This window comes from Mesorhizobium sp. M0016 (genome assembly GCF_040324035.1).
Taxonomy (GTDB): Bacteria; Pseudomonadota; Alphaproteobacteria; order Rhizobiales; family Rhizobiaceae; genus Mesorhizobium.
Genome location: NZ_JAMYVM010000002.1, coordinates 1 through 56838 on the forward strand (window position 1 = coordinate 1; position 56838 = coordinate 56838).

At 63.6% G+C, this 56838-nt stretch carries 45 protein-coding genes and 3 pseudogenes; 26 read left to right on the top strand and 22 right to left on the bottom strand.

Features of this window, described 5'->3' with window-relative positions:
• Positions 1 to 255: 255 nt before the first annotated feature.
• Positions 256 to 945, top strand: a pseudogene (xdhC, locus tag NKJ88_RS02800) (xanthine dehydrogenase accessory protein XdhC); the annotation flags it as partial.
• A gap of 12 nt (positions 946 to 957) precedes the next feature.
• On the opposite strand, the gene NKJ88_RS02805 reads toward xdhC, so the two are convergent.
• The 3 genes from NKJ88_RS02805 to NKJ88_RS02815 all read right to left on the bottom strand — a co-directional run bounded on the left by NKJ88_RS02805 (position 958) and on the right by NKJ88_RS02815 (position 4174).
• Entirely contained in the window at positions 958 to 2208 is a 1251-nt protein-coding gene (locus NKJ88_RS02805) for an LLM class flavin-dependent oxidoreductase (protein ID WP_023826671.1), read from the bottom strand.
• Complete coding sequence (locus NKJ88_RS02810; RefSeq protein WP_352443547.1) at positions 2205 to 3146, bottom strand: LLM class flavin-dependent oxidoreductase; 942 nt, start codon at positions 3144 to 3146, stop codon at positions 2205 to 2207. Before NKJ88_RS02810 ends, NKJ88_RS02805 begins: the two co-directional genes overlap by 4 nt.
• 107 nt (positions 3147 to 3253) lie before the next feature.
• On the bottom strand, positions 3254 to 4174 hold the full coding sequence (locus NKJ88_RS02815; protein ID WP_023671373.1) for a LysR family transcriptional regulator: 921 nt from the start codon (positions 4172 to 4174) through the stop codon (positions 3254 to 3256).
• Between the two features lie 135 nt (positions 4175 to 4309).
• On the opposite strand from NKJ88_RS02815, the gene NKJ88_RS02820 reads away from it, so the two are divergent.
• From NKJ88_RS02820 to NKJ88_RS02835, 4 genes are all read left to right on the top strand, one after another.
• Positions 4310 to 5527 (top strand): urate hydroxylase PuuD, encoded by a 1218-nt coding sequence (locus NKJ88_RS02820; protein ID WP_352443548.1) that lies wholly within the window; start codon positions 4310 to 4312, stop codon positions 5525 to 5527.
• A gap of 2 nt (positions 5528 to 5529) precedes the next feature.
• On the top strand, positions 5530 to 6846 hold the full coding sequence (gene guaD, locus NKJ88_RS02825; RefSeq protein WP_352443549.1) for a guanine deaminase: 1317 nt from the start codon (positions 5530 to 5532) through the stop codon (positions 6844 to 6846).
• 310 nt (positions 6847 to 7156) lie between these two features.
• Positions 7157 to 7663 (top strand): heme-degrading domain-containing protein, encoded by a 507-nt coding sequence (locus NKJ88_RS02830; RefSeq protein WP_352443550.1) that lies wholly within the window; start codon positions 7157 to 7159, stop codon positions 7661 to 7663.
• A gap of 175 nt (positions 7664 to 7838) precedes the next feature.
• Positions 7839 to 9119, top strand: a complete 1281-nt coding sequence (locus tag NKJ88_RS02835; protein WP_023823876.1) for a glycerate kinase type-2 family protein — start codon at positions 7839 to 7841, stop codon at positions 9117 to 9119.
• Positions 9120 to 9257: 138 nt separating this feature from the next.
• Here NKJ88_RS02835 and NKJ88_RS02840 read toward each other — a convergent pair whose 3' ends face one another.
• The 4 genes from NKJ88_RS02840 to NKJ88_RS02855 all read right to left on the bottom strand — a co-directional run bounded on the left by NKJ88_RS02840 (position 9258) and on the right by NKJ88_RS02855 (position 15000).
• A complete protein-coding gene (locus tag NKJ88_RS02840; protein WP_023823877.1) occupies positions 9258 to 10727 on the bottom strand; it encodes a UdgX family uracil-DNA binding protein in 1470 nt (489 codons plus the stop codon).
• 2 nt (positions 10728 to 10729) lie between these two features.
• Complete coding sequence (locus tag NKJ88_RS02845) at positions 10730 to 11965, bottom strand: putative DNA modification/repair radical SAM protein (protein WP_023707780.1); 1236 nt, start codon at positions 11963 to 11965, stop codon at positions 10730 to 10732.
• Between the two features lie 231 nt (positions 11966 to 12196).
• Positions 12197 to 13582, bottom strand: coding sequence for a glutamine synthetase family protein (locus NKJ88_RS02850; protein WP_023683505.1), 1386 nt, complete (start codon positions 13580 to 13582; stop codon positions 12197 to 12199).
• Between the two features lie 35 nt (positions 13583 to 13617).
• A complete protein-coding gene (locus tag NKJ88_RS02855; protein WP_023823878.1) occupies positions 13618 to 15000 on the bottom strand; it encodes an aspartate aminotransferase family protein in 1383 nt (460 codons plus the stop codon).
• A 155-nt stretch (positions 15001 to 15155) separates the two neighbouring features.
• Between NKJ88_RS02855 and NKJ88_RS02860 the strand changes: the two genes are divergently transcribed.
• On the top strand, positions 15156 to 15608 hold the full coding sequence (locus NKJ88_RS02860; protein WP_023683507.1) for a hypothetical protein: 453 nt from the start codon (positions 15156 to 15158) through the stop codon (positions 15606 to 15608).
• Between the two features lies 1 nt (position 15609).
• On the opposite strand, the gene NKJ88_RS02865 is transcribed toward NKJ88_RS02860, so the two are convergent.
• Both NKJ88_RS02865 and NKJ88_RS02870 read right to left on the bottom strand, forming a co-directional pair.
• On the bottom strand, positions 15610 to 16584 hold the full coding sequence (locus NKJ88_RS02865; RefSeq protein WP_023689246.1) for a WD40 repeat domain-containing protein: 975 nt from the start codon (positions 16582 to 16584) through the stop codon (positions 15610 to 15612).
• Positions 16585 to 16832: 248 nt separating this feature from the next.
• Complete coding sequence (locus NKJ88_RS02870) at positions 16833 to 17885, bottom strand: CobW family GTP-binding protein (protein WP_023689243.1); 1053 nt, start codon at positions 17883 to 17885, stop codon at positions 16833 to 16835.
• A 421-nt stretch (positions 17886 to 18306) separates the two neighbouring features.
• On the opposite strand from NKJ88_RS02870, the gene NKJ88_RS02875 reads away from it, so the two are divergent.
• Positions 18307 to 18777 carry a MarR family winged helix-turn-helix transcriptional regulator gene (locus tag NKJ88_RS02875; protein WP_023671361.1) on the top strand — a complete coding sequence of 157 codons (471 nt, stop codon included), beginning with the start codon at positions 18307 to 18309 and terminating at the stop codon, positions 18775 to 18777.
• A 10-nt stretch (positions 18778 to 18787) separates the two neighbouring features.
• Here the strand turns inward: NKJ88_RS02875 and NKJ88_RS02880 are convergent, their stop codons facing one another.
• Positions 18788 to 19651, bottom strand: coding sequence for an AraC family transcriptional regulator (locus NKJ88_RS02880; protein WP_023822074.1), 864 nt, complete (start codon positions 19649 to 19651; stop codon positions 18788 to 18790).
• Between the two features lie 46 nt (positions 19652 to 19697).
• On the opposite strand from NKJ88_RS02880, the gene NKJ88_RS02885 reads away from it, so the two are divergent.
• Positions 19698 to 20105, top strand: coding sequence for a DUF2000 family protein (locus tag NKJ88_RS02885; RefSeq protein WP_023822073.1), 408 nt, complete (start codon positions 19698 to 19700; stop codon positions 20103 to 20105).
• Here the strand turns inward: NKJ88_RS02885 and NKJ88_RS02890 are convergent.
• Positions 20102 to 20890: an alpha/beta fold hydrolase gene (locus NKJ88_RS02890; RefSeq protein ID WP_023755787.1), complete on the bottom strand. Its 789-nt coding sequence runs from the start codon at positions 20888 to 20890 to the stop codon at positions 20102 to 20104. The two genes, NKJ88_RS02885 and NKJ88_RS02890, sit on opposite strands and share 4 nt — an antisense overlap.
• 127 nt (positions 20891 to 21017) lie before the next feature.
• Here NKJ88_RS02890 and NKJ88_RS02895 point away from each other — a divergent pair, with 127 nt between their 5' ends.
• From NKJ88_RS02895 to NKJ88_RS02915, 5 genes are all read left to right on the top strand, one after another.
• A complete protein-coding gene (locus NKJ88_RS02895; protein WP_023822072.1) occupies positions 21018 to 21959 on the top strand; it encodes a LysR family transcriptional regulator in 942 nt (313 codons plus the stop codon).
• 193 nt (positions 21960 to 22152) lie between these two features.
• A complete protein-coding gene (locus NKJ88_RS02900) occupies positions 22153 to 23037 on the top strand; it encodes a DMT family transporter (protein ID WP_032902466.1) in 885 nt (294 codons plus the stop codon).
• A 63-nt stretch (positions 23038 to 23100) separates the two neighbouring features.
• Positions 23101 to 24123 (top strand): LacI family DNA-binding transcriptional regulator, encoded by a 1023-nt coding sequence (locus tag NKJ88_RS02905; RefSeq protein ID WP_023671355.1) that lies wholly within the window; start codon positions 23101 to 23103, stop codon positions 24121 to 24123.
• The gene (locus NKJ88_RS02910) at positions 24120 to 25103 is read left to right on the top strand and encodes a 2-hydroxyacid dehydrogenase (protein ID WP_023822071.1); all 984 of its coding nucleotides are present in this window, start codon (positions 24120 to 24122) and stop codon (positions 25101 to 25103) included. Before NKJ88_RS02905 ends, NKJ88_RS02910 begins: the two co-directional genes overlap by 4 nt.
• A gap of 82 nt (positions 25104 to 25185) precedes the next feature.
• Positions 25186 to 25596: a hypothetical protein gene (locus NKJ88_RS02915; RefSeq protein ID WP_352443551.1), complete on the top strand. Its 411-nt coding sequence runs from the start codon at positions 25186 to 25188 to the stop codon at positions 25594 to 25596.
• A gap of 10 nt (positions 25597 to 25606) precedes the next feature.
• On the opposite strand, the gene NKJ88_RS02920 is transcribed toward NKJ88_RS02915, so the two are convergent.
• Positions 25607 to 26380, bottom strand: a complete 774-nt coding sequence (locus NKJ88_RS02920; RefSeq protein WP_023725934.1) for a gamma-glutamyl-gamma-aminobutyrate hydrolase family protein — start codon at positions 26378 to 26380, stop codon at positions 25607 to 25609.
• Between the two features lie 294 nt (positions 26381 to 26674).
• Here NKJ88_RS02920 and NKJ88_RS02925 point away from each other — a divergent pair, with 294 nt between their 5' ends.
• On the top strand, positions 26675 to 27784 hold the full coding sequence (locus tag NKJ88_RS02925; protein ID WP_023725935.1) for a TRAP transporter substrate-binding protein: 1110 nt from the start codon (positions 26675 to 26677) through the stop codon (positions 27782 to 27784).
• A 251-nt stretch (positions 27785 to 28035) separates the two neighbouring features.
• Here the strand turns inward: NKJ88_RS02925 and NKJ88_RS02930 are convergent.
• From NKJ88_RS02930 to NKJ88_RS02945, 4 genes and pseudogenes are all read right to left on the bottom strand, one after another.
• Positions 28036 to 29063 (bottom strand): annotated as a pseudogene (locus NKJ88_RS02930) (zinc-dependent alcohol dehydrogenase family protein).
• A gap of 33 nt (positions 29064 to 29096) precedes the next feature.
• Positions 29097 to 30875 carry a TRAP transporter large permease gene (locus NKJ88_RS02935; protein WP_023683516.1) on the bottom strand — a complete coding sequence of 593 codons (1779 nt, stop codon included), beginning with the start codon at positions 30873 to 30875 and terminating at the stop codon, positions 29097 to 29099.
• Positions 30872 to 31477, bottom strand: a complete 606-nt coding sequence (locus tag NKJ88_RS02940) for a TRAP transporter small permease subunit (RefSeq protein ID WP_023683517.1) — start codon at positions 31475 to 31477, stop codon at positions 30872 to 30874. The genes NKJ88_RS02935 and NKJ88_RS02940 overlap by 4 nt, the downstream gene beginning before the upstream one ends.
• Before the next feature lie 197 nt (positions 31478 to 31674).
• The gene (locus NKJ88_RS02945) at positions 31675 to 32580 is read right to left on the bottom strand and encodes a branched-chain amino acid ABC transporter permease (RefSeq protein ID WP_023695936.1); all 906 of its coding nucleotides are present in this window, start codon (positions 32578 to 32580) and stop codon (positions 31675 to 31677) included.
• A gap of 89 nt (positions 32581 to 32669) precedes the next feature.
• Here NKJ88_RS02945 and NKJ88_RS02950 point away from each other — a divergent pair, with 89 nt between their 5' ends.
• The 10 genes from NKJ88_RS02950 to NKJ88_RS02995 all read left to right on the top strand — a co-directional run bounded on the left by NKJ88_RS02950 (position 32670) and on the right by NKJ88_RS02995 (position 44687).
• The gene (locus NKJ88_RS02950; protein WP_023745816.1) at positions 32670 to 33281 is read left to right on the top strand and encodes a CGNR zinc finger domain-containing protein; all 612 of its coding nucleotides are present in this window, start codon (positions 32670 to 32672) and stop codon (positions 33279 to 33281) included.
• Positions 33274 to 33804 carry a hypothetical protein gene (locus tag NKJ88_RS02955; RefSeq protein ID WP_023745817.1) on the top strand — a complete coding sequence of 177 codons (531 nt, stop codon included), beginning with the start codon at positions 33274 to 33276 and terminating at the stop codon, positions 33802 to 33804. Before NKJ88_RS02950 ends, NKJ88_RS02955 begins: the two co-directional genes overlap by 8 nt.
• 220 nt (positions 33805 to 34024) lie before the next feature.
• Complete coding sequence (locus tag NKJ88_RS02960; RefSeq protein WP_352443552.1) at positions 34025 to 37495, top strand: indolepyruvate ferredoxin oxidoreductase family protein; 3471 nt, start codon at positions 34025 to 34027, stop codon at positions 37493 to 37495.
• Positions 37496 to 37586: 91 nt separating this feature from the next.
• The gene (locus NKJ88_RS02965) at positions 37587 to 39902 is read left to right on the top strand and encodes a putative bifunctional diguanylate cyclase/phosphodiesterase (RefSeq protein WP_023739659.1); all 2316 of its coding nucleotides are present in this window, start codon (positions 37587 to 37589) and stop codon (positions 39900 to 39902) included.
• A 167-nt stretch (positions 39903 to 40069) separates the two neighbouring features.
• Positions 40070 to 40840, top strand: a complete 771-nt coding sequence (locus NKJ88_RS02970) for an N-acyl amino acid synthase FeeM domain-containing protein (protein WP_023683521.1) — start codon at positions 40070 to 40072, stop codon at positions 40838 to 40840.
• Positions 40841 to 40939: 99 nt separating this feature from the next.
• Positions 40940 to 41089 carry a DUF3096 domain-containing protein gene (locus NKJ88_RS02975; RefSeq protein WP_023671341.1) on the top strand — a complete coding sequence of 50 codons (150 nt, stop codon included), beginning with the start codon at positions 40940 to 40942 and terminating at the stop codon, positions 41087 to 41089.
• Positions 41090 to 41254: 165 nt separating this feature from the next.
• The gene (locus NKJ88_RS02980) at positions 41255 to 41479 is read left to right on the top strand and encodes an aa3-type cytochrome c oxidase subunit IV (protein ID WP_352443553.1); all 225 of its coding nucleotides are present in this window, start codon (positions 41255 to 41257) and stop codon (positions 41477 to 41479) included.
• Between the two features lie 101 nt (positions 41480 to 41580).
• Complete coding sequence (locus NKJ88_RS02985) at positions 41581 to 42858, top strand: Re/Si-specific NAD(P)(+) transhydrogenase subunit alpha (protein ID WP_023739660.1); 1278 nt, start codon at positions 41581 to 41583, stop codon at positions 42856 to 42858.
• Positions 42858 to 43283: a proton-translocating transhydrogenase family protein gene (locus NKJ88_RS02990; RefSeq protein WP_032885960.1), complete on the top strand. Its 426-nt coding sequence runs from the start codon at positions 42858 to 42860 to the stop codon at positions 43281 to 43283. The genes NKJ88_RS02985 and NKJ88_RS02990 overlap by 1 nt, the downstream gene beginning before the upstream one ends.
• Before the next feature lie 6 nt (positions 43284 to 43289).
• Positions 43290 to 44687, top strand: coding sequence for an NAD(P)(+) transhydrogenase (Re/Si-specific) subunit beta (locus NKJ88_RS02995; RefSeq protein WP_023671337.1), 1398 nt, complete (start codon positions 43290 to 43292; stop codon positions 44685 to 44687).
• Positions 44688 to 44779: 92 nt separating this feature from the next.
• Here NKJ88_RS02995 and NKJ88_RS03000 read toward each other — a convergent pair whose 3' ends face one another.
• Positions 44780 to 45697: a membrane protein gene (locus NKJ88_RS03000; protein ID WP_023823883.1), complete on the bottom strand. Its 918-nt coding sequence runs from the start codon at positions 45695 to 45697 to the stop codon at positions 44780 to 44782.
• Between the two features lie 331 nt (positions 45698 to 46028).
• Between NKJ88_RS03000 and NKJ88_RS03005 the strand changes: the two genes are divergently transcribed.
• A complete protein-coding gene (locus NKJ88_RS03005) occupies positions 46029 to 47474 on the top strand; it encodes a hypothetical protein (RefSeq protein ID WP_031199333.1) in 1446 nt (481 codons plus the stop codon).
• Between the two features lie 36 nt (positions 47475 to 47510).
• Here the strand turns inward: NKJ88_RS03005 and gyrB are convergent, their stop codons facing one another.
• From gyrB to NKJ88_RS03020, 3 genes and pseudogenes are all read right to left on the bottom strand, one after another.
• Positions 47511 to 49982 carry a DNA topoisomerase (ATP-hydrolyzing) subunit B gene (gyrB, locus tag NKJ88_RS03010; RefSeq protein WP_023671333.1) on the bottom strand — a complete coding sequence of 824 codons (2472 nt, stop codon included), beginning with the start codon at positions 49980 to 49982 and terminating at the stop codon, positions 47511 to 47513.
• Positions 49983 to 50127: 145 nt separating this feature from the next.
• A complete protein-coding gene (locus NKJ88_RS03015; RefSeq protein ID WP_352443554.1) occupies positions 50128 to 52758 on the bottom strand; it encodes a caspase family protein in 2631 nt (876 codons plus the stop codon).
• A 76-nt stretch (positions 52759 to 52834) separates the two neighbouring features.
• Positions 52835 to 53403, bottom strand: a pseudogene (locus NKJ88_RS03020) (NADPH-dependent FMN reductase).
• 217 nt (positions 53404 to 53620) lie between these two features.
• Here NKJ88_RS03020 and NKJ88_RS03025 point away from each other — a divergent pair.
• The gene (locus tag NKJ88_RS03025; protein WP_023823887.1) at positions 53621 to 54991 is read left to right on the top strand and encodes a cytochrome P450; all 1371 of its coding nucleotides are present in this window, start codon (positions 53621 to 53623) and stop codon (positions 54989 to 54991) included.
• Positions 54992 to 55006: 15 nt separating this feature from the next.
• Here NKJ88_RS03025 and NKJ88_RS03030 read toward each other — a convergent pair whose 3' ends face one another.
• Both NKJ88_RS03030 and NKJ88_RS03035 read right to left on the bottom strand, forming a co-directional pair.
• Positions 55007 to 55987: a complex I NDUFA9 subunit family protein gene (locus tag NKJ88_RS03030; protein WP_023823888.1), complete on the bottom strand. Its 981-nt coding sequence runs from the start codon at positions 55985 to 55987 to the stop codon at positions 55007 to 55009.
• Positions 55988 to 56091: 104 nt separating this feature from the next.
• Entirely contained in the window at positions 56092 to 56544 is a 453-nt protein-coding gene (locus tag NKJ88_RS03035) for a DoxX family protein (protein WP_023823889.1), read from the bottom strand.
• Between the last annotated feature and the right edge of the window lie 294 nt (positions 56545 to 56838).

A 56838-nucleotide genomic window follows, 5' to 3' on the forward strand; every position in this document is an offset into this window, starting at 1 on the left:
GGTCTTCACCCTCCCCCTTGTGGGGAGGGTCGGGGGGGGCCCCCCCCCGCGGGGGGGGGGGGGGGGGGGGGGGCGACCCCCCCCCCCAAGAGGACGCCCCGGCCCCCGGGGGGCGGCCCCCGCCCCCCCCCCCCCCGGGGGGGGGCGGGGGGCCCCCCCCCCCCCCGCCGGGGGGGGGGGGGTGCGGACGATCGTGCCAAGCCACCCCGTTTCGCTGACGCCGCTACACGGCGTCCGCTCACCGACCCTCCCCACAAGGGGGAGGGTAAAGAAGCCCGCATCGGCTTCGACGAAGTTTGCGCCACGCTTGACGTGCCGCTAGGCCCCGAGATCGGCCAGTGCTGCGGCGGGCGCGTCGAAGTCTTGATCCGTATCGTCGATGCCGCGCTTACTGCCGAGCTGATCGCGGCCGCAGAAGCCGAGGAAGCCCACCTGCCGCATGTTTATATCTTCGGCGGCGGCCATGTCGGCCAGGCGCTGGCCGCGACGGTAGCACTTCTTCCCGTGCATGGCGTCGTCATTGAGACGCGGGCCGAAGCGCTGGAAGGTATGCCGGAGACGGTCGAGAGGCGGCTGACGCCGATGCCCGAGGCCGAGGTGCGAAACGCTCCCGCCGGCACCGCCTTCGCCATCCTCACCCACGACCATGCGCTGGATTTCCTCATCGTCGCCGAGGCGCTGAAGCGCGACGACGCGGCCTATGTCGGCATGATCGGCTCGAAAACCAAGAGAGCGACGTTCAGGAACTGGATCCTGAAATCGGCGGATGGCACGGAGGCTGAGTTGGCCCGCCTCGTCTCCCCGATCGGCGGCGACGCCGTCAGGGACAAGCGCCCGCCGGTGATCGCGGCGCTCGCGGCAGCCGAGATCATGACGGCACTGGTCGTTCACAACACCGCGCCGAATGCCGACCATGAAGTCCAGCACAAGATGATGGCCGGCTAAGCTTCGGCGCGGCTAAGCAGGCCGCTTCAGGCCGAGATGATCTCGCAAGGTGCTGCCTTCGTATTCCCGACGGAACAGTCCGCGCCGCTGCAGTTCCGGCACCACCAGCGTGGCAAAGGCATCGAGCTCGCCGGGGAAGTATGACGGCATGACGTTGAAGCCGTCCGCGCCGCCGCCCTCGAACCGCGCCTGCAATTCGTCAGCGATCTGCGCCGGCGTGCCGACGATACGCCAATGGCCACGTGCGCCGGCGAAATGGCGCGCAAGCTGGCGGATCGACAGGCCGTCGCGGCGCGATTGTTCGATGACCAGCGCCTGGCGGCTTTTCATGCCCTCGGTCTCCGGCAGCTCGGGCATCGGTCCGTCGATCGGATAGCTCCCGAGATCGGAGATGCTGAGATAGCTGGACAGCAGCGCCACGCCGACATCGTCAGGGATCAGCGCCTGCAATTCCTCCTGTTTCTCCCGCGCTTCGGCCTCGGTTTCCGCCACCACCGGGGAGACGCCGGGCATGATCTTGATGTCGTCGGGTTCCCGCCCATAGGCCGCCATACGGCCCTTGAGGTCGTCGTAAAAGGCCTTGGCTTCCTCGAGGGTCTGCGCCGCCGTGAACACCACGTCGGCCGTGCGTGCGGCAAGGTCGCGGCCGACATCCGAGGCGCCGGCCTGCACCATCACCGGCGCGCCCTGCGGCGAGCGCGGCAGGTCGAGCGGGTCGCGCACCGAAAAGCTCTGGCCGTTGTGACAGTGAAAGCCACTGCCTTGCCAAAGTCCCGATACCACCTCGGCGAATTCGCGCGCCCGCTCGTAGCGGTCGGCATGGGGTTTCAGGCCCGTCGCGCCGAAATTGGCGGCTTCGATGGGGCTGGCCGACGTCACCAGGTTCCAGCCAGCCCGGCCACCACTCAGATGATCGAGCGACAGAAAGGTGCGCGCCAGCCCATAGGGCTCGTTGTAGCTGGTCGAGGCCGTCGAAACGAGGCCGATGCGGCTGGTCTGGACGGCGAGCGCGGACAGCAGGCTGATCGGCTCGAAGCCGATCGAGCGTGAGGTCTGGCTGGCGATGCCGACATTGGCTTCGCGCAGGCCGGCGGCGTCCTCGCAGAACACCATGTCGAACTTCGCCGCTTCCGCCGTGCGCGCCAGCCGGATGTAATGATCGATGTCGATGCCTGCCGTGACATGCGCCTTGGGGTGACGCCAGGCGGCGATGTGGTGGCCCGTCGCCCACAGGAAGGCGCCAAGCTTCATCTGGCGGGTCATTGCGCTCCTCCGGCAAGTCTGAGATGCGAGCGCAAGGTGGTGCCGGGATAATCCGGGCGGACGAGGCTGCGGCGCTGCAATTCCGGCAGCACGCGGCCGATGAAACCGTCAATCGCGGCAGGCGGTATTGCGATGTTGAACCCGTCGCAGCTTTGCGAGCTGAACAATGTTTCGAGCGCGTTAGCAGCGACATCTGCGCCAACGTTCAGCAGCAGCTTGACCGCACCCGGATCGCGTCCGCAGGCCACAACGCGGCGCTTGAGATCGTCATGGCGCGCCTTGGCGTCCTCTGTGGGTCTGTCCAGCAGGACGACATCGGCGGTGCGGGCGGCGATATCCAGGTCGGCCTCGGACAGGCCGGACAGCACCAGCACCGGCGTATCCTGCGGCGAGCGCGCGACGTTCAGCGGCCCGCGCACGGAGAAAAATTCGCCCTTGTGGTCGAGCAGGTGCATTTTTTCGGGATCGTGGAAGCGGCCGCCGGCCTTGTCGAACAGCAGCGCGTCGGCATCCCAGCCCTGCCACAGGCGCTGAACGATGCCGATGTATTCCTGCGTGCGGCGGCGGAACACATCGTCGGAAAATCCATCCGGCCGGCTGAAATTGGCGGCTTCCCGTGGGGCCTGCGCCATGGTCGCGTGCCAGCCGGCGCGGCCATGGCTGATGATGTCGAGCGAAGCAAAACGGCGCGCCAGATTGTACGGCTGGTGAGCCACCGTCGAGGCTGCAGCGACAAGGCCGATCCGACTTGTCACCGTCGCCAGCGCCGCCAGCAAGGTCGTCGCTTCGAAAGAACTCGACCCGGCGCTGTTCGGCGCGGAATCATCGAGGACAATCATGTCCAGCCCAGCCGCTTCCGCTTGCTTGGCAAAGCCGGCCAGGTCGCTAAACCCGAGCGGCTGCCCGGAAGTAATGTTGAGCGAAACGGCAAGATGCATTGTGGCTTGCTGGTCAGTCGGCATGGGACCATCGATCATAGGGCAGCGTATGCGAACCTAAGGTCACCTGCTTGTAAGACAACCCTGGCGACTGGGCCAACAGCCCCTCACTTGCCGGCCAGCAAATCCTTGATCAGCCGCTGGCAACGCTCGGCCATGAAGTCGAGCAACAGCCGCACCTTCGGGTCCTGCAGCTTCTTGTGCGGATAGACGGCGGCGAACTGCACCGGCGTTGGCGGCGTGCTGGCCAGGATGACCTGCAGCCGCCGGTCGCGGATGAAGGGTTCGACCTCGAAGCGCGGCTTGTTGATGATGCCGCGGCCCGACAGCGCCCAGCCGGTCAGCACATCGCCATCGTCGGTGTCGTAGGGGCCGTGCACCTCGAATTTCTGCGGGCCGGACGGCGTCTGCAGCGTCCAGACATATTCGCGCGCCCCGGAATAGCGCAGCATCAGGCAGTCGTGCTTCTTGCCGATCAGCTCCTGTGGCTCCACCGGCTCGCCGCGCGCTTCGAGATATTTCGGTGCCGCCACCAGCACGCGTTCACATTCCATGATCCCGCGCATCCGCAGGCTGGAATCCTCGATGATGCCGAGCTTGAAGGCGACGTCGATGCCTTCCTTCATGATGTCGATATTGTGGTCGGAGAGCCTCAGCCGCACCTCGATATCGGGGTATTTGTCGTGGAAATCCGGAATGCCCGACGCCACCAGCCGCCGTCCGAGGCCGAGCGGTGCGGTCACCTTGATGGTGCCGCGCGGTTGGCCGGAAAGAGCCGAGACCGCGGCTTCCGCCTCGGTGATCGCCTCCAGCACCTGCTTGGCGCCGGAGTAGAACACCGTGCCATGCTCCGTCGGCATCAATTGCCGTGTGGTGCGGTTGAACAGCCGCACGCCGAGGTGTTTTTCCAGCTCCTTGATGCGGTTGGAGGCGACCGCCGGCGAAATGCGCATGTCGCGGCCTGCCGCCGAGAGATTACCAAGCTCGACGACGCGGACGAAGACGGCGATGTTGTCGAGATAGGCCATTCGTGGCTCTTTATGTGGCGGCGTACGTGGTCAGCCTAGTATTTTCCATTTTTTTTTGAAAGTCATCGTACACCTCGCCTCTTTTCGTTTGCGCCCCACACCGTAAAGTCAGCCGATCGGCAGGGACGATTTCAAATGATGGATTTCGCGATTTTCTGGGACTGGCTGAGTTTCGCCGTGCGCTGGCTGCACGTCGTCACCGGCATCGCCTGGATCGGCTCGTCCTTCTATTTCGTCGCGCTCGACCTTGGCCTGCGCCAGCGCCCCGGCATGCCGGTCGGCGCATTCGGCGAGGAATGGCAGGTGCATGGCGGCGGCTTCTACCACATCCAGAAATATCTGGTGGCGCCGGCCGAAATGCCGGAACACCTGACCTGGTTCAAATGGGAATCCTACGCCACCTGGCTGTCCGGCTTCGCCATGCTGTGCGTGGTCTACTATGCCGGCGCCGATTTGTTCCTAATCGACCCCAATGTGCTGTCCATGTCGGTTCCCGTGGGCATCCTGCTGTCGATGGCGACGATCGGCGTCGGCTGGGTTGTCTACGATCTGCTCTGCCGGTCGCCGCTCGGCAAAAGTGACACCGGACTGATGCTGGTGCTCTATGGCGTGCTGGTGTTCATCGCCTGGGGGCTGACGCATCTGTTCACCGGCCGCGCCGCTTTCCTGCATCTGGGCGCCATCACCGCCACGATCATGTCGGCCAATGTCTTCATGGTGATTATTCCAAACCAGAAGATCGTCGTCGCCGACCTGATAGCCGGCCGCAAGCCCGACCCGAAATACGGCAAGATCGCCAAGCAGCGCTCGCTGCACAACAATTACCTGACGCTGCCCGTGCTGTTCCTGATGCTGTCGAACCACTATCCGCTGGCGTTTGCGACGGAGTTCAACTGGGTCATCGCCTCGCTGGTGTTCATCATCGGCGTCTTGATCCGGCACTATTTCAACACCGTGCATAAGCGTGCCGGCAACCCGCACTGGACCTGGATGGCGGCTGCGGTGCTGTTCGTCATCATCATGTGGCTGTCGACAGCGCCGAAAATACTGACCGGCGAGCTCAAGGCATCCGCCGCGGCCGAAGTCTATATCGCCTCGTCGCATTTCCCGGCGGTGCGCGACACCGTGCTTGGCCGCTGCTCGATGTGCCATACGGCCGAGCCGGTCTATGAAGGCATCTACCATGCGCCGAAGGGCGTGATGCTCGACACAGATGCCGGCATCGCCGAGCATGCGCGCGAGATCTACCTGCAAGCTGGGCGCAGCCACGCCATGCCGCCGGCCAACGTCACCCAGATCAGCGACAAGGAACGGGCGCTGCTGGTCGCCTGGTTCGAAGGCGCAGGGAAATAGGGATGACCTCCACACTTCTGCGCGGCCGCACGCTAAGCTTCTTGCGCTGGCCCGAAGCCATCGACGACCATGCCGCCTGGCGCTACGAGGAAGATGGCGGCCTGCTGATCCGCGACGGCCGGATCGTTGCCGTGGGCAGCTACACGGAAGTCGAAAAGCAAGCGGGCGACGGTGCGAAAAAGATCGATCATCGGCCGCATCTGCTGCTGCCCGGCTTCATCGATGCGCATGCGCATTTCCCGCAGATGCAGGTCATTGCCTCCTACGGCGCCGAACTGCTCGACTGGCTGAACACCTACACCTTTCCCGAAGAGACCAAATTCGCCAACGCCCAGCATGGCCGCCGCATCGCCCGGCTGTTCCTGGACGAGATGGTGCGCCACGGCACGACGACGGTCGCCGCCTACTGCTCGGTGCACAAGGCGTCTGCCGAAGCGTTCTTTGCCGAATCGCATGCGCGCGGCATGCTCAACATTGCCGGCAAGGTGATGATGGACCGCAATGCGCCGGCAGGCGTGCTCGACACGCCGCAATCCGGCTATGACGATACGAAGGCGCTGATTGCGGAATGGCACGGCAAGGGCCGCCAGCTTTATGCGATCACGCCGCGCTTCGCCATCACCTCCTCGCCCGAGCAGCTGGAGATGGCCGGCACGCTCTGCCGCGAAAACCCCGACCTGCACATGCAGACGCATCTGTCGGAAAACCACGCCGAAATCGCCTTCACGCAAAAACTCTATCCGCAGGCGCGCGACTACACCGATGTCTACGAGCAGTATGGCCTGCTGGGGCCAAAGAGCCTGTTCGGCCACTGCATCCATCTCTCGGAACGAGAGGCCGATGCGCTGTCGGACTCAGGCTCGGTGGCGGTGTTCTGCCCGACCTCGAACCTGTTCCTCGGCTCCGGCCTGTTCGACTACCAGCGCTTTCGGCGCCGCGACAAGCCGCTGCGCATCGCCGCGGCCAGCGATGTCGGCGGCGGCACCAACTATTCGATGCTGCGCACCATGGACGAGGGCTACAAGGTGATCGCGCTGACTGGCGAAAAGCTGAACCCGTTCCAGTCCTTCTGGCAATTAACACGTGGCAATGCCGAGGCGCTGTCTATGGCGGACAAGGTCGGCACGCTGGATGAAGGCACCGATGCCGACATCACCGTGCTCGACGCCCGCGCCACGCCGGCGATGCGGCTGAGGATGGAGACTGTGGAGACGCTGGCGGAGGAGCTGTTCCTGCTGCAGACGCTGGGCGACGACCGCGCGGTGCGCGAGGTCTATGTCGCGGGGCGGCCTGCCAAGAGTGATATAATCGCCGGTTAGGACCCATCATCCGCGCGGGACAAGATGATGATTGCGCCTGGTTGCCAAGTGGTTCCCCCACTCCGTCGCCGCTTCGCGGCGCCACCTATCCCCCTCCGAGGGTGAGGAAGGGAGCCTTTGCTTCGGAGGACGGGCGCCGGTTCGGACAGCTTGGCGCCCTTCCTCTACCCCGTCGATCGGGGGAGAGGTGTCGAGAGAAGCTCGACGGAGTGGGGGGCGACCCTGGCGGGGCAAGACCACCACCGCGACGAGACCTTGACCGGGCGGAGCTTGTCGTACACACGATTTGTGACGATTTCGGAGAACAAAAATGGCCGCCGCAGACGACATCGCTCTGATCCAGAAACAGGAAGAGACGCTGGTCTTCCCGGCCTTCGACGAGGCCGTCGCCTTCAAGGTCGGCGCGGCGATCCGCGAGCGGGCGCTGGCCGAAAAGCTGCCCATCATCATCGATATCAGGCTGTGGGATCGGCCGCTGTTCTATGCCGCGCTGCCGGGTTCGAACGCCTCCAACCCCGATTGGGCTCGACGCAAGATCAACGTGGTCAAGCGCTACCTCAGGAGCACCTATCGCCTGGTGCTGGAACAGCAGCGACCGGACCGCACCTTCAAGGTCGGCGAGGGGCTGGATATTGCTGATTACGTACTGGCCGGCGGCGGGTTTCCGGTGACTGTAAAGGGGGCTGGCGTGATCGGCGTCATCGCCGTCTCCGGCCTGCCGGAACGCCAGGACCACGGCGTCGTCGTCGATGCACTGTGCGATCATCTCGGCGTTGATCGGACACAATTGGCGCTGCCGCCGGAAGATAAATCGTGACGCTAGCGCTGCCCCTCATCCGCCTGCCGGCACCTTCTCCCCGTATAGTGACGGGGAGAAGAGAAGCACCCCAACGCCGGCGAACCCCTCTCCCCGTCTCTATACGGGGAGAGGGTAAGGGTGAGGGGCGGCGCCGGCTTTTCGGAAGCTCGCAAACCGCGGATGGCGGCCAATTATGACCGTGCTCGACCCAAAATCCTTTCTCATCTCGATCTTCAATGCCGCTGTTGCCGCTGCCGATCCGGAACGAACGATCAGGGATCACCTTCCGGCCAAGCCGAAGGGCCGCACCATCGTCATCGGCGCCGGCAAGGGCTCGGCGCAGATGGCCGCCGCGTTCGAGAAGGTGTGGGATGGCCCAATCGAAGGGCTGGTCGTCACCCGCTACGGCTATGGCGCCAAATGCGAGCGCATCGAAATCATCGAGGCGGCACATCCGGTGCCGGACGCTGCCGGTCTTGAGGCGTCGCGGCGCCTGCTCGAAAAGGTGCAAAGGCTGACTGCGGACGACCTGGTAGTGGCGCTGATATCGGGCGGAGGATCGGCGCTGCTGCCGTCGCCTGCCGCTGGCCTGACGCTCGCCGACGAAATCGCCGTCAACGAGGCGCTGCTCGCCTCCGGCGCGCCGATCGCGGCCATGAACACCATCCGCAAGCATGTCTCAACCATCAAGGGCGGCCGGCTGGCAGCTGCCGCCTGGCCGGCCAAACTGGTATCACTGGTTGTCTGTGACATTCCCGGCGACAACCCGGCCCTGGTGGCCTCCGGCCCGACCGTGCCCGACTCCGGCAACCGCGCCGATGCGCTGGCCTCGATAGCGGCCTATGGCATGAAGCTGCCCGACGCCGTCATGGCGCACATCAACTCGCCAGAGGCCGATGCGCCAGATACGGATGACCAGCGCTTTTCACGCAATGAAGTGCACCTGATCGCCTCGGCTGGCGTATCGCTGGAAGCGGCAGCCGCTGAGGCAAAACGGCAAAGCATCGAAGCCGTCATCCTCTCCGATTCCATCGAGGGCGAGGCGCGCGAGGTCGGTGGCGTGCATGCAGCCATTGCGCGCGAAGTGGCGACGCGCAACCGGCCGTTCCAAAAGCCGGTGCTGATCCTGTCCGGCGGCGAGACGACCGTGACTTTGCGGGCCCCTGTTGACGGAAAAAGGGGCAAGGGCGGCCGCAACTCCGAATTCCTGCTCGCCTTTGCCATCGGCATCAGCGGCGCGGAAGGTATTCATGCACTGGCCGCCGATACCGACGGCATCGATGGCTCGGAAGACAATGCCGGCGCCTTTGCCGATGGCTCGACCGTCTCGCGCATGCGTGCCGCCGGCATCGACGCCAAGGCGATGCTGGCCGGCAACAATGCCTGGACGGCGTTCAACGCGATCGGCGATCTGTTCGTGCCGGGGCCGACGGGTACGAATGTGAATGATCTGAGGGCAATCCTGATCAGTTAATTCGGCCGTGGCGGCCGAAGTTTCCAACGTTGGATTCACGACCGTGAAGCCACTCAGCTTCGTCATCCCTGGGCGAAGCAGGAGCGAAGCTCCTTGTTCCGCCCGCGGATGACGATGTCGCTGAGGCTTTCGCTCATCTCACGACCCCATCAGCCGCTTCACCTCTTTCATATCCTTTAGGAACCGCTCGCGCTCAGCCTCCTTGTCCGTCGGCTCGTGAATGCGCAGGATAAAGGACGGGTGGATGGTGATGAACACGCGCAAGCCATCCTCGCGTTCGATCAACTGGCCGCGCATTTTCGTCACGGCAATGGCCTTGCCCAGCAGCGACAACGCCGCCGTTGCCCCAAGCGCCACGGCGAGGTCCGGCTTGATCAGCTCAAGCTCCCGGCCGATCCACCAGCGGCAGGCCTGGACTTCGCCGGTATTTGGCTTCGAGTGGATGCGGCGCTTGCCGCGCGGCTCGAACTTGAAGTGCTTGACGGCGTTGGTGACGTAGACTTTTTGCCGGTCGACGCCTGCGTCATCGAGAATTGCATCGAACACTTTGCCCGCTGGCCCGACAAAAGGTTTGCCGGCGAGATCTTCCTGATCGCCAGGTTGTTCGCCGACGAAGACCACTTTGGCGTCATCCGGCCCCTCGCCGAACACGGTCTGTGTCGCGTCGCGCCAGAGCGGGCAGCGACGACAACCCTTTGCAGCCTCGCGCAAATCGGAAATCGTCTTGGCATCGTCTTCATCCGGCGCCTCGGCCGGCTCGGGCTTCGGCCAATGTCTTGCCTGCAGCTTGGCGTGGTGCGGCGCCGGCGTCGTCGGTTGTCTGGCAATCATGGCTATAGCGGCCTCGTCCGCTCCTGCGATCAGATCTGGAATGAGCGAGGCCTCGGGAAGGTTCCGCCAATATTTCTTCGGCATCTCCTTCTGCATCGCCTTCACCTTGAGCCGCGCCGGGTTGAAGATGTTCTGGAAATAGGTCAGCCACAACGCCTCGGTGTCGTCCTGATCGGGTGCATCGCCCTTGGCCGCACCCGGGCCGATCGCCAGCCTTTCGCCATTCCAGTCGGCGGAGGCATAGGGCGTCAGGACGGTCCAGCGCATGCCGGTGAACCGCCGGACGAAGAAATCCGCGTTGCGCTCGACAATGAAATGCTCCGGCTCGAACCAGGCGACGTAGCGCTCGTCCTCGCCGTAGCCGATCTTCCGGAAGCGTACGAAGGCATGCATCTTATGGCTGTCGCGCCGCACCGCCTTTTCCATGGCTTCGAGCCGCCTGGTGTCGGGATCGGATGCGATCGCCAGCAGTTTCGGCTCGGTGCGCAGGCGACAAAGCATCCAGTAGAGAAAGGCAAACCGGCCGGGGTCGGAGTGGCAGAAGGCGGTTTCGGCATGGGCGATGAACTCGCGCGGGACGGTAAGCTGCGCGCCCTCTGGCACCGCCGGCAAGGCATCTCGAGGATCATTGGCGTCGGACCCGACACCCCAACTAATATCCTCAGGCCGGACCTCATTCAGCGTCAGACGCCGTGCCGCATCGCGCCAACCGGCGAAATCGGTCTGGCTCGCTAGCCGGACAGTGTATCGGGCAAGGTCGAGCTGGGCCGGCTGCATGGTCAAAACAGCGACAGTTGTTCGCAGGACTTTACGATCGTATCGCGCAGGCCTGTCTTGTCGGTGAGTCCGCCCGGCGACCAGCCTTCGGCGATGATGAAGGGCCTCAGCTTGGCGATCGAATGGCAGATCCGTCCGACATCTTCCAGCCGCATACGTCGGTGGCGGCGGGTTTCAAGGATCTTCGCCACCACCTTGGTGCCCAGACCCGGAACCCGCAGCAGCGCTTCCCGATCGGCGCGGTTGATGTCGACGGGAAACCTCGCCCGATTGCGCAAAGCCCAGGCGAGCTTGGGGTCAATGGCGAGATCGAGCATGCCGTCGCTGCTGCCGGCGAGGATTTCCGGCTGCGAAAAGCCGTAGAAGCGCATCAGCCAGTCGGCCTGATAGAGCCGGTGCTCGCGCATCAGCGGCGGTTTCTGGAGCGGCAGCGACGATGACGAATCCGGGATCGGGCTGAAGGCGGAGTAATAGACGCGCCGCAGATGGTAGCTGCCATAGAGCCGCGCACTGGAGTGCAAGATACCGTCGTCGGATGTCTTGTCGGCGCCGACGATCATCTGCGTCGACTGACCTCCGGGCGCAAAGCGTTCGCGCTTCTTGGTCCGCAACGTCGGCTCGGCCTTTTCCTCCATCTTCCGGCGCAGGTTCGCCATGGAAAGCCGGATCGTTTGCGGCTTCTTCTCCGGCGCCAGTTTCTTCACGCCCTCATCGGTCGGCAGTTCGACATTGATAGACAGCCGGTCGGCGTAGAGCCCGGCCTGCTCGACCAGTTCGGCCGAGCTTTCCGGAATGGTCTTCAGATGAATATAGCCGGAGAATTTTTCGTCCAGCCGCAGCCGCCGCGCCACCTCCACCATCTCGGCCATGGTCTCGTCCGGGGAGCGGATGACTCCTGAGGACAGGAAGAGGCCCTCGATGTAGTTGCGCCGATAAAAGTCCATGGTCAGCTTCACCACCTCGTCGATGCTAAAGCGGGCGCGGCGCACATTCGATGACGAGCGGTTCATGCAGTAGCTGCAATCGTAAATGCAGAAATTGGTGAGCAGGATTTTCAGGAGCGAAATGCAGCGGCCATCCGGCGCGTAGGAATGGCAGATGCCCATGCCTTCTGTGGAGCCGATACCGCCGGATTGGAGCGAATCCTTCTTCGCCGAGCCGGACGAAGCACAGGAGGCGTCGTATTTGGCGGCGTCAGACAGGATTGCCAGCTTTTCACGGACGGTGGGCGCGCTCATCCGTTCATGATATGTTCTTGAAGGCTGCAGCGCCACCTCATTTGATGCAGGCGGCGAAAAAGTGATCGCCGCCCGCCGTCAGGGCAATCAGAGACCGTTTCGAAATTCGCTCTGGCGAGTCATATGGTGGTGGTTTCGAGAACCGAAGCGCAGCGGACATTTGGTCCGTGAGCATCGGAAGCGCAGAAACCACCATCGATGGCCGCCGGAGTAGAATTTCGAAACGGTCTCTCAGACCTCGTGCAGGTAGAGGTGGTAGTCCAGCTCGCTCACCGTACGCGCGACGCGCAGATACTCCGACTGCTTGATCGCCACGAAGGTGCGATGCAGATCCTCGCCAAGCGCCTCTTTCAGGAAGCTCGAGGCCCGCGCCGCCTCGATCGCGGCGCGCCAGTCGACCGGCATGGTCGTGCGCGTGACAGCGGCTTCATAGCCATTCCCAGTGGTTTCAGGGCCGGGGTCGAGGCCTTCGTCCAGACCCTTGATGATGCCGGCCAGCACCGTTGCCGCGATCAGGTAGGGATTGGCGTCGACGCCCGACGGCCGGTGCTCGATGCGCCGGTTCTTGGCGTCGCCGGCCGGCACGCGCAGCGCCACCGAACGGTTGTTGACGCCCCAGGTCGGCGCCACCGGCGCATAGGACTGCGAGACGAAGCGCCGCCAGGAATTGGCGTGCGGCGCAAACACCAGCATCGATTCGGCCATGGTCTGGATCAGCCCGCCGAGCCCCTGCAGCAGCGGCAGCGACCAGCTTTCGCCGCCGGCTTCGGCAAAAACGTTGCGGCCGTTCTTGTCCTGCAGCGAAACATGGAAATGCATGCCGGAGCCGGCATATTTTTCGATCGGCTTGGCCATGAAGCAGGCGGTAACACCATGGCGGCGCGCCTGCGCCCGCACCAGCCGCTTCAACATGACGAGGTCGTCGGCCGCCCGCATGACATCCTTGCGGTAATTCAGCGTCAGCTCGTACTGGCCGGGCGCGTATTCCGAAATCACCGTTTCGGCCGGAATGCCTTGCGCCTTAGCCGCGGCATAGATGTCGGAAAACAACGGCTCCATGCCGTGCAGATGGTCGACGGAATAGACTTCCGTCTTGGCCGAGCGGCGGCCGTCGAGCACGGCGTCCGCCGGTTTTACCTTGCCGTCGGCGTCACGCTCATTGGCAAGCAGGAAAAATTCGAGTTCGAAGGCGCCGGCGGGATAGAGGCCCTTGGCCGCCAAGATGTCGACCTGCCTGGCCAGCGCCAGCCGTGGGTCCGACGACATAGGCTGTCCCTCGAGATGGTACATCGCCATCAGCAACTGGCCGCGCGGCGGGTTCGTGCCGTAAAGCGGCACCAGCGTGCCGGGGATCGGCCATGCCCTGAGATCGCCGTCTCCAGTCGTCCAGATCAGCCCGGTTTCGTGCACATCCTCGCCGGTGATGTCGAGGCCGAGGATCGAGATCGGCATGTGGCGGCCGCCCTCGAAGATGCTTTTCAGCTCATGCCGGCGCACGATCTTGCCGCGGCCGACCCCGTTGGCGTCGGTCAAGACGATATCGAAGGCTTCGATTTCGGGATGGGCGTCGAGAAAGGCTTGCGCCTCGGCGGGCGTCGAGCCCGAAGGTGAAGTCATGATTAGTGTACTCGAGTTTGGCTTGGCAGCTTGTCTCATGCCGTCAGCCTTGCCGCAACCGTGGCGAAGGCGGTGATCAGCCGGTTGACCTGGGCGCCGGTGGTGGCCGGTGAGATCAGCATCATGTTGTGAAAGGGCGCGATCAGCACGCCCTGGTTGACCAGCGCGACATGGATAGCCGCCTCAAGCTCCGGCGCATGGGCAGTCTCGGCTTCGGCGCCGTTCCTGAGCGGGCCAGGGGCGCAGATGAACTCGACGCGGGCGCCGACGCGGGCGACATGCCAGGGCAGATTGTAGCGATCGATGACGCCGGTCAGCCCGGCATCGAGCCGCAGGGCGAGGCGATCCATCCGGGCATAATTCTCCTGCGTCATCACCTCTTCGAGCGTTGCGCGCATGGCTGCGAACTGCAGCGGGTTCGCCGACAGCGTCGTGCCCATGCCGGAATAGCCCGGCTCCTTGGTTCGGTTGTAGTCGGCATAGCGCGAGGCGACCTCGTCGCTCATGCCCCACACGCTTGCCGGCACGCCACCGGCGATCGGCTTGCCCAGCACGAAAAGGTCGGGCTGCAGCCCGAATTTTCTGGTGTAGCCCCCTGGGCCGGTCGAGATGGTGTGGGTCTCGTCGATCAGCAGCAGCGTTCCTGCCGCGCGCGTCAGTTTGCGCAACGCGTCGTGAAAACCCGGATCGGGCAGCACCATGCAGGAATTTGTCAGCACCGGCTCAGCAATGACGCAGGCGACATCCTTGTCCTTGAGCGCTGCTTGCAGCGCGGCGACATCGTTGAACTCGATGACCTTCGCCATCTTGGTCAGGTCGCGAAACTCACCCGCCAGCCCCGGCCGATTCACGGGCTTGCCGTCGACCATCCGGACCATCGTCTCGTCGACCGAGCCGTGATAGCAGCCGTTGAAGACCAGGATCTTTTCGCGGCCGGTGACGGCGCGGGCGACGCGCAGCGCGAAGCGGTTGGCGTCGGTGGCGGTGGTGGCGATCTGCCAGAACGGCAGACCGAAACGCTGTGTGATCAGCGGCCCGATGGCCAGCGCATCTTCCGAAGGCAGCATATAGGTCAGGCCGCGCCCGGCCTGGCGGCGGATGGCGCGCGCCACCGGCGGCGGCGAATGGCCGAACATCGAGCCGGTGTCACCGAGGCAGAAATCGTCCAGCCTGTTGCCGTCGATATCCGTGATGGCGGCGCCCTTGGCGCTTTCGACCAGGATCGGGAATGGCGTCGGCCAGTCGTTCATCCAGTGCATCGGCACACCGCCGAAGAAGCCTGGCAGGCCGTTACCGACCTTGGCCTGCGATTTCGGCCGCGCCTTGCGGAAGGTGTTCGCCTCGCTTGTCCGCAATGCAGCGATGCGGTCACGGCTGATACCGTCGATGGATGCTTTTGAACTGTTCGTGCTGTGCATGAAATCCCTCTCGGCCGGCACACTACCCAATTGGCGACGGCAACCGCAATTGGCCGTGTTGGTGCCCTGCATTGGGTCAGCAGCAAGTTCGGCAGACTTGACCTTCCGGCGCAGTCGGGCGCCAATGCGATCGGGTCTGTGGTTTGGGGAGAAAAATGCGGACGATCATCTGCGCTATTGCGCTACTCTTGTCGGCCGCTGCGGCTTCCGCATCGGGCGGCGTCTGGTGTTCCGTCGATGACAAAGCGGTGCAATTCGAGGTCGGCGCCGGGGTCACCAGAGGTATGGGCGGCCCGACCTTCAATTTTCGCGGCGATCTCGAGATACTTGGCCGGCCGGAAGGCGACAGTCTGCGCAAGACCGTCTTCGAGGATTCCGACCTCACCCAGTACTGGCTGGACGACAAGGAGTTGCGGCTGAACGTCTACCACGAGCATCAGCTCGGAGATAAATTCAACTCTGTCGAACTGACGATCCTGACCAAGACCAGTGACGAGGGCGTCTATGACGGCCGGTACACGCTTGCCGTCTACGACAACGCCGCCGACACGGAACAGGACGGCAAGCCGAAAGAATTGACCGGCAAGGTGTCGTGCGGAGCCGAATAGGTCACGCCGAGATATCGATGACGCCGCAGTCGCCGGCGGCACTGCCGAAGGCGACCCGGCGCTCTTCCTTATCCCACATCATCGCGGTGATGGCGCCCTTGCCCGGGCGGCGCAACAGCACCTCTTTGGCATCGGTAAAGCGCACCGCCATGACCATGCCGTCATCATAGCCGACGGCGACGACATCCTGGCTCGGATGGCAGGCAACCGATGTCACCATGGCGTTGCCGCGCGTGCCGAGCTCCAGCGGCGCCTTGCCCATCGGGCCGTCCTTGCCCGAAAACGGCCAGACGATCGCCGCCGGCGCGCCGGAACTCGCCAGCCATTTGCCCTTCACGCTCCACGACAGGCTTTTGACCTTGCCGGGATAGCCGGTCATGCGCATGTGCTTGCCGTCGGCGAGCTTCCAGCCATGCAGCGCGTTTTCCTGCATGGTGGTGACGAGGAAGGCGCCATCCGGCGAGAAGGTGACGCCGGTATGGGCACCGGCCCATTCCAGCTCCACCGGCTTGCCCTCGGCGGCCGGGAAATGCAGCGTCGCGCCATTGTAGCGGGCGACGCCGAAGCGTATGCCCTTGGGGGAGAAGGCCAGCCCCTCGACCGAACGCGGATGGGCAAACTCTTTGGTCTTGCCGTCGGCAAAGCGCACGAACGCAGTCTTGCCTGTGGCATAGGCGATAGCGCCTTGCGGCCCGGCGGCGACGCTGGTGATCCACTTCTTGCCGGCGCTCGCCAATTCGCCGACGGTGCCACCTGCGGTGACAGCAAAAATCTTGCCGTCCTCGCCGCCGGTGATCAGGCGGTCGTTGGCGGCGTCATGGAACGTGGAGAGCAGGCCGTCATTGGCCTGAATTGCCTTGTGGCCGTTGTCGAGCCTATGAACTGTCCCATCGGCCAGCGCAAAATGCGGCACGTTGTCGAGGAAGACGGCGGCAAGGCAGTGACCTTCCAGGTCGAGGGGAGCAACTGTGGGCATCAGGACCATTCCAATGAAGCTGTCACCACTCCCGGGAAGCCATTGAGGCGGCCAGGCCTGGCGTCAACCTTCCCCTTTGTGGGAGAAGGTGGATCGGCGCGCAGCGCCGAGACGGATGAGGGGTGTTGGACGGATCGCCGTCGGTGCCGAGCTGGAGCACCCCTCATCCGACCTCGCTTCGCGAGGCCACCTACTCCCACAAGGGGAGAAGGAAGAGCGGGCAGCGCTAGCGCCATAGAGTCCGGAAATCAAGCCGCCTGGCAGGCGTCAAAGCTCTTCTTCAGCCGTTCGGCGTCAAGCTCGCGGCCGATGAACACCAGCCGGCTCTCATGCTTTTCGCCGTCTTTCCAGGCGCGCTGGTGGTCGCCTTCGATGATCATGTGCACGCCTTGGATGACATAGCGCTCGTCGTCGCCCTTGAGCGCGATGATGCCTTTCAGCCGCAGGATGTTGGGACCTTCCATCTGAGTGATCTTCTCGATCCACGGGAAGAATTTCTTCGGGTCCATCTCGCCGCCGCGCAGCGACACCGACTGCACGGTCACGTCATGGATGTCGGAGGGATGCGCGTGATCGTGATGATGATGGTCGTGATCATGGTCGTGGTGATCGTGGTCGTGATCATGGTGGTCGTGATCATGATCGTGCGCCTCGAGAAAATGCGGATCGTTTTCCAATGCGCGCGACAGGTCGAAGGCGCCGCGGTCGAGCACTTCCGACAGCGCCACGCCGGCGCGCGTCGTGCGGTGGATCCTGGCCGCCGGGTTGATGGCGCGGATGGTGGCTTCGACCTTGGCCAGCTCTTCGGGCGTCACCAGATCGGTCTTGTTCAGCACGACAACATCGGCGAAGGCGATCTGGTCCTCGGCTTCCTTGGAATCCTTCAACCTGAGCGGCAGGTGCTTGGCGTCGACCAGGGCCACGACAGCGTCGAGTTTGGTCTTGGAGCGCACGTCGTCGTCCATGAAGAAGGTCTGCGCCACCGGCACAGGATCGGCGAGGCCGGTGGTCTCGACGACGATGGCGTCGAAGCGGCCGGGACGGCGCATCAAGCCTTCGACGACGCGGATCAGGTCGCCGCGCACCGTGCAGCAGACGCAGCCATTGTTCATCTCGTAGATTTCCTCGTCGGATTCCACGATCAAATCATTGTCGATGCCGATCTCGCCGAATTCATTGACGATGACGGCATAACGCTTGCCATGGTTTTCCGACAGGATGCGGTTGAGCAGCGTCGTCTTGCCGGCGCCGAGATAGCCGGTGAGAACGGTCACGGGGATTTGCGTCTGTGCTTCGCTCATATCTTGCCTCGAAATGGCTGGGCCACGGAATTGCGGGCCGCAAGAAGGGATTGTTGGCCTGATATAGGATGTGTGCCGGCCTTTTGCACGAGGCAAACCGCCTGGGTGTTTGACCCAGGATTGACGAAGCGGATGGGTAGACCCGAGAGGCCGAGTGCGAGGGATGCCGACCATCAACGTGTTGCCGGAAACGCCTCTTCGTTGACCTGTGCTAAGCCGCGCCGCGTCAAACCGTTACAATCGCCTTGGCGGAAACTCGTTTGTCATCTAACTGAAATAAACATCTGGCATCACCATTTCGAGCACCACAAATGCTTGCCGGCAAAGCTGTTTCAAAAGCCGGAATCTTTTTGATCGTCGATTGCCAAACGGCCGGCTGCGTCTATGCTGCACGCACCGGTACGGCCGAAGAGGGATCACCATGGCCAAGGCGGACAAGACTGCAACGATGAGCCGGCTGCATTCGGCGGCAAGGCTGGCAAGGACCGCGCTGGCGGCGCGGCTTCTGGCGCACGGCTTCTATGCCGGCCAGGACCAGATCATGCTGACGCTCGACCGCGAGGACGGCCAGACGCCCGGCAATCTCGCCGGCCGCCTCGGCGTTCGCCCGCCGACCATCACCAAGACCATCAACCGGCTGCAGGCCCAGGGCTTTTTGGAAAAGCGCGCCTCTTCCGCGGATGCACGCCAGGCGCATATCTTTCTCACCGACACCGGCCGCGAGATCATCCACGCCATCGAGAAGTCGGTGAAGAAGACCGAGAAGCAGGCGTTGAAGGGCCTCGACAAGAAAGAACAGAAGACGCTGTTCAAGCTGCTCGCCCGCATCGAGGCCAATTTGTCGAACGAGGAGCTGGTGCTTGTCGACGACGATGGCGACATCGACGATTGATCTTCCTGACCTAGGCGGCTACCGAAGGCCCGCGCACCAGGGTCGACCAGCGGCCGGGCGTCAGGCCGAATGCTTTCTTGAAATGCCTGTTGAAATGGCTCTGGTCGCTGAAGCCGGCGCCAACGGCAATCTCGGCCAGCGGCTCGCCCACCTCGATCATCCGTCTTGCCTTTTGCAGCCGGCGCATCAGCAGGAACCGATGCGGGCTGGTGGAATAGGTCGCGCGAAAATGGCGTGACAGCGCATAGCGGTCGAGCCCGGTGACGGCTTCCAGCTCATCGGAACGAACGGACCGCTCGGCATTCTCCTCGAGATAGCCGCGCGCCAGCGCTGCCGCACGCGAGGCCGACTTCCCCATCGGCTTTGCTTTCTGTCCCGCATGACGCCCCAGCTGCTGCGCCAGCTCCGCAACGAAATCGGCGACGAACAGCTCGTCCAGTTCCTCATCGAGCGGCGACAGGGCCGAAAGCAGCGTGCCACGCAAGGCAGGATCGCTGACCACAGCATCCCTGACGAAAGGCAGCGGCGCGCCGTCGAGGCAGTCGAGCAGCAGTGAGGGTTCCAGATAGAGGATCCGGTAGCGCAGACCATCCTCGGTCCCGGCGCCGCCATCGTGCACTTCGTCGGGATGCAGCACGATAACCTGGCCGGGCAGGCTGTGGTTGACAGTGCCCCTGTAGTGGAAGCGCTGCACACCGGAAAGCGTCACGCCGACGGCAAGTGTATCATGACGGTGCAGGTCGAAGGCGTTGCCATGGAAATGCGCCTCGATGCGCTCGATGCCGGTGCCGCCTGGCGCCGAGACGATCCGGTCTTCATCCGCGCACGAACGTCCAAGACCCTGTGTCGCCTCACCGTCTAGATCGTGCGTCATCACCTATCCCTGCCCTTCATGGGCGTGCTCCGGAGTCCTCATTTTGGTGTTCGATACGAAATTTGCAATCGTGCTGCGGGACAATCTCGCCGTCTGGCAAAAGCTCAACGTCGCCGCCTTCCTGACCAGCGGCGTCGTCGCGCAATTCCCCGACATTATCGGCGAACCCTACCGCGACCGCGCCGGCAACCTTTACAATCCTCTGTCGATCCAGCCGGTCATCGTGCTTTCGGCCGATGGGCCGACGCTCAACTCCATCCACCGGAAGGCGCTGGAGCGGGGCGTGACGGCGTCAGCCTATGTCGAGGAGATGTTTGCCACCGGCTTCGATGCGGCCAACCGCGCCGTCTTCGCCGAGTTCGGCCCTGAGGACGCCAAGATCGTCGGCATCGCGCTGCGTGCCGACAAGAAACTCGTCGACAAGATCACCAAGGGCGCCCGCATGCACGCCTAATTCAGCAGGAAGCGTGTAACGGCGCTCATGAATTCAGTCGGCCGCTCGACGTTCAGCATATGGACGCCCGGAAGCAGTGTAAGCGTGGCGCCGGGGATGCTGGCTGCGATCGCCTCGCTGTGGCTTGCCAGCGTTACCTTGTCGTCTTCTCCACCGATCACCAGGGTGGGGGCGGTAATGAGGGAGACAGTCCGGCGCAGATCGCAATCGCGTACGGCGGCGAAGCATCCCGCGAGACCTTGGGGCGGCGTCGCCAGGACCATCGCGCGGAACGCGTCGACGGTTTCGTTTGGGCCGGCAAGCATCGAGGCGGGAAACCAGTTGTGCATGAACATGTCCGCGGCGGCCGACATGTTGCTCGCAGCAAGGACAGTACGGATCTGCTCGTCAAAGTAAGAAGCCGGCCCGAGATGTGGCGAGGTGTTGGAAAGGCTGAGACGCTCGATGCGGTCCGGGGCATGGATACCCAGCCACTGCCCTACGAAGCCGCCCAGCGACAGCCCGCAGAAATGCACGCGGGCGATCTGAAGCGCATCCAGCAGCTCAAGGACGTCGCGGCCCAGCCGATCGAGCGAATAGGCTCCGGCCGGAGCATCGGAACTGCCGTGGCCGCGCAGATCATAGCGCAGCACCCGGAAAGATCCGGCAAGTTCCGCTAGCTGCCGGTCCCACATATGCAGGTTCGTCGCAATGGAATTCGAGAGCACAAGCACAGGGCCGGCCCCCGCCAGCTGATAGGCGATCCGGCAGCCGTCGCCCGTCGTAAAATAAAGCGTGTCAGTCATCTGGTCCTCATCTCACCCTGGCGAAAGGAGTTCGATGCTCCCGCCGCCCTCTGAATGAGCCACCCTAGGCCTCGTAATTATCCAGGAAAATTACTATGATTGGACGATCTCAGTAGGTTTTACGATAATGAATGGTCTGAAACTCCACGACCTACGGTGCTTTGACGCCGTGGCAAGCGAGGGCAGCTTCCAGGCGGCCGCCCTTGCCTTGAACCGATCGCATCCATCCGTCTTCGCCGCTGTCGCACGCCTCGAGCAGTTGCTCGGGCTCACACTTCTCGACCGCAGCGGATATCGGGTGGGGCTGACGGAGGCGGGCCGCGAGTTTCACGCGCGAGCGCAGCTGACATTGCGCGAGCTCGACCATCTGCGAACCTATGCGGGCCAGTTGGCGAGCGGCGAGGAGACGGTCCTGCGTGTCGTCATGGGTGATCTCTGCCCGCGACCGCAAATCCTGCGTATGCTCAGCGGCTTCTTTGCCGAACGCACCGGGACACGCCTGCACCTGGAGTACGAGGCGGTCGGCGGTCCGCTCGAACGGTTGATGGAAGGCTCGGCTGACCTCATCTTCCATCGCGCGGATCCTTCCGATCCGCATCTCGAGCGGATCGATCTCTGCGCGGTGCCCCTCGTGCCGGTGGTGGCGCCTGGGTTCCTTCCGTTCGCGCCTGGCCGCGAGATTGCGCCGGAGCAGATGCGGCCCTTCACCCAGTGCGTGATCCGCGACACGGCGCGGCGGCCATCGCCGGAGAGCTATTTCCTCATCGACGGTGCGCATCAGTGCTCGGCGCCGGATCATCTGATGAAGAAGGAACTGATCCTTCACGGACTGGCCTGGGGCCATCTGCCGGCATGGCTGATCGAGGACGAACTGCGGGATAGGAGGCTGATCTCGATCGCTGGTGCACATCTGCCCGGCCGGACGGAGATCTTGGCGGCGGTGCGCCGGCGCGACCGACCGCATGGACCCGTCGCCGAGGCGTTGTGGCTTCATCTCCAGGCGCAAATGGCATCCGACGGCAAAGCACCGGGATGTCAGAACGTCGCAGCGGAACGCAAGGCGCCTTAGCTGGCATCGGATTGGGCATCGGATTGGCCTGCGCTGAACCTGTCTCAGACGCCTGTTGTGCCAGTCGCTTTTGGCTTGCCGGGCGCAGGCGATTGCCGCAAAGGTTAAGCGTTGCTCCTCCCTGCCCGGCCTGACATTGAACGTTCCCGCAAAATCAGACGAAAGCGCAACGCCGCCCGCCGCGATGCTGTTCATGCTTTCCACCTATGTCTTTTTCACCTTTCTCGACACATCGAGCAAATATCTGGTCCTGGCCGGCGTCTCGGCGCTGATCGTCGCCTGGGCCCGCTTCACCGTCCATGTCCTGCTTGTCGGCGTCTTCCTGCGCGGCTGGCGCGAGCCGTCGCGCTTCCGCGCCAACAATTTGCCGGCCCACATCCTGCGCGGCGGTCTGTTGTTCGGCTCGACGATGTGCAACGTCATGGCGCTCAAAACGCTTCAACTGGCCGAGACCACCTCGATCTACTTCTTCGGGCCGATGGTGATCACCGCCCTTGCCGGACCGCTGCTTGGTGAATGGGCCGGCTGGCGGCGCTGGCTGGCGATCCTGACGGGTTTTGTCGGCGTGCTCGTCATCACAAGGCCGGGCGTCGGCGTGTTCGGTCTCGGCCACCTCTTCGCGCTCGGCTCCATGCTGTCGAACTGTTTTTACGTCATCATGACGCGCCGCATGTCGGCCAGCGAAAGCTCGGAAAGCCTGATCCTGTTTTCGGCGCTGGCGCCGGCCGTGCTCCTTTTGCCGATGCTGCCGTTCTCGCATCAGCTGCCGCAGGATGGCTGGCATTGGGTCATCCTGGTGATGCTGGGCGTGTTTGGCGCCGGCGGCCACTGGCTTCTGGTGCAGGCCTACCGACTGGCGACCACCACGGCGCTGGCGCCTTACCCGTATTCGCAGATGGTCTGGATGATCCTGTCCGGCTGGATCATCTTCCACCAGTTCCCCGACCGCTGGACGCTGGTGGGTGCTGCGATCATCGTCGCCAGCGGCCTTTACATCATCCATCGCGAGCACCGTTTGCGGCTGCGCAATCGCACGACCGTCGATGTCGAAGCGGAGGCGCTGGCGAAAAAACTTTGATTTGCTCCGAATCCGATGGCATAACGCCGCATTTAAAAAATTTAAAAAACGGGGAGCGAAGGGCTGGCACAAAAGATCAAGCTTTCGACGATCGCGGATGCGCTTGGCGTCTCCACGGCCACGGTCTCCCTCGCCTTGCGCGACAGTCCACTGGTCGCAGGCGCCACGCGTGACCGCATCAAGGAGCATGCGCGGGCCATCGGGTATATCTACAACCGCCGCGCCGCCTCACTGCGCACCTCGCGCTCGGGGATTGTCGGCGTCGTCGTGCACGACATCATGAACCCGTTCTTCGCCGAGATCCTGCGCTCCATCGAAAGCGAACTCGATCGCAGCCGGCAGACCTTTATCCTGTCCAACCACTACGACCAGCTGGAAAAGCAGCGCACCTTCATCGACACGCTGCTGCAGCTCGGCGCCGATGGCGTCATCATGTCGCCGGCCATCGGCACGCCGGCTTCCGACATCGTCATGGCCGAAGAAAACGGCCTGCCGGCGGTGCTGATCGCACGCAGCGTGGAAGGCGCCGACGTGCCGGTGTTTCGCGGCGACGATGCCTATGGCACAGCACTTGCCACCAATCACCTGATCTCGCTCGGGCACAAGCGCATCGCCATGATCGGCGGCACCGACCAGACCTCGACCGGGCGCGACCGCTACCAGGGCTATCTCAACGCCATGGAAGCCGCCGGGCTGGAAGTCAGGCCGTCCTGGCGCATTGCCGGGCCGCGCACCAAGCAGGGCGGATTCGAGGCGGCTGGACAGTTTTTGGCGCTTAAAGACAAGCCAACCGCCGCCTGCTGCTGGAATGATCTCGTCGCCATAGGGCTGATGAACGGCATTGCCCGCGCCGGCCTGGTGCCGGGCGCCGACATATCGGTCACCGGCTATGACGATCTCGAGGAGGCGGCAATCGCGACACCGGCGCTCACCACAGTCTGGAATGGCCAGCGAGAGGTTGGCCGCCGTGCCGCCAGCGCGCTGCTCGACAAGCTGAACGGACAGGCGGTACGGCCGTCACAGGAACTGATCAAGCCGGAACTGCATGTGCGCCAGTCGACCGGCAAGCCGGTGGAGCGTGCATGACCAAGACTGATGCGTTGCAGACCGTCGCCGTTCTGGTGCCGGGACATTTCAACGACCATGCGGTCGAGCGCATCGACCGCACCTTCAAGCGGGTCAAGATAGAGCGCGCCGATCCCGCCCTGGTCACCGACGAGATGCGCCATGACGTGCGCGCCATTGCGTCCTTTGCCGGCGTCAATGCGGCATTGATGGATGCATTGCCCAACCTCGAACTCATCGCCTCCTTCGGCGTCGGCTATGATTCGGTCGATGCCGGCCATGCGGCCAAGAAAAACATCATGGTCACCAACACCCCCGATGTTTTGACCGAGGAGGTCGCCGACACCACGATCGGCCTTTTGCTCAACACCGTGCGTGAACTTTACAACGCCGAGAAATGGCTGCGCGACGGCAGTTGGGTGAAGAAGGGCAACTATCCCCTGAGCCGGCTGACCTTGCGCGGTCGGCATGTCGGCATTTTCGGCATGGGCCGCATCGGCCTTGCCATTGCGCGCCGGCTGGAAGCGTTCGGGCTGCCGGTGGCCTACCACAACAGGCGCAAGGTCGAAGGTCTGGCTTATGAATACCACCCGACGCTGAAGGGCCTTGCCGAAGCGGTCGATACGCTGATTTCCGTAGTGCCGGGCGGCGCTTCCACGGAGAAGGCGGTCAATGCCGAAATCCTGGCGGCGCTTGGCGCCAACGGCGTTTTCGTCAACATCGGCCGTGGCAGCACGGTCGACGAGGCAGACCTCGCCGCAGCGCTTGCCAACGGCACCATTGCCGCCGCCGGGCTCGATGTTTTCGCCGATGAACCGAATGTGCCCAAGGCTTTGCTGAAGGCGCCCAACACCTCGCTTTTGCCCCATGTCGGCTCGGCCTCGCACCACACGCGCCGCGCCATGGCGGATCTGTGCGTCGACAATCTGGTATCCTGGTTCAGCGAGCGCCGGCCACTGACCCCGGTGCCTGAGACGGCGCAAGTCAAGCCACGAAGCTGAGCGGCTCTCTGCCACACTCGTTAACGTCGGCTTAACGCTTTGGAATCATTGTGCATCTGCCCCGGGGGGCGCGGAGTGCAGGATGACGAAACTTCCGGCATTGATTGCGGCAGCGGCACTTTTCGCCGGCTTTCAGCTGTTTCACGGCGGCAGTAGTGAAAGTTCGACCAATGAAGCAAGGCCGGCAACCACCTTCAGGCTGGTCGCCAATGGCGACGAAGGCGACTGCGCGGTTAGCCGCGGCGCCGCGATTGACGATGGCCTGTCGCTGTTGACCGTGGCGCCGAGTTGCCGCGGGTTGCTGCCGGGGATCGAGCGGGCAAAATTCTGGCGAGAGGGCGAGGACGGCACAATCGCGTTCAGCGCCGACGGCACCGACCCGATCGTCACCTTCTCGGTTGCGGATGGCGACGGCTACGAATCCTACGCTCCGGCCACGCCGCTGCTTTCGCTGGCGACAACCGGCGAACTGGATCAATCCGCCGGCAATTGATCGTCGGGATTTATTCCGCCGCCGCCCGTGCACCGGCCTTCGCCGCCGCATGCAGCCGCACCGCATCGCCGAAGGCGCGGAAGATCTTGGCCGAGTTGCCGTCCGACTTGACCCAGTATTCGGGGTGCCATTGCACGCCGACGGCGAAGGCGCGGGCGTCCTTCACCGAAACGGCCTCGACCGTGCCGTCGCCGGCAACCGCCTCGACCTGCAGCTTCGAGCCGAGCCGGTCGATGCCTTGGCGGTGCAGCGAGTTGACCTTGATGTCGCCGGCGCCGAATACACCGGCCAGGCAACTGCCCGGCTTGATCGAAATGGTCTGGTGAATGGCGAAACGTTCGTCCTGATTGTCGCTCACCGGCGCGCGATGGTCCAGCGAACCTTCGCGCTCCTGGATCTCGGTGCCAAGCGTGCCGCCTAGCGCCACGTTCAACTCCTGGATGCCGCGGCAGATGGCAAGCAGCGGCACGCCGCGCTCGATCGCCTTGCAGATCAACGGCAGCGTGGTGGAATCGCGCGCCGGGTCGTAGGGGCCGTTGGCCTCGCTGGCGTCGCCGCCATAGAGCGAGGGATGCACGTTGGACTTTGAGCCGGTGACCATGACACCATCGACCGAGGACAACAGCTCGTCGAAATCGAGCCGGTCGCCGAAGGACGGCACCAAAAGCGGGAACACGCCGGCGCCGGAAAGTGCTGCCTCGATATATTGCTGCGGGACGGCATGCCAAGTGTAGTTGTCGAACTGACGGACGTCGGTGGATATGGCGACGAGCGGCTGGTGCATTTGGGTCCGGATTCCATCTGGAGCGAAGCGAATTATCTATTGTGCCTGCAAAATAGGCGATCCGAAGGCGCTTTTCCATGGCAAGTTTCGCCATCTCGCATGGGCCACGCGGCGAACGTTAGACTATAGTTGCAGGCTGGCCGGCCGGCCCGCGGATTTGTCGCCAGCGCCGCCGTCAAATCCCGCTGCCATGCTGGACTCGACCCCTTGCCCGTGTATTGTTTCGGCAAATCGATACCGGGCGTGAGGAGACGTCCCTGATGTCGGTTTGTTGGTCCAAAAGGGAGGTTCTGCATGGATCGTCGTTCATTCATCCGCAAGGCCGGGGTCACCGGCGTGGGCGCAGCGGCGGCTGCCGCGACGCTAGCCGCACCGGCAATCGCCCAGTCCAATCCTAAAGTGACGTGGCGGCTGGCGTCATCTTTCCCCAAGTCACTCGATACGATCTATGGCGGCGCCGAAGTCTTCTCCAAGATGCTGTCTGAGGCGACGGACGGCAATTTCCAGGTCCAGGTCTTCGCCTCCGGCGAACTCGTACCCGGCCTGCAGGCCGCCGACGCCACCACGGCCGGCACCGTCGAGGCCTGCCACACGGTGTCATACTATTATTGGGGCAAGGACCCGACATGGGCGCTCGGTGCGGCGGTGCCGTTCTCGCTCAACGCGCGCGGCATGAATGCCTGGCACTATCATGGCGGCGGCATCGACCTGTTCAACGAGTTTCTCGCCACGCAAGGCCTGTTCGGCCTGCCCGGCGGCAACACCGGCGTGCAGATGGGCGGCTGGTTCCGCAAGGAGATCAACACCGTCGCCGATCTCTCCGGCCTCAAGATGCGCATCGGCGGCTTTGCCGGCAAAGTGGTCTCGAAGCTCGGCGTCGTACCGCAGCAGATCGCCGGTGGCGACATCTATCCGGCGCTGGAAAAAGGCACGATCGACGCCGCCGAATGGGTCGGCCCCTATGACGACGAGAAGCTCGGCTTCTACAAGGTCGCGCCCTATTACTACTATCCCGGCTGGTGGGAAGGCGGCCCGACCGTCCATCTCCTGTTCAACAAGGCGAAGTACGAAGAGCTTTCGCCGGCCTACAAGTCGCTGGTGCACACGGCCGCGCACGCGGCGGACGCCAACATGCTGCAGAAATACGACTACCTCAATCCTGCAGCAGTCAAGCGGCTGGTGGCCGGCGGCGCGAAATTGCGCCCGTTCAGCCAGGACATCATGGCCGCCTGTTTCGAGAAGGCCAATGAGGTCTACACCGAAATGGAAGCCACCAACGCACCGTTCAAGAAGATCTGGGACTCGATCAAGGGCTTCCGCAAGGAGCACTATCTGTGGGCGCAGGTGGCCGAGTACAATTACGACACCTTCATGATGGTCCAGCAGCGCAACGGCAAACTGTAGGCTGGGATCTGTCCCTTCTCCCCGTCACTATACGGGGAGAAGGTCCCGGCAGGTGGATGAGGGGCGGCGCAAACTTCGGCGATTGATCGCCTTGGGCTTGGTAGCCGCCCCGAAATTATAGCTTATCTTTCCAAGCGTTGACGCTGCACCTCACCTGCCTGCCGGCATCCTCTCCCCGTATAGTGACGGGGAGAGGGACGCGGTCATCGTCGTTTCGCCAATCGCCAACGTCGCAGGATTGAGGCTGCCCTTCATTCCCTGCCCGGCACCACCAACACCTTGACCTCGCCGGGGGCGGCCGGGTTGGAGATAACCGAGGGGGCTCCGTCCAGGCCGACCTGTCTGGAGATGAGCTTGTCGATCTCGATTGCCCCGGACGCGACAAGGTCCGCCGCCCGCCTGTGGGTGAAGGGGTTGATGAACGAGCCGAGAACCTTCAGTTCGCGAAACAGGATGTCGAACGGTTCGAAGGGCACTTTCACGCCTTGCGGCATCACGCCGACGATCACCACCGTGCCGCCGGACTTCGCCAGCCGCATCGATTGTTCGACGGTATCGGGGACACCGGCGCATTCGAGCACCACGTCGGCCCCGCCGGGCACAAGGCCGGTTGGGCCGGCGATCGCCTCGATCGGGTCGACCGCGTTTGGGTCGACCGTCGCCGTTGCACCGAGCTCTTCGGCGAGCGCACGGCGGGAGGCCTGCCGCGTCGACAGGATGATGGTCGCCGCTCCTGCGAGCCTCGCCAATTGCACGGTAAGCAGGCCGATGACGCCGCCACCAAGCACCACCCGGCAGCGCCGGGTCTGATTCCGGCGAGGTCGACAGCGTGCAGGCAGCAGGCCAGCGGCTCGCAGAAGGCGCCATGCGTTGGCTTGAGGTTCGCAGGCAGAAGAAAGGCCTGGCTCTGCGGCATCACGACGTAGTCGGCGAAGCCGCCGTCGCGATGGATGCCGATGGCCCTGAGATTGCTGCACAGATTGACGCGGCCGGCTCGGCAATGACTGCAGCGTCCGCAGAAGATGTTGGGATCGCCGGTAACACGGTCACCGATGGCGATGCCGGAAACCGCGTCGCCGACAGCCTCGACGATGCCGCAGAATTCGTGACCAAGCGTCACCGGCGGGCTCGAAGGGAATTCGCCGTGGAGGAGGTGACGGTCGGTGCCGCAAACGCCGCAGGCTTCGACGCGCACCAGAACGTCCTGCGGTCCCGCAACAGGCTTGTCGACCTCCCGTAGCGCAATGCTGCCCACCGCTTCCAGGCGCACGGCTCTCATAACATCCTCACTCAGGTTCTCAGTGTTCACACATCAGTTGAAGTTCGGCGGCTGCGACAGGTCGGTCGCCGGCGCCGCCGGCTTGGCGGGCGGCGTCTCGCCGAAATTCGGCGGCTGCGAGAGATCGTTCGACGGTGGCGCCGCAGGTGATGGACCACCGTTGGCTGGTGGTGGTGTGCCGAGAGGCGCAAGGCCTGGCATATCAGGCAAGTTGATCTCGATCGTACCCGGATCGACGGCCGCACCCTTGTAGCGCATGACCATTTGCGGGAAGGCGATGGTCAGCCCGATCATGATCACCTGGATGCAGACGAAGGGCACGGCGCCCCAATAGATCTGGCCGGTGGTCACCGGCGCGATCTGCTTGCCGGTGAGGCGATCGAGATAGGGCACGCGCGCGGCGACTGAGCGCAGGTAGAACAGCGCAAAGCCGAAAGGCGGATGCATGAAGGAGGTCTGCATGTTGACGCCGAGCAGCACGCCGAACCAGATCAGGTCGATGCCGAGCTTATCGGCAGCCGGCGCCAAAAGCGGTACGATGATGAAGGCGAGCTCGAAGAAGTCGAGGAAGAAGGCGAGCACGAAGACCAGGATGTTGACGCCGATCAGGAAGCCGACTTCGCCGCCCGGCAGCGACGTCAACAAATGCTCGACCCAGACGTGGCCGTTGACGCCGTAGAAGGTCAGCGAGAACACCCGCGCGCCGATCAGGATGAACAGCACGAAGGAGGAAAGCCTCGTGGTCGACGCGAGCGCCTGTTTGATGACATCCAGCGACAACCGCCCCTTCATTGCCGCCATCGCCAGGGCGCCAACCGCGCCCATGGCGCCGCCCTCCGTCGGGGTGGCGATGCCGAGGAAGATGGTGCCCAGCACCAGGAAGATCAGCGCCAGAGGCGGGATCAAAACGATGATCACCTGCTGCGCCAACCTGGACATCATGTTGATGTTCAGGCCCTTGTCGGCGATCGCCACGATATAGATCAGGATCACCCCGATGCTGGCGCCAAGGATATCGGCATTGTCGCCATGCGCCGGCGCAAGGTAGCGATAGGCCGCATAGGAAGCCGCGACTGCCACCAGCAGTGCCGCGAGCAGCGACAGCACGCCGTGGCCAAGCGTGCGGGCCGCCAGCGGCAACGCCGGCATCGAGTTCGGCCGGACGATCGACATGATCAGGATGTAGAGCGTGTAAAGGCCGGTCAGCACCAGGCCGGGGATCAGCGCGCCGGCATACATGTCGCCGACCGAACGGCCGAGCTGGTCGGCCAGAACGATCAGCACCAGCGACGGCGGGATGATCTGGGCGAGTGTGCCGGATGCCGCGATGACGCCCGACGCCAGTCGTCGGTCATAGCCGTAGCGCAGCATGATCGGCAGCGAGATCAGGCCCATGGCGATGACCGAAGCCGCGACCACGCCCGTGGTCGCGGCAAGCAGCGCACCGACGAAGATCACCGCATAGGCAAGGCCGCCGCGAACCGGGCCGAACAGCTGGCCGATCGTGTCGAGCAGGTCCTCGGCCATGCCCGATCGTTCCAGCACGATGCCCATGAAGGTGAAGAACGGGATTGCCAAGAGCGTGTCGTTCGACATCACCCGGCTGCCGTAGAAATTGTCGGGCAGCGCATGCAGCAGCGGCCACGCCAGGTTGATCGAGCCGCCCGAATAGGGCGACAGCACGACGCCGATGAAGAAGAACATCAGGCCGTTTGCGGCGAGTGAAAAAGCGACGGGATAGCCGATCAGCAGGAAGATGATCAGCGAAGCGAACATGATCGGCGCCATGTTCTGGGCGATGAACTCGATCATGGGCGCGCCTCCTGGGCGAGCGCCTTGGCCTCTTCAGCAAGGGCTTTAGCCTCGAGCTCGGCCTGTTCGTGCACCGAGATGAACGGATTGGGATCGTCCATGTCGCCGCGCATGATGGCGATCTTCTTGATGATCTCGGAGATGCCTTGCAGCGCCAGCAGGAAGAAGCCGACGAGCAGGATTGCCTTGGCCGGCCAGATGATCAGGCCGCCGGAATTGTTCGACATTTCGCCGCTGCGGAACGACAGCGACACGTAGGGGACAAAATAGATCACCATCAGCGTCACGAACGGCATCAGGAAGAAGACATGACCGAGCAGGTCGATCCAGTGCTGCACGCGGCGCGACCACATGCCGTAGACGATGTCGATGCGGATATGGTCGTTCTGTTTCAGCGTGTAGGCGGCGGCCAGCATGAAGGCGGCGCCGAACAGGTACCACTGCAGTTCCAGCCAGGCATTCGACGAGACGTCGAAGACCTTGCGGATGATGGCATTGGCGGCGCTGACCAGGATTGCCAGCAGGATCAGCCACGATATCCACCGGCCGATGAACTCGTTCATACGGTCGATCGTTCTGGATAGAGCGAGCAGCCCTGCCATGCATTTCCTCCCTGAGGTCGAAGGCGCGCCGGCTCCCCTATTTTCCGTCGCGCCGCTGTGGCCCAACGGTATGCCGTGCGTGGTTCGGCGGGTCAACATGGCATGGGCGCGATCAACGCCGTCGTGACGGGAGGCAGGGGATAAGTGCCGACCGGCTGCTGCGTCATGCAACCAAAGTCTGACAGCGGATGCGGCGATCAGGCGATCTTCTGCTGGTCGCGGCCGGGACCGATCAGCACAAGTGCCGCGACCAGGAACAGATACATCCAGCCATCGCGCCATTCGATCGGGAAATAGCCGGCCCATAGCGACTCCGCCATGCCGAAGGCGGCCGCACCGAGCGCGGCCCGAGGCGGAGAGAGATAGCCGCCCACCGCCGTCACGAACAGGATTTTCAGCCCGTAGACGAGGCCGGAGCCGAAGCTGACATTGCCGTAGTAAAGGGCGGCCATGATTCCGGCCAGCGCGGCGCAGAAACCGCCGAACAGCACCGCATGCCGGAACACTGCGCGCACGTCCACGCCGCACATGGCAGCCGCTTTGGGATCGTCGGAGACGGCGCGCCAGCGGCGGCCGAAGCCCGAGCGGGCAAACGCCCATGCAGCGAGCATGATTGCCGCCAGAACCACCGCGCAATCGATGAGCTGGATCAGCGTCAGCGTCGCCTGGAAGCCGGCATCCTGAGCAAAAACGATGGGCTGCGCCAGCATCGGCGGCAGCCACCAATCATGCGTGTCGGCGGCGATACGGCTTGCTTCCGACAGCACCAGCAGGATGCCGAGCGTCGTCACCACAATGGCATTGGGCGTGCGGTCGGCCAGCGGTTCGAAGACGCTGCGCGACAGCACGTGGCCGATCAGCGCGGCATAAAGGAAAGCCGTGACGACGCCGAGCACCACTGCCGCCAGCAAGGTCAGCCACAATACCTGATAGCCGAAGGCCACGGTCAGGATCATCGTCTGGCCGCAAAAGGCGAACAGCGCGCCATAGGCGAGATTGGTCCGGTGCAGGATGCCGTTGGTCAGCACGTAGCCGAAGGCAAGCAGCGCATAGAGCGCGCCGGAATGCAGCCCGTTCAGCACCTGCTGGAAGAAATAGAGCATAGACAGCTTTCCGGGCGCTGGAGCCCGCGCCAATGTTTGCATCCTAGAATCTAACTTGTCAAATGCGGTTTATCGGTTAGATTTCTGATATGACGGTATCTTGGACCTCGCATCGCTTCACCGGCGGCATTCTTGCGCTCGATACGGCCAACACCGTGGTGTTGCGCAACGATCCGGAAAAGACCTTCGACCGTTTTGACGATCCGGCCGAGATCGCGCGCTTCGCCGATGCCGCAAGCGGCTTTCGCGGCGCCGAGCTTGGCGGCAGACCGCTGGAGGCGACCTCGCCGGACAGGATCGCCCCGGTGGTGCTGGCGATCCGCGAGACGACCGACCGCCTGTTTCGCGGCGCGGTGTCGAAAGGCGCGCTTGCCGCCGGCGACCTCGCCGCTTTTCTCAAGGCCTGCGCCGACGGCCTCGATCGGAGCCCGGCCGAAATCGGCGCCCCGGGCAGACCGTTCGGCGATCCGGCGACGCCGATCGCGTTCGAGGCGGCGCTGGCGGTTTCGGCCTTGTCGCTGCTGCGCGACGACACGGTCGCCAGGCTCAGGATCTGTCCCAATTGCAGCTGGCTGTTTCTCGACAGGAGCCGCAATTCCAGCCGCCTTTGGTGCGATATGGCTGTGTGCGGCAACCGCCAGAAAGCAAGCCGTCACTATCGCCGCCGCCGCACGGCGGCACATGAGGTCAACAATGCCTAGGGTTGTTTTTCGTTCGATCCTTGTCGGTGCTGCGCTCATTGCAGCCGTTGCGCTTGGCGCCTGCCGCGACACCGGCGGCGACGGCAAGCTGTTCGAGGTTTCCGGCAAGGTCGTCGTCTTCAACTACCGTCTCGCCCGGGCGACCTATGTCGTGACGCTGCGGCCCCTGCAGCCGATGGGCGAAGGCCAGGTTGCGGTCGCCAGCTTCCAGAATCCGGCCGGCGGTTCTCCCCTGGTGATCGAGCAGAAGGTCTGGCCGAAGCTCGACAAGGTCAGCCTGGAAAGCCCGGCGCTGACCTGTATCGTCAAGGACAAGCCCTATGCGATTTCGATCAGCATCAGGGGTCCTGACGGCACGTTCCTGCAGAAGATCGACACGACGCTGATGTCGAGCGAGGACCAGTCGATCCTTCCCGACCGGCCGCTGGTGGTCGACCAGCTCTATACGGCCAATCCCGATCTTGCCGGCCATCCCGACGGCAAGCTGCCGGGTGAGCCGAAGCCGGATTGCTCGAAAGGCTGACGCGTCTTTGCCCGGCGCGACTGCGTGGAAATTTCTGGTCGCCGGACAACCGCCGCGGACCGATTTCGTGCCGAATACGCGACGGCAGCGGATCGTTCGTTGCGCTTTGCCTGGCACTTTCGATTTCGTTTGACCTGCCTTGCAAGCGGAGAAAGACTGCGCCATCTCACTCCTACGTTGGCTGCGCGCCCCGGTGCTGTCTCCGCAGAGGAAATGCCTGATGACGCTGCACGACGTCGCGCTCGACGACAAGTTCGATCTCGGTAAGGAGCGCATCTTCCTGTCCGGCGCACAGGCGGTCATCCGCATGCTTTTGATGCAGCGCGAGCGCGACCGCCAGGCCGGCCTCAACACGGCCGGCTTCGTGTCCGGTTATCGCGGCTCGCCGCTCGGCGGCCTCGACATGCAGCTGTGGCGGGCGAAAAAGCAGCTGGCGCAGGCCGACATCGTTTTCCAGCCCGGCCTCAACGAGGAGCTTGCCGCCACCGCCTGCTGGGGCTCTCAGCAGACGGGATTGCTGGGTGAAGGCACGCATGACGGCGTGTTTTCGGTCTGGTACGGCAAGGGGCCGGGCGTCGACCGCTCCGGCGACGTTTTCCGCCACGCCAACCTCGCGGGATCGTCGAAGTATGGCGGCGTGCTTGCGCTGATGGGCGACGACCATATGGCCGAATCATCGACCAATGCGCACGCCACCGAATTCCTGTTCGTCGACACCATGGTGCCGATCCTCAACCCGGCCGGCGTTCAGGAGATCATCGACTACGGCCTCTACGGCTTTGCCATGTCGCGCTTCGCCGGCACCTGGGCGGCTATCAAATGCGTCAAGGACAACATCGAATCCACGGCCTCCGTCGATGCCGCGCTCGAGCGCCTGAACATCGTCGTGCCGGAGTTCGATATGCCGCCCGGCGGCCTCAACATCCGCGATGAGATCGACATGCTCGGCCAGGAGGAGCGGCTGCATGAATACAAGCGCGCCGCTGCATCCGCCTTCATCCATGCCAACGGCCTGAACCGCATCGTCTATTCGGGCGGCCGCGCGCCGAAGCTCGGTATCATCACGCTCGGCAAGAGCTATCTCGATGTCCGCCAGGCGCTGGAAGACATCGGCATCGACGAGGCCGCCGCCGGCCGCATCGGCATCCGCCTGTTCAAGGTCGGTTGCCCATGGCCGCTCGACCTGCAGCATATCGCCGAATTCGCCCGCGGCCTCGACACCATCGTCGTCGTCGAGGAGAAGCGCTCGCTGATCGAGGTGCAACTGCGCGAAAACCTCTACGGCACCGCCACCCAGCCGATGATCGTCGGCAAGAAGGACGAGCGCGGCGACTGGCTGTTCCCGGCCAAGGGCGCGCTCGACCCCAACGAGATCGCCATTGCGCTGGGCGAGCGCATCCTGCGCACAATCGGCCCTTCGGAAGAGATCACTGCCAAGGTGGCAAAGCTGCGCCAGTTCCAGGCGATGCTTGCCGACACCAGCGATATCGGTTCGCGCACGCCGTTCTTCTGCTCCGGCTGCCCGCACAATTCCTCGACCAAGGTGCCGGTCGGCTCGATCGCCGCCGCCGGTATCGGCTGCCATTTCATGGCGCTGTGGATGGACCGCAACACGGTCGGCTTCACCGCCATGGGCGGCGAGGGCGCACAATGGGTCGGCCAGGCGCCATTCTCCAAGCGCGGCCACATTTTCCAGAATCTCGGCGACGGGACCTACAATCACTCCGGCACGCTGGCGATCCGCTTCGCGCTGTCGACCGATGCCAACATCACCTACAAGATCCTCTACAACGACGCCGTCGCCATGACCGGCGGCCAGCCGCATGAGGGCGGCCTGACTGTCGACATGATCGCCAGGCAGGTGCGCGCCGAAGGCGTCGAGCGCATCGCCATCGTCACCGACGAGCCGGACAAATATGCGGGGAAGGCCGAATTCCCCTTCGGCGCCACCATCCACCACCGCGACGACCTCGACCTCGTCCAGCGCGAGCTGCGCGACGTCAAGGGCGTCTCGGTGCTGCTCTACGACCAGACCTGCGCCGCCGAAAAGCGCCGCCGCCGCAAGCGCGGCACCTTCCCGGATCCCGACAAGCGGGTCTTCATCAACGAACTGGTCTGCGAGGGCTGCGGCGATTGCGGGGTGCAATCGAACTGCGTCTCGATCCAGCCGGTCGAAACCGAGTTCGGCCGCAAGCGCAGAATAGACCAGTCGAGCTGCAACAAGGACTTCTCCTGCGTCAACGGCTTCTGCCCGTCCTTCGTCACCGTGCACGGCGCCAAGATCAGGAAGGCCGAAGGCATTGCCGGGCGCTCAGACCCGCTTGACGGCGTGCCGGTGCCAGCCGAATTCCCGCTCAGTAGCGAGGGTTGGGCGGCGATCATCGACGGCGTCGGCGGCACCGGCGTCGTCACCATAGGTGCTGTGCTCGGTATGGCCGCCCATCTCGAGGACAAGGGCTGCGGCATGATCGACATGGCCGGCCTCGCCCAGAAGGGCGGTTCGGTGTTCACCCATGTCCGCATCGCCCGCACGCCGGACGACATCCACGCGATCCGCGTTTCGGCCGGCAAGGCCGACCTGGTACTCGGCTGCGACCTTGTCGTGTCCGGCGCCAAGAAGGTGCTTGGCGCGGTGCGCGAAGGCCATACCATCTTCCTTGCCAACACCGCCGAGATCATGCCTGGCGAGTTCGCCCGCTCGGCCGATTTCTCGCTGCCCATCGAGCGCCTGAAGAAGGCGATCCGCGCTGCCGCTGGCGACGACAAGACGCATTTCTTCGACGCGACGGGCACCGCCACCCAATTGTTCGGCAATTCGCTCGGCGCCAACATGTTCATGCTCGGCTTCGCTTTCCAGCATGGCGGGCTGCCGCTGTCCGCGCAAGCCGTTGAAAGAGCGATTGAATTGAATGGCGAGGCGGTGGCGATGAACATCGCCGCCTTCCGCTGGGGCCGGCGCGCCGCGCATCAGCCGGAGTTTGTGCGCGGCCTCATCGCGCAACCGAGCAAGGCCACTGAGATCGCCGAGACGCTGGACGATATCATCGCCCGCCGCGTCGCTTTCCTCTCTGCCTATCAGAATGCCGCCTATGGCAGGCGCTATGTCGAGCGGCTGGCGGTCCTGCGTGCCGCCGAGGCAAAGGCCGTGCCCGGCTCGACCGCGGTGACCGAGGCAGCCGCCAAAAATCTGTTCAAGCTGATGGCGATCAAGGACGAATACGAGGTGGCGCGGCTCTACACTGACGGCTCCTTCGCTATGGAGCTGTCAAAACAGTTCCAGAGCTACGAAAAGCTCGAATTTCATCTGGCGCCGCCGATCATGGGCAGGCGCGGCAATGACGGCAAGCCGAGGAAATCGAGCTTCGGCCCGTGGATGATGAAGGGTTTTCGCCTGCTGGCGGCGCTGAAAGGCCTGCGCGGCACGGCCTTCGACGTGTTCGGCTACAGCACTGAGCGGCGCATCGAGCGGCAGCTTCTGGCCCGCTATGAGGCCGATCTGGAGCTTGTCGCCAAAGCACTTGCGCCAGGCAGGATCGAGGCCGCCATCGCCCTTGTCTCGGTGCCGGCGCTCATTCGCGGCTACGGCCATGTCAGGCAAGCCAGCGCCGAAAAGGCGGCGGATGAACGAAATCGCCTTCTTGAACGATTCAAGTTGCCGGTGCAGCCAAGCGCATTACAAGCCGCTGAGTAGCCAAAAGGGCCGGAAAAACAGGCCCTTCAGCGCGAGCTAAAGGTTTTTTAATGGGACTATGCCAAGGCTGTGGTTCAGTTGGGCGCCAGTAATGGGCAGAACAAAGACCGATAACATCCCTGTGGATGTTTATATCCAGTTTGTGCGCTCGTTGTTCGACAACGCGCATATGCTGGTCATTGGCGCGCTTTGCCACGCAACCGCCAGCCTTATGGTCTATTGGCGCAACGGCCAGCCTGTCTTCCTGGTTCTTGCCGGAGCACTGCTTGGCATCGGCGTTTGGCGGTATTTCAGCTTGCGGCGGTTCCATCGCCTGGGTGGTTCCATCCACGATGCCTTGGATGCGACACGATGGGAGCGCGAATATATCCTGAACGGCAGCATCCAGGGGCTGATGCTGGGCCTGTTCTGCTTCATTTCGATCTATGTCTACTCGGATGCGTATGCCGAGATCGCAGCGCTCGCCATAACGCTTGGCTCTCTGGTCACGGTCGTAGGCCGAAACTACGGCTCGCCCCGCATGGTCACGATCTTCGCGGTAACCTTCGTCGGGCCGATCGCAGCAGCCCTTATCCTCAGGTTTGACATCCCCAGTGTCGTGCTTGGGCTGCTCATCATCCCGTTCATGTTCATCATCAAGGGCAGTGCCGACCATGTGCGCAACGTGCTGTTCTCGGCCGTGGTCGGGCATAAGCAGGCGAGGCAAATCGCGCAGCGCTTCAACCGCGCACTCAACACCATGTCGCATGGCCTGGTTATGCTCGGACCCGACGGCAAGGTCGTGGTCGGCAATGCCGAAGCAGCGCATCTGATGTCGCTGCGCTCGCCCGACCAGCTGCTCGGGCGGTCGATCCATTCGCTGCTCCTGCGCGGCGTTGCGGGCGGCATGCTGGCGCCGAAAGACTGCCGCTATGTCGAAGCGCAGCTGACGCGCGCGTTGCGCGAAGGCCGTGACCGCAAGGTGCTGGTCTCCTTCTCCAATGGCCAGCACTACGAGTTCTCGGCCCGCGAGGGCAATCAGGACCTCGGCGTCATCACCTTCGAGGACGTCACCGCCCGCGTCGAGTCCGAAGAAAAGATCCGCTTCATGGCGCGCTATGACAGCCTCACCGGCCTGCCGAACCGCGCCTATTTCCATGAGCTCGTCGGCGAGGCCATGGCGTCGGGCAGCCGCGACCGGCTGTGCGCCCTGGCGGTGCTCGATCTCGACGATTTCAAGAGCGTCAACGACACACTTGGCCATCCGGTCGGCGATGGGCTGATCTATGCCGTTGCCGAGCGACTGGCGGCCGTCGCCGGGCAAGGCGTCAATGTCAGCCGCTTCGGCGGCGACGAGTTCATGATCTTCTTCGACCGCGTCGAGGATGAAAGCCATCTGACCGGCCTGCTCGACCAGATCTTTGCCGATCTGCAGGGCGAAGTCGATGTCGCTGGTCACAGCCTGCGCATCCAGGCAAGCGCGGGCACCGTGCTGTCCAGGGTCGAGGACACCGATGTCGACGCCATGATCGTCAAGGCGGATCTGGCGCTCTACAAGGCCAAGGAACTCGGCAAGAACAACTGGCGACTGTTCGAGGCGGCGATGGATGCGGCGTTCCGCAACCGCCAGATGATGAAGGCCGACCTGCGCACGGCGGTCGAAGGCAAGGCGCTGCGGGTGGTCTATCAGCCCATCGTGGCGATGAACACCATGCGCATCGCCAGCTGCGAGGCGCTGTGCCGCTGGGATCATCCCGACCTCGGGCCGGTTTCGCCCAGCGTCTTCATTCCGCTGGCCGAAGAAATGGGCATCATTTCCGAGATCAGCACCTTCGTGCTGGCGGCTGCCTGCGCCGAATGCGCCAAATGGCCCGCACAGACCAGCGTCTCGGTCAACCTTTCGGCCAAGGATTTCCGCAGCCGCGACGTCGTCCAGAAGGTTCGCGACGCGCTTGCCACTTCGGGGCTCGCCGCCGGCCGCCTCGAGATCGAAGTCACCGAAACCGCGCTGCTCGACGACAAATCGCTGACGCGCCAGTATATCGAGGAACTGAAGCAGCTTGGCGTGCGCATCGCGCTCGACGATTTCGGCACCGGCTATTCAAGCCTGAGCTACCTCCACAAGCTGCCGCTCGACAAGATCAAGATCGACCGTTCGTTCCTGATGGACGTGACCCAGAACAAGCGTTCGCTCGACTTGTTGAAGGGCATCGTGGACCTGACCCGCGTGCTCGGGCTGACCGTCACCATCGAAGGTGTGGAAACGTTCGAACAGCTGAAGATCCTGGTGCATTCGGTGAAACCCGACCTCGTCCAGGGCTTCCTCTTCGGCGCAGCTCTCAGCGCGTCCGGCATCGAAACGATGTCCAGTGTGACCTGGCCCTTCGCCGCGGAATTGCGGCCCGTCGCCAAACTCGCGACCACATGAAGCCCAACCTTTAAATCGCGCTTGGAAGCCGTCAAAAAAGCTGTGAATTGCCAAAACGTTAACCTATTGTTAACGTTAATATTCGGTAAACACAGACGATTAGAGTTTCATCTTCTTGTTCATTCGGTCGTCCGGTATGGTTTAGTTGCGACGGCACGAGGGTAACAATGGAAACTCAGCTAGCAGGTATGCCTCTGGTGGCTTCTAGGGCCACCGCTCAGTCTCCTTCGGTGTTTTCTCGTCATATCATGGACGTCCTGGAGCACGTCGAGTATCGCCTTTGCGACGGTGCCGAGGATTTGGAAGCCATCTATCGACTTCGCTACAAATCCTACCTTCATGCTGGCATGGTGAAGCCCGATGCCTCGCGTATGGTAAAGGACGACTTCGACGATCTGCGCAATTCCTACCGATTTGGCGTGTTCTTCGATGGTGTTCTGGTCAGCACCATCAGAATCCACTACGCCTGCGCGAAATACCCTGTTTCCCCCAGCACGGCCGTGTTCGGCGACACGCTGGCGCGGCGGCTGGCAGTTGGCGAGACGTTCGTCGATCCAAGCCGTTTCGCTGCCGATATCGAGTGGTCGACCAGCCTGCGCGTGCTGCCCTACGTGACGCTCAGGCTTGCGGTCGTAGCTTGCAGCCACTTCAAACCGACATATTGCCTGACGGCGGTCAAGGAAGAGCATGCCGGCTTCTATCATCGCATCTTCCGTTCCGAGCAGGCGGTGCCCCCCCGCATCTATCCCGGTCTCACCGTTCCCGTGCATCTGTTCCAGTCGAAGTGCTCCGAAAACATGCAGGCGACGCTGGATCGCTTCCCGTTCTTCAACTCCACGGCGTTCGAGCAGCGCATGCTCTTCCAACGCCCCAAGAGCGGCGAACTCGCACCGCTAACCATCCTGCCCACCGCCAAGTTTTTCCGCGAAGCCGCCTGACACCACTGAAGCCTGCGCAATTTGGCACGCGAGCTCTGGAGCTTTCCCGCCGCTTCCGCGTTCTGGATGACGCCGACGCGGCCATAGAAAGGAACCGACATGCATATTCCCGAGCTCGCGCTTACCCCGCTGATCTCGCTGATTGCCGGCGTGCTGATCCTGGTGATGCCGCGGCTGCTCAACTACATCGTCGCGCTCTATCTGATCGTCATTGGGCTGCTCGGGCTGTTTCCGCATCTGGCCGGTTGAAGCGCAAACCCTTAACGTTCGACGCCAGGCCGGCGACAAGAGCCCATACCGCCGGCTTTCAACATTCTTTGAGGCTGTTGTCGCTGGTCGTGCGGCAATAGCGCCATTGCTCTTGGCCTGGCTTTTCGCTATGTGCCTCAAAGATGTCTTCGAAGGGGTATTCCTATGGCTGATCACACGCCGACCGGTCCTGTCGAACTGGGCGCGAAGATGGACTATGCCGAACATGACCGCACCTATCATGGCTTTCTGGCGCTGGCCAAATACGGCTCGCTGTTCTGCGGCGCCCTGCTCCTGGCCATGGCTTTCGGCTTCTTCGCAGGCGGCTTCTTCTCCGCGATCATCCTGTTCGTGCTGATCCTCGCCCTCGGCGCCTTCATTCTCCGATAGTCTCTTCAGACCCTTGCCAAGGGCGTAGCCGGACATCCGGCCGCACTCTTTCGCAAAGCCGCACTCTTGCGCAAACAGGTTCCAGCCGAAAGGATCATGCGGTGGGACAGACGGTTTTCATCCCTCGCGAGCTCGATGCCAGCGAGCCTCGTGTCGCGGCCTCGCCCGATACCGTGAAGCGGCTGGCGGCGCTGGGCTTCGACGTCACCGTCGAGACGGGCGCCGGCACCAGGTCGCGCATTCCCGATGAGGAGTTCGCCAAGGCGGGCGCCGCGATCGGCAAGGCTTCGGATGCGAGCCGGGCGGATGTGGTGCTGAAGGTGCGCCGGCCGACCAACGCCGAGCTGAAGGGCTACAAATCGGGTGCGGCGGTCATCGCCATCATGGATCCCTACGGCAATGATGCCGCGGTCGCGGCGCTTGCCGAGGCTGGGGTCACCGCCTTCTCGATGGAATTCATGCCGCGCATCACCCGCGCCCAGTCGATGGACGTGCTGTCGTCGCAGGCCAATCTCGCCGGCTACCAGGCCGTGATCGACGGCGCATCGGAGTATGACCGCGCGCTGCCGATGATGATGACGGCGGCCGGCACCGTGCCGGCAGCGAAGATCTTCATTATGGGCGTCGGCGTTGCCGGCCTGCAGGCGATCGCCACGGCGCGCCGTCTCGGCGCCGTCGTCACCGCCACCGACGTTCGTCCCGCCGCCAAGGAACAGGTGGCGTCGCTCGGCGCAAAGTTCCTCGCCGTCGAGGACGAGGAGTTCAAGGCGGCCGAGACCGCCGGCGGCTACGCCAAGGAAATGTCGAAGGAGTATCAGGCCAAGCAGGCAGCGCTCACCGCTGAGCACATCGCCAAGCAGGACATCGTTATCACCACGGCGCTGATCCCCGGCCGTCCGGCGCCGAAGCTGGTGTCGGCGGCGATGGTCGCCTCGATGAAGCCGGGCTCGGTGATCGTCGACCTCGCCGTCGAGCGCGGCGGCAATGTCGAAGGCGCAGTTGCAGGCCAGGTGGTGACCACGGCCAATGGCGTGAAAATCGTCGGCCACCTCAACGTGCCCGGCCGCGTCGCCGCATCGGCCTCGCTGCTCTACGCCAGGAACCTGTTCGCCTTCCTCGAGACGCTGGTCGACAAGACCAGCAAGACGCTCGCCATCAACCGCGAAGACGATCTGGTCAAGGCGACGATGCTGACCGACGCTGGCCGCGTGGTGCATCCGGCCTTCGCCAAGGCGGCGGAACAGCCCCATGTCGAACCGGCGGCCATTCCGGCGGAGACCATGGTGGCTGATGCCACGCCGAAGAAGGCTGCACCGAAAAAGGCGTCCGACAAAGCCACTGCCGGCAAGTCCGCCGCCAAGCCGAAGGGGATCGCGTGATGGATCAGACCTTGCAGAAAGCCCTCGATCAGCTCGACCAGGCAAGTGCCGCCGTCCGGCTGGCTGTGCAGAACCTGGCCAACGCGCCCGGTGGCGCCGATGCGGCGGGCGATGCCGCGCACGCACTGTCCGGCGGCGCCATCGATCCCTTCGTCTTCCGCTTCGCCATCTTCGTACTTGCGATCTTCGTCGGATACTACGTCGTCTGGTCGGTGACGCCGGCGCTGCACACGCCGCTGATGGCGGTCACCAACGCCATCTCCTCGGTCATCGTCGTCGGCGCGCTGCTGGCCGTCGGCATCTCGGCCTCCGGCATTGCCACCGGCTTCGGCTTCGTCGCGCTGATGCTGGTCTCGGTCAACATCTTTGGCGGCTTCCTGGTCACCCAGCGCATGCTGGCCATGTACAAGAAGAAGGACCGATAGAGAGCCATGAACGCCAACTTCGCGTCCTTCCTCTACCTGGTCTCCGGCGTCCTGTTCATCATGGCGCTTCGCGGCCTATCGCATCCGACCACCAGCCGCCAAGGCAATCTCTACGGCATGATCGGCATGGGCATTGCCATCGCCACCACGCTGGCGCTGGCGACTCCGTCCGCCGGGCGCTTCGGCCTGATCGTGCTTGGTCTGGCCATCGGCGGCGGCGTCGGCGCCGTTACAGCGCGCCGCATCGCCATGACGTCGATGCCGCAGCTGGTCGCCGCCTTCCACTCGCTGGTCGGCCTTGCCGCCGTCATGGTCGCGGCAGCCGCCATCTACGCGCCGGAAAGTTTCGGCATCGGCACGAATGGCGACATCCACGCCCAGGCGCTGATCGAGATGAGCCTTGGCGTTGCCATCGGCGCCATCACTTTCACCGGCTCCGTCATCGCCTTCCTCAAGCTCGATGGCCGCATGTCGGGCAAGCCGATCATGATCGGCGGCCGTCACATCATCAACGCGGTCCTCGGCATCGCGCTGATCGTGCTGATCGTGCTTCTGGTCACCACCGAGGCCAAGCTGGTGTTCTGGCTGATCGTCGCGGCGTCGCTGGCGCTCGGCGTCCTCTTGATCATCCCGATCGGCGGCGCCGACATGCCGGTAGTCGTCTCGATGCTGAATTCTTATTCCGGCTGGGCCGCCGCGGCACTCGGCTTCACGCTTGGCAATCTGGCGTTGATCATCACCGGCGCGCTGGTCGGCTCGTCCGGCGCCATCCTGTCCTACATCATGTGCAAGGGCATGAACCGGTCGTTCATCTCGGTCATCCTCGGCGGCTTCGGCGGCGAGACCGCGGCGGTTGCCGATGACGGCATCGAACGCACGGTCAAGCAGGGCTCGGCCGACGACGCTGCCTATCTGATGATGAACGCACAGAAGGTCATCATCGTGCCGGGCTACGGCATGGCGGTCGCCCAGGCCCAGCACGCGCTGCGCGAAATGGCCGACAAGCTCAAGGCCAATGGCGTGGATGTCAAATACGCCATCCACCCCGTGGCCGGCCGCATGCCCGGCCACATGAACGTGCTGCTCGCCGAAGCCAATGTTCCCTATGACGAAGTGTTCGAACTGGAAGACATCAACTCCGAGTTCGCGCAGGCCGATGTCGCCTATGTCATCGGCGCCAACGACGTCACCAATCCGTCCGCCCGCGACGACAAGTCGTCGCCGATCTACGGCATGCCGATCCTCGACGTCGACAAGGCCCGCACCTGCCTGTTCGTCAAGCGCTCGCTCGGCTCGGGCTACGCCGGCATTGACAACACGCTGTTCTACAAGGACGGCACCATGATGCTGCTCGGCGACGCCAAGAAGATGACCGAGGAAATCGTCAAGGCGATGGATCACTGATCCCGCCGCAACCTTCCACTGGAAGGTTGTCGGTCCATCATCGGAAACAAAAAAGCCCGGTTCGACCGGACTTTTCTATGTTGAAGACCGGTTCAGCGGCTGGTCAGGAAAACCGCTTCCTCGTCGTCGCGCTGCCTGCCGCCCAGTGCTGCCGCAGCGCTGGCGATGAAGGCGCCGATAACCAGCGACAGGGCGCCAAGCAGTGCGAAGGTGGCGCTGCCTTTCCGGGCGGCGTCGGCGGCCTGCTTGGCCTTGACCTTGGCGTCCTCGACCCTGGCCACCAGGGCGTCGACACGCGCCTTGGCGTCAGCCTCGGAAAGCCCGGTGCGGGCGGCGACGAGCTGCGACAGATAGGTCTTGTCGTCAGCCGAAATTTCGCCTGCCGCCGCACTGGCGATGAGGATGCGCGAAGCCTGCCCGGCCGCAGCCGCATCGCTGTCCGGATTGGCCGCCGCGAGCCTGGCGGCATCAGCCGGACGGAACAGCGTATCCACGAGATAGGATGTCGCATTGTCGGTCGGTGCGCTGCCGGCATTGGCGGACGCGCCGGCCGAAGCACCCATGGCGGCGCCCGAGCCAACAGTAGAAGCCGCCTGCACGCCTGAACCAAGCACTGCCGACAGCGCCGACCCGAGAATGCCGACGACCAGCAATGTCGCCAGCGCCCAGGCGAGGAGGCCGTGCGCGGTGTCACGGAAATAGACCTCGTCGGTGTGGATGCCGACCCATTTGGTGCGCAGGCGTCCGGCAAGATAGCCACCGACCCCGGAGGACAGCCATTGCACGATGATGAGCCAGATGGCGCCGGACACCGCGAAGGTGGTCAGCGAGGCACTGGCGCCGGACCACGGCGAGACCATGGTCAGCCCCAGCCCCGAACCGAGCAGCATGAGGATGAAGGTCAGCGTCGAGGCCGCGAAGGCGCCGGCGATGATCGGACCCCAGCTGACGGCCGGGGCGGAGGATTCTGTTGAGGCGGATACGTCGACAGCCGATACGGTGGACTGCATCGACGCCTCCTACCGTACGAACAGCATGATGAGAATGATGATCGGGATCGGAATACCGAGCAACCAGAGCAAAATACCGCGTCCCATAAAGAGCCTCCCTGCGAGAAATTGATCGATGTCGTCACAATGTTCCTGAGCGATTTCCGTTCCGAAGGGCAATGAAATGATTTGCTTGCCGGGAACGGAACTATTTTCCGCGCGGCCCGAGGCACGACTGCGAAACTGTGGATTGGTTCACGGAGTTCCACATGGGCTGCCGTGTATTGTTGGCTCGGTGAGCCGGGGGTAGCATGAGCGATCCCGCCGTCGGATGTCGTCAACGGAGACGCTGATGCCCAAGACTGTCGCATCGCTGGCTTACAAAAAGGCGCAGCCCGGCCAGGCGGTGGTGATCGTGCACGGCATGGGCGAGCAGCGGCCGATGGGTACGCTGAGGGGATTCGTCCAGGCGGTCTGGAGCAGCGATCCCACCCGTGCTCCACCCTACGCCCAGATTCCCGATCCGGCCGTTTCCGGCGCCACGATCAACCAGAGCTGGATCACGCCCGACAGCCGGACCAAGTCACACGAGCTGCGCCGCATCACCACGCCCTACGACGTCGATGGCCGCCGTACCGATTTCTACGAGCTTTATTGGGCCGACATCACGCAAGGCACGACGCGCGGCAGGCTGGCCGCCTGGGTTACGAACCTGTTGTGGCGCAAGCCCGCCGACATTCCGCTCGACGCCCGCAAGCTTTACGTCGCCACACTTCTGATCGTTATCGTCATTCTGGGCGCAGCACTCGTGCTGGCAACATCGGTCTGGCAACAGGCCGTTACCTTGACGACCGGCCTGATGATCACCACCCTCGCTTCTTTTGTCATCTGGGCGGTGGATCAGTTCGCCCTGCCCTATTTCGGTGACGTCGCCGCTTATGTGCGCGCCGAGGCGGCGACGATCGAGAAGCGTGCGCTGATCCGCGACCGCGGCCTGACGTTGCTCAAGACGCTGATGAAGGACGATGCTTACGACCGCATCGTGCTAGTCTCGCACAGCCTGGGGTCGATCATCGCCTATGATTTGCTGCAGATCCTGTGGGCCGAGTTCCGGCCGCGAAGGCTGGAAGCGGTCCGCGACAAGGCCAAACTGGCGGCGGTCGAGGCCATCGACAAGGCAACGCTCGGCTCTGATGGGTCAGCGTGGCCAAAGAACCTTGAAGACCTCGCCGGGTTCCGGCGCGGCCAATGGGCGCTCTACCAGCAGCTTCGGGCCAAGGACGCCGACCACCCGCTGCCCTGGAAGATCAGCGATTTCGTCACGCTTGGCAGTCCGCTCTCCCACAGCGAATTCCTGGTGACCTACAATCTCGCGGAATTCAGGCGTGGCCTTGCCGAGCGCCTGTTCTCGGCCTGCCCGCCGATTGCCGATGACGGGCGCCCCGGCGGCACCGTGCTTTACCGGGAAGGACACAGCCAAGGCAAGGCGCAGCGCGCAGTGCATCATGGCGCGGTGTTTGCGGCAACGCGCTGGACCAACGTCTACGACCGCGGCAATGGCTGGGCGACAGGCGATCCGATTTCCGGTCCGATGACGGAAAACTTCGGCCCCGGTGTGGAGAACATCCAGATCGAGCTTCGCAGCTCACTTGGCCGTATCTTCACGCACACGCTTTATTGGTCATCGACGGCAAACGGCGTTGAAATCGCCCCGCCGGCGGGCACCGCGCCGCGCTCGCATCTGCAAGTGCTGCGCGACGTGGTGGACCTCGGGCGAAAGCTGGAACCAAAGGCCTGACCCCGGAGTGGAGCTTCGGCGGCAAGGCCCCCGCCATCAAATGTCCAGATTGGCCACCGACAGCGCATTGTCCTGGATGAATTCGCGCCGCGGCTCGACCTCGTCGCCCATCAGCCGCGAGAACAAGCTGTCAGCATCGGTTGCGTCATTCACCTTGACCTGCAGCAGCGAGCGCACATTCGGGTCGAGCGTGGTTTCCCAGAGCTGCTCGGCGTTCATCTCGCCGAGGCCCTTGTAGCGCTGCATAGTCAGGCCCTTGCGGCCGGTCGCAAACACCGCGTTGAGCAGCGCCAGCGGCCCCGAAATGGTTTCGGAGACATCCTTGCGGCGCAGCACCGGCGGCTCGCCATAAACCTCCATGAGGCGCGGAGCATAGCGGTCGAGCTGGCGTGCGTCGGCTGAATTTATCAGCCCGGCATCGAGCTGCGCGAATTCCTTGACGCTGCGCACCGTGCGTTCGAACACGTAGCCGCCGACGCCTTCATTGGAGGTCGACAGCCGGCCGGTCCAGCCGCGCTCGGTGTCCTCGGCGATGATGTCGAGGCGCTGGGCGACGCGTTCGGCCATGGCGTTGGCGCGGCCGAGATCGTTCAGCACATCGGCATTGAGCGCACCGGCGATCGCCGCCTGTTCGACCACACCCCTGTTGTATCGCGTATGCAGCCCGTTGATGAGCTGGCGTACTGCCAGTGCATCGTCGATCGAGCCGCGCAGATCCTGTCCGGCCCGCGCCTCGCCGGAGGCAAGCGTCAGCGACGCCTCTTCCAGCCCGGAGCCGATCAGGAATTCCTCGAAGGCGCTCTCGTCCTTGATGTATTGCGAGCTTTTTCCGCGCGTCACTTTGTAGAGCGGCGGCTGGGCGATGTAGAGATGGCCGCGCTCGATCAGCTCCGGCATCTGGCGGAAGAAGAAGGTGAGCAGCAAGGTCCTGATATGGGCGCCGTCGACGTCGGCGTCGGTCATCAGGATGATCTTGTGGTAGCGCAATTTGTCGGCGTTGAACTCGTCCTTGCCGATCGAGGTGCCGAGCGCGGTGATCAGCGTGCCGATCATCTCGGAGCCTAGCATGCGGTCGAAGCGGGCGCGCTCGACATTGAGGATCTTGCCGCGCAGCGGCAGGATCGCCTGGTTCTGGCGCGAACGGCCGCCCTTGGCGGAGCCGCCGGCCGAGTCACCCTCGACGATGAAGATTTCGGATTTCGCCGGGTCGCGTTCCTGGCAGTCGGCAAGCTTGCCGGGCAGAGAGGTGACGCCGAGCGAGCTTTTGCGGGTGATGTCGCGGGCCTTGCGCGCGGCTTCACGCGCCGCGGCCGCCTGGATCACCTTGTCGATGACCACCTTGCCCTCGGTCGGGTGTTCTTCCAGCCATGTGCCAAGCGCCTCGTTGACCAGGCCTTCGACCACGGGCCGCACCTCTGACGAGACCAGCTTGTCCTTGGTCTGCGAGGAGAATTTCGGGTCGGGCACCTTGACCGACAGCACCGCCGTCAGGCCTTCGCGGCAGTCGTCGCCGATCAGCGCCACCTTTTCCTTCTTGGTCAGGCCCGACGATTCGCCATAGCCGGTGATCTGGCGCGTCAGCGCGCCACGGAAGCCGGCCAGATGGGTGCCGCCATCGCGCTGCGGGATGTTGTTGGTGAAGGCCAGCACGTTCTCGTGGTAGCTGTCGTTCCACCACATCGCCACTTCGACGGTGATGCCGTCGCGCTCGGCCTTGATGGCGATCGGCTTGTCGATCAGCGGTTTCTTGACCCGGTCGAGATATTTGACGAACTCTTCCAGGCCGCCATCATAGTGCAGTTCGTGGCGCACGAGATCGGCATGGCGGGCATCGGTCAAAATGATGCGCACCCCGGAATTCAGGAAGGCGAGCTCGCGCAGCCGGTGCTCCAGCGTGCCGAAGTCGAATTCGACCATGGTGAAGGTTTCGGACGACGGAAAGAAGGTGATCTCGGAACCGCTGCGGCCCTCATAGGTGCCGGGCTGCTTGTTCTGCTCATAGCTGCCGGTGGCCTTGAGCGGCGCATCGGCATTGCCATGCGTGAAGCTCATCTCGAAAATCTGGCCGTTGCGGCGGATTTTCAGCTTCAGCCAAGCCGACAGCGCATTGACCACCGAGACGCCGACGCCGTGCAGGCCGCCAGACACCTTGTAGGAATTCTGGTCGAATTTGCCGCCGGCATGCAGCTGCGTCATGATCACTTCGGCCGCCGAAATGCCTTCGCCAGTGTGAATATCGGTCGGAATCCCGCGGCCATTGTCGATAACGGTGACCGAACCGTCGGGATTAAGCGTCACCGTGACCAGGTCGGCATGGCCGGCCAGCGCCTCGTCGATGGCGTTGTCGACCACCTCATAGACCATGTGATGCAGGCCCGAGCCGTCGTCGGTATCGCCGATATACATGCCCGGCCGCTTGCGGACAGCGTCCAACCCCTTCAAAACCTTGATGGAATCGGCGCCGTATTCGGCCTCAGCGCCGTTGGCGTTGTCGCTTTGATCGCTCATGAAAACCTGTCTGATTGATGCCGCATGCTCAGCGCGAAAAAATGGCTTCGAATCACGCCGCTTTGATGTCCTAGATATAGGCGCAAAAGGCGGTTTTTCCAAGGTTTGCGGGCATTTCAGGGCTGAATCCCGAGCTGGCAGCCGGCTATTTTTTCGCGGCTTTCAATTTGGCCAGAAGACGGCGCAGATATTTGATCGTGGGTTTGTCCCTCGGCGCCAGTTTGCCTGTGCGGTCAAGCTCCAGCGTCAGGTCTAGCGCCTGCGACAACACAGCCTTCGGATTCTTCGCCACATAGGCATAGTTGATGTAGGCCTGTACCAGATCGAATTGCCAGATCGCATTGTCCGGATCGGACAGGGCCAACCGCTGGCGGATGGCCAGGCTGGCTTCGAAGGCCTTCTTCGAGCCCTCATAGTGGCGCTGCTTGGTCTCCAGCAGGCCTATTTCCTCGAACGTGATCGACAGGTCGCGCTGCCAGTCGGAATTGCCCGGGTCGAGCTTTGCCAACCGGTCGGCAATGACGAGACTGTCCTGGTAGTTCTGCAAAGCACCGGCGATATCGCCCTGGGCATCAAACACGCCGGCAATTTTTTCCAGACAGACTGACAGGTCGCGCTGCCAATCGGTGTTGCCTGGGTCGCTGGCGGCAAGGTCTCGCGCCGTGGCCAGCGCCTGCTGGTAGGCCTCCAACGCGAGTGGCCAGTCCTTCTGGTCGCCGTAAGCATTGCCGATCTTGGCGTAACCGACCGACAGGTCGCGCTTCAAATCGGTGTCGTTTGAGTCGCGGCGCACCAGCGCTTCGGCGATTATTTGGCTCTTGTTGTAGGCGTCGAGCGCGCCCGCAGCGTCGCCACGCTCGCGCAGGACGTCGCCGATCCTGGTGTAGCTGACGGAGACGGCGCGCTGATGCCTGGGGTCGTCGGGGTTGTTCTGCGCCAGCGCCAGCCGAATTCTCAGGCTCTCTTCGAATGCAGTCTGGGCGCCATCCAGCTGGCCGGCGGTGCGGGCAAGACCGCCGATTTCGTCGTAGGTAATGGTCAGGTCGCGCAGCAGATAGACGCTGTTCGGCTCGGCATCGGCCAATTGCTGCTTGATGAACAGGCTTTGCTGGTAGGCTTGGGCTGCCGCACCCACATCGCCTTGCGTGGCCAGCACATTGCCGATCTTGTCATGGGCCATGGCGAGATCGCCGAGCCAGTCCTTCTTGTCCGGCACGTTTGTGGTCAGGCCCTGCAACATGTCCCTGGCCGCCTCATAGTTTTGCAGGGAGGCCGGCAGATCGCCTTGCGCCATCTTGATGTTGGCGAACTTGATATGGCCGATGGCGAGGTCGCGCTTGACGCTGGGATCGGTTTCCTGACGTGACCGCTGCTCGAGATTGGCGACCAGCGCCGCAAAGGCGCGGCCGGCGGCGTCGGTGTTGCCGACCGTTGTGTAGAGGATGCCGAGCTCTTCCAGCGTGCGGCTTTGGCGGTCGGCCTGTTCCAGGCTGAGCGAGGTCTGCCCGGCTTCGCCATAGAGCGCCAGCACCGTTTCATAGTCCTTGATGGCGGTTGCATAGTCCAGGGTGGCACGCGCCGCGCCGCCCGAGAGAAATCGCGTCGCGGCTTCGGACAGGGTGCGGCTGACGAAATTGGCCTTCAACGCCTGGCGCGAGACATTGTCGACGTCGGCGGCCTTGGCGAGGATCACGCGTGCACCATCGAAAGCGCCGAGCGCCAACTGTTCCTCGGCCTGGCGGCGCAGTTCGGTCACCTGCGGGTCGTCGGCGGCCAGCGTCTTCATCTCGCCGCGCACCTTGACGAAGGCGTCGGCGGCCTCGCGCAATTTGGCGTCCAGGCTTTCGCCGGAGAGATGGCTGGTGTCGGAACTGATCAGCGCGCCATAGAGCGGCGCCAGCGGCATGTCGGCATCGGTGGCGACCCGTTCGACCGCGCCGCGCATTTCCGGCGTCACATCGGCCATGGCAAGCAACAGCCGCTCGCGCTCCGGCAGTTGTTCCTTGGTCGCCGAGGCGAAGAACAGCTTCGGCAGCCCGCTCTCGACGTAGGGCAGCTGTTTTCCGCGCGAAAGGTCGTAGACCTCCTGCTGCACCAGCGTCAGCACCGAGCGGATTTCGAGCCCGTCGGCGCCGAGGTATTTGATCAGCGCCGCTGTAAAGGGCGAATTCGCACCGGTACCGTCGGCAGCCGTCTCGCCGGGCGCCGCCGAAAAGGCGAACAGGATGTTTTCCGCCTTGCCGACGCGTCCGAGGCCCGGCTTGATCTTGTCCACCAGGTCCTTGATCAGCGATGTGGCGCCACGCCCGTCGCCGTTGCCGCCTGTGAACGGATCGCTGCGGCAGGCGTCGAGCACGATCAGCCCGACCTTCGCCGTGGCGGCAACCGCATCGCGCACTTCCTCCAGCGGCAGGCTGGTCTTCTCCAGCTGGTCGAGCGAGGAGGCATCGGCATCGACCGGCAGAAGACGGTTGTCGCCGGAGATTTCGACGCCATGGCCGGAGAAATACACCAGCGCCACGTCGGCGCCCATGGCGTCCTCGCGAAAATCGTCGAGAGCCCGGCGCATGCGCCTGAGATCACGATTGGTCTCGACCACGACCTCGAAGCCGAGCTTCTTCAGCGCCGCTTCCATCGCCTCGCCGTCGTTGACCGGATTGGAGAGCTTCCGCACCAGCCGGTAGTCGTCCTCGGCAATGACCAACGCCACGCGCCGCTCCGCCACCGCTGTGGCGGTGGTCGCAAGCATCAACAGCAAGGCAAACAACAGGCGCAAATCGAACCGCCCCCGGCTCAGTCACCTGCCGACCATTCCACCTCTTTATGGCATGAGCAAGCCGGGGCCGGCTGCGTTACGCAGCCCGCATCGGCTTCAGCGCCCCGCTCCAGCGCGAGAGCTCGTCCAGCATGGTCTTGGTCCCACCCTCTACCTGCTCACTAGCCTGGAAGGAGCCGTCGCTCTCCAGCAGTTTCTGATACATCGGCAGCGCGACGCCTTCCGAGATGGGCATGACGCCCACCGCGGTCAGCAGTGGCTTCAGCGCCTGCGCGGCGCGCAGGCCTCCGGAAACCCCGCCATAGCTGAAGATGGCGGCAGGTTTGTATTTCCATTCGCGCGATAGATAATCGATCGCGTTGACGATCGCCGGAGCGACGAAATAATTGTATTCGGCGCCACGAAGACAAAGGCGTCGGCGGCGTCGATTGCCTTCGACCAGGCCTTCGTATGGTCCTTCTCGTATTTGCCGAGTTTCGGATGGTGCGGTTCGTCCAGAACCGGCAGCTGGAATGCGGCAATGTCGGTCAGCACTGGTTCGAATTTGCCGTGCTCGCGGGCAAAATCCTCCAGCCAGTGGGCGAAGACCGGCCCGGCGCGGCCCGGCCGCGTGCTGCCGATTATGATGTTCAGCTTGTGCTTCAAGCGGACTCTCCTGGGCGATTGGCAGTAGCTGTTGGTAACTGTCACCTATGGCAGAGTGTCCAACCGGACAAGCCGCAACCGTTTCACCGGCGGTCACGATCCGATGAACACACCGTCTGTCGGGCACACCGGGCGCTGCAGCGTTTCAGTTTGCCGTTCGGTCACATGGACGCCCGGATTTCCAGCCACTACATCTGAGCTATCAGCGGAGCACCTCATGGACACGCAGCCCGTCCCCTTCGTGCCGTCGGCGCCCAAGCCGCGCACGACGCCGCCTTCGACGCTGGAGATGATGCGGATCGTCTACCGCAATCCGCTCGAACTGTGGGGCGAGCACACCTACAACGAGCCCTGGATTTCGGCGAATGGCGTCGGCGGGCATCTGATCGTCGCCAACGATCCCGGCCTTATCCGTCACGTGCTGATCGACAACGCCAAGAACTACAAGATGGCGACGGTGCGCCAGATGATCCTGCGACCGATCTTGCGCGACGGGCTGTTGACCGCCGAAGGCGAGGTGTGGAAGCGCTCGCGCAAGGCGATGGCGCCGGTGTTCACGCCGCGGCATATCTTCGGCTTCGCCGAGCCGATGCTGCGCCGCACGATGCAGTTCGTCGCCCGCTATGACGAAGGCGGCATGACCGATGTCGCCCATGACATGACGCTGCTCACCTACGATATCCTGGCCGAGACGCTGTTTTCGGGCGAGATTGCGGGCGAGCCCGGCAGTTTCGCGCAGGAGATCGACCGCCTGTTCGAGACCATGGGCCGCGTCGATCCGCTCGACCTGTTGCGCGCGCCCGAATGGCTGCCGCGGCTGACCCGCATCCGCGGCCGCAAGACCATGGCCTATTTCCGCAAGATCGTCACCGATACGGTCAAGATGCGCGAGGAGCGGCTGAAGCGCGACCCCGACACCGCGCCGCAGGATTTCCTGACGCTTCTGCTGCGCGCCGAAGGCCCCGACGGGCTGACGCGGGCGGAAGTCGAGGACAACATCATCACCTTCATCGGCGCCGGCCACGAGACCACCGCGCGGGCACTGGGCTGGACGATCTACTGCCTCGCCGAAGCGCCGTGGGAGCGCGAAAAGGTCGAGCGCGAGATCGAGGCCGTGCTGGCGCGCGAACCCGACCCAACGAAATGGCTCGAGGCAATGCCGTTCACCCGCGCCGCCTTCGAGGAGGCGCTGCGGCTTTATCCGCCGGCGCCGTCGATCAACCGCGAGCCGATCGAGACGGAGACCTGGAACGATCTGGTGCTCCCCAAGCGCGCGGCCGTACTGGTGATGCCTTGGGTCGTCCACCGCCACAGAAAACTGTGGGACATGCCCGACGCCTTCATGCCCGAACGCTTCCATCCGGGAAACCGCGAGAAGATCGACCGCTTCCAGTATCTGCCGTTCGGCGCCGGTCCGCGCATCTGCATCGGCGCCAGCTTCGCCATGCAGGAGGCGATCATTGCGCTGGCCATCATGCTGTCGCGCTTCCGCTTCGATGTGACCGCCGAGACCAAGCCGTGGCCGGTGCAGAAACTGACGACACAGCCGCAGGGCGGCCTGCCGATGCAGGTCACGCGGCGCGTTTAACGGCGCAACGCCTTGTTACGCGATCCCGGCAGGCTTGCGCTGGAACTGGCCTGCGGCGCGGAAGCGCCAGAGATAGCTGGGCAGGATTGTGCCGATAGACTGCGGCTGGATGTCGAGGCCGGCAAGGTTCCGGTTGGCCTTGTTGGCCTCCTCCGACACAATATTGGGCTGGCGCAGCAGCAGCACCTGGTCCTTGGTCAGCAACGGGTTGGGCAGCAGGCCGACGATCGAGGCCTGCAGATTGGCCATCCACCACGGCACCGGCACCAGGAGCCGCTTGCGCTCGATGACGGTGAGCAGCTCTTCCATGCACTGCTTGAAGGTGAGCACTTGCGGCCCGCCGAGTTCATAGATCTGGCCGCCCTTGATCTTGCCCTCGACCGAACGCGCCACTGCTTCGGCGACATCGCCGACATAGACCGGCTGGAACTTGGTCTGGCCGCCGCCGATCAGCGGCAGCACCGGCGAATAGCGCGCCATGTCGGCGAAGCGGTTGAAGAAACTGTCCTCAGGTCCGAAATTGATCGACGGTCGGAAGATGACGGCGTCCGGGATCGTTTCCAGCACGGCCTTTTCGCCGAGCGCCTTGGTGCGCGCATAGTCGGACTCGGCGTTGAGGTCGGCGCCAAGCGCCGAGATGTGGGTGAGCCCTGCGCCGACCGAGCGTGCGGCTTCGGCGACGGCGCGGGCGCCGAATTCGTGCACGGTGTTGAATTTCTGCCGGCCGCTTTCATGCGGGATGGCGACCAGATTGATGACATGGTCGGCGCCCTGCACGGCGCGGTCGACGGACCAGCGCACGCGCACATTGGCCTGCACCGGCTGGATCTGGCCGACATTGCCGAGCGGCTGCAGATGTCCCGCCAGATCGGGCCGGCGCACCGCCACCCTGATGCGGTAGCCGCGCTTGGCCAGCGCCCGCACGATGTGGCGGCCGACGAAGCCGGAGCCGCCGAAGACGACCACGAGCTTGGGGATCTGCAGGATTTCGGTCATGGCTGGCTCCGGCGCTCGAAAGCTTGGCTGAAGCCGTTTCATAGTCCGTTTTGGGCCAAAGGCAAAGGGTGACGCGTCGTCGCTGCCCCCCTCTTATGGACCCTTCAGAACGCCTTGCCGAGGCGCGCGTCGACCGACTGGCGGTTGCCGCCGCGGATAACGAAGAACAGCAGGATCGCCGCCCATAGAAGCGACTTTTCAGCGCCGGAAAAGCCCTGGCCGACAGTGATCCAGTGGAACCAGACGGTGACCAGCAGCACGATCATGCCGGCAAAGGCGGCGGGCCGAGTCAACAGGCCGATGGCGATCAGAATGCCGCCGAAGAATTCGGTGCAGGACACAAGCAGCGACCAGAACGCGCCGGGATAGAAGCCGAGGCCTTCGACCATCTCGGCGGCGCCGAAAGGATTGGTGATCTTCTGCGAGCCGTGAATGGTGAGAAACCCGCCGGCGACGACGCGCAGAAGGGTTTCGGCGCCATCATGCAGCGACGAATACAGGCGGCCAAACACCGGAACGATAAGTTTGCCCCGGGAAGCGTCGGTGGTTGCGGACATCGTAGCTCCTGTTGTTGTGACGATCCCTTGCAAACGCCCGATGGTTCCGGCAAGTCAAGTTCACAAAAGTTAACTGCCGCCATCATGTTTTAGCACACAGAGCACGAACGCAGAAAACCCCGCCGAAGCGGGGTTTTCCGGGTGACGCAACGGTCGAGACAGAGCGCAACGGGGCGGATAAGCTGAGACGGCATACGCCCGCCCGGGCCCTAAACGCATCCGACAGAAGACACCGACCGGGCAAACCCGACCCGGCAGCTATTGGTCGTTGCGATCGGTAGAAAGGTTCAGCCA

What these genes read in the sequence shown, in the direction of transcription:
- NKJ88_RS02805 (WP_023826671.1), bottom strand. Translation starts at nt 2,208, where the DNA reads ATGACCCGCCAGATGAAGCTTGGCGCCTTCCTGTGGGCGACGGGCCAC.
- NKJ88_RS02810 (WP_352443547.1), bottom strand. Translation starts at nt 3,146, where the DNA reads ATGCATCTTGCCGTTTCGCTCAACATTACTTCCGGGCAGCCGCTCGGG.
- NKJ88_RS02815 (WP_023671373.1), bottom strand. Translation starts at nt 4,174, where the DNA reads ATGGCCTATCTCGACAACATCGCCGTCTTCGTCCGCGTCGTCGAGCTT.
- NKJ88_RS02820 (WP_352443548.1), top strand. Translation starts at nt 4,310, where the DNA reads ATGATGGATTTCGCGATTTTCTGGGACTGGCTGAGTTTCGCCGTGCGC.
- guaD (WP_352443549.1), top strand. Translation starts at nt 5,530, where the DNA reads ATGACCTCCACACTTCTGCGCGGCCGCACGCTAAGCTTCTTGCGCTGG.
- NKJ88_RS02830 (WP_352443550.1), top strand. Translation starts at nt 7,157, where the DNA reads ATGGCCGCCGCAGACGACATCGCTCTGATCCAGAAACAGGAAGAGACG.
- NKJ88_RS02835 (WP_023823876.1), top strand. Translation starts at nt 7,839, where the DNA reads ATGACCGTGCTCGACCCAAAATCCTTTCTCATCTCGATCTTCAATGCC.
- NKJ88_RS02840 (WP_023823877.1), bottom strand. Translation starts at nt 10,727, where the DNA reads ATGCAGCCGGCCCAGCTCGACCTTGCCCGATACACTGTCCGGCTAGCG.
- NKJ88_RS02845 (WP_023707780.1), bottom strand. Translation starts at nt 11,965, where the DNA reads ATGAGCGCGCCCACCGTCCGTGAAAAGCTGGCAATCCTGTCTGACGCC.
- NKJ88_RS02850 (WP_023683505.1), bottom strand. Translation starts at nt 13,582, where the DNA reads ATGACTTCACCTTCGGGCTCGACGCCCGCCGAGGCGCAAGCCTTTCTC.
- NKJ88_RS02855 (WP_023823878.1), bottom strand. Translation starts at nt 15,000, where the DNA reads ATGCACAGCACGAACAGTTCAAAAGCATCCATCGACGGTATCAGCCGT.
- NKJ88_RS02860 (WP_023683507.1), top strand. Translation starts at nt 15,156, where the DNA reads ATGCGGACGATCATCTGCGCTATTGCGCTACTCTTGTCGGCCGCTGCG.
- NKJ88_RS02865 (WP_023689246.1), bottom strand. Translation starts at nt 16,584, where the DNA reads ATGCCCACAGTTGCTCCCCTCGACCTGGAAGGTCACTGCCTTGCCGCC.
- NKJ88_RS02870 (WP_023689243.1), bottom strand. Translation starts at nt 17,885, where the DNA reads ATGAGCGAAGCACAGACGCAAATCCCCGTGACCGTTCTCACCGGCTAT.
- NKJ88_RS02875 (WP_023671361.1), top strand. Translation starts at nt 18,307, where the DNA reads ATGGCCAAGGCGGACAAGACTGCAACGATGAGCCGGCTGCATTCGGCG.
- NKJ88_RS02880 (WP_023822074.1), bottom strand. Translation starts at nt 19,651, where the DNA reads ATGACGCACGATCTAGACGGTGAGGCGACACAGGGTCTTGGACGTTCG.
- NKJ88_RS02890 (WP_023755787.1), bottom strand. Translation starts at nt 20,890, where the DNA reads ATGACTGACACGCTTTATTTTACGACGGGCGACGGCTGCCGGATCGCC.
- NKJ88_RS02895 (WP_023822072.1), top strand. Translation starts at nt 21,018, where the DNA reads ATGAATGGTCTGAAACTCCACGACCTACGGTGCTTTGACGCCGTGGCA.
- NKJ88_RS02900 (WP_032902466.1), top strand. Translation starts at nt 22,153, where the DNA reads ATGCTTTCCACCTATGTCTTTTTCACCTTTCTCGACACATCGAGCAAA.
- NKJ88_RS02910 (WP_023822071.1), top strand. Translation starts at nt 24,120, where the DNA reads ATGACCAAGACTGATGCGTTGCAGACCGTCGCCGTTCTGGTGCCGGGA.
- NKJ88_RS02915 (WP_352443551.1), top strand. Translation starts at nt 25,186, where the DNA reads ATGACGAAACTTCCGGCATTGATTGCGGCAGCGGCACTTTTCGCCGGC.
- NKJ88_RS02920 (WP_023725934.1), bottom strand. Translation starts at nt 26,380, where the DNA reads ATGCACCAGCCGCTCGTCGCCATATCCACCGACGTCCGTCAGTTCGAC.
- NKJ88_RS02925 (WP_023725935.1), top strand. Translation starts at nt 26,675, where the DNA reads ATGGATCGTCGTTCATTCATCCGCAAGGCCGGGGTCACCGGCGTGGGC.
- NKJ88_RS02935 (WP_023683516.1), bottom strand. Translation starts at nt 30,875, where the DNA reads ATGATCGAGTTCATCGCCCAGAACATGGCGCCGATCATGTTCGCTTCG.
- NKJ88_RS02940 (WP_023683517.1), bottom strand. Translation starts at nt 31,477, where the DNA reads ATGGCAGGGCTGCTCGCTCTATCCAGAACGATCGACCGTATGAACGAG.
- NKJ88_RS02945 (WP_023695936.1), bottom strand. Translation starts at nt 32,580, where the DNA reads ATGCTCTATTTCTTCCAGCAGGTGCTGAACGGGCTGCATTCCGGCGCG.
- NKJ88_RS02950 (WP_023745816.1), top strand. Translation starts at nt 32,670, where the DNA reads ATGACGGTATCTTGGACCTCGCATCGCTTCACCGGCGGCATTCTTGCG.
- NKJ88_RS02955 (WP_023745817.1), top strand. Translation starts at nt 33,274, where the DNA reads ATGCCTAGGGTTGTTTTTCGTTCGATCCTTGTCGGTGCTGCGCTCATT.
- NKJ88_RS02960 (WP_352443552.1), top strand. Translation starts at nt 34,025, where the DNA reads ATGACGCTGCACGACGTCGCGCTCGACGACAAGTTCGATCTCGGTAAG.
- NKJ88_RS02965 (WP_023739659.1), top strand. Translation starts at nt 37,587, where the DNA reads ATGGGCAGAACAAAGACCGATAACATCCCTGTGGATGTTTATATCCAG.
- NKJ88_RS02970 (WP_023683521.1), top strand. Translation starts at nt 40,070, where the DNA reads ATGGAAACTCAGCTAGCAGGTATGCCTCTGGTGGCTTCTAGGGCCACC.
- NKJ88_RS02975 (WP_023671341.1), top strand. Translation starts at nt 40,940, where the DNA reads ATGCATATTCCCGAGCTCGCGCTTACCCCGCTGATCTCGCTGATTGCC.
- NKJ88_RS02980 (WP_352443553.1), top strand. Translation starts at nt 41,255, where the DNA reads ATGGCTGATCACACGCCGACCGGTCCTGTCGAACTGGGCGCGAAGATG.
- NKJ88_RS02990 (WP_032885960.1), top strand. Translation starts at nt 42,858, where the DNA reads ATGGATCAGACCTTGCAGAAAGCCCTCGATCAGCTCGACCAGGCAAGT.
- NKJ88_RS02995 (WP_023671337.1), top strand. Translation starts at nt 43,290, where the DNA reads ATGAACGCCAACTTCGCGTCCTTCCTCTACCTGGTCTCCGGCGTCCTG.
- NKJ88_RS03000 (WP_023823883.1), bottom strand. Translation starts at nt 45,697, where the DNA reads ATGCAGTCCACCGTATCGGCTGTCGACGTATCCGCCTCAACAGAATCC.
- NKJ88_RS03005 (WP_031199333.1), top strand. Translation starts at nt 46,029, where the DNA reads ATGCCCAAGACTGTCGCATCGCTGGCTTACAAAAAGGCGCAGCCCGGC.
- gyrB (WP_023671333.1), bottom strand. Translation starts at nt 49,982, where the DNA reads ATGAGCGATCAAAGCGACAACGCCAACGGCGCTGAGGCCGAATACGGC.
- NKJ88_RS03025 (WP_023823887.1), top strand. Translation starts at nt 53,621, where the DNA reads ATGGACACGCAGCCCGTCCCCTTCGTGCCGTCGGCGCCCAAGCCGCGC.
- NKJ88_RS03030 (WP_023823888.1), bottom strand. Translation starts at nt 55,987, where the DNA reads ATGACCGAAATCCTGCAGATCCCCAAGCTCGTGGTCGTCTTCGGCGGC.
- NKJ88_RS03035 (WP_023823889.1), bottom strand. Translation starts at nt 56,544, where the DNA reads ATGTCCGCAACCACCGACGCTTCCCGGGGCAAACTTATCGTTCCGGTG.